The sequence below is a fragment of the Ruegeria sp. O11 genome (genome assembly GCF_056535285.1).
On record NZ_JBQERS010000005.1, the window covers coordinates 113,501 to 169,485 of the forward strand.

The following is a 55,985-nucleotide window of genomic DNA, read 5'->3' on the forward strand; positions in this document are numbered from 1 at the left end:
GAATTCATTGCAAGGCACACTCTGCCACGCAGAGGCATCGTGGCTCGGCCCGAGGAAATCCTGATCACTCTGGGTGCTCAGAACGCACTTTGGCTGGCCTCGCGCATTTTGCTTAACCGTAATCGAAGAGCCGCGATTGAGGATCCCTGCTATTACGCCTTGCGTGATCTTCTGATCCACTCAGACTGCCAGCTATCCTATCTGAAGGTTGATCGTGAGGGTTTGCTCCCAGATACGATACCGGACGATACTGACGTAATTTTCACCACTCCCAGCCACCAGTGCCCTACCAGCGCAACGATGCCGGTTGATCGCCGCAATGCCCTGTTGAGCCGCGCCCGGGAATTGGACGCGATGATTGTCGAGGATGACTATGAGTTCGAGATGTCATTTCTGGGTGCCCCGTCGCCAGCGCTGCGATCGATGGATCGGGACGGGCGAGTAATCTATGTAGGCAGCTTCTCAAAATCTCTGTTTCCGGGGCTTCGTCTGGGTTACATGGTCGGTTCCGAGCCCTTTATCCGCGAAGCCCGAGCACTCCGGTCACTCGTACTGCGCCACCCTCCTGGCCACATGCAGCGCACAGCAGCCTATTTTCTGTCGCTTGGTCACTACGACGCGCAGATCAGGCGAATGTCCAAAACACTGCAACGCCGACGTGAAGCAATTGAAGAAGCGATCAAGCAGTATGGCCTGACGGTAGCAGGTCGCGGCATGCTTGGCGGCTCTTCGATCTGGATGCAGGCACCAGAACGTATCGACACGACGAAACTGGCAAGCGATCTGCAGCGTCAAAGCGTCCACATTGAACCTGGCGAGCCCTTCTTTTCCGGCCCGAACCGACCGCAGAACTACTATCGATTGGGGTATTCCGCAATTTCGTCAGCGCGCATCGGACCCGGCATCCAGCAAATCGCTGAGACTATTCGTCAGTCTTGAGGCGTACTGGACCTAAGTCACCACCAGTTCTGGCCCTAACGCCACAGACACCCGTACGCCAAAACCGACCAGAAAACCGGGTCCCTAACCCTGGTCCCGCCATCTATGATCGGAGATTACGCAGATGAAGATGACCACCGAAGAAGCCTTTGTAAAAACCCTGCAGATGCATGGCATCGAACATGCGTTCGGAATCATCGGTTCTGCGATGATGCCAATTTCTGACATTTTTGAGAAAGCTGGTATCACTTTTTGGGATTGCGCGCACGAAGGTTCGGGCGGAATGATGGCTGATGGCTACACCCGCGCGACCGGCAAAATGTCGATGATGATCGCCCAGAACGGCCCCGGCATCACCAACTTTGTCACCGCTGTTAAGACTGCTTACTGGAACCACACCCCGCTGCTGCTGGTCACCCCGCAGGCCGCCAACAAGACCATGGGTCAGGGCGGTTTCCAGGAGATGGAGCAGATGCGCATGTTCGCCGACTGCGTTTGCTATCAGGAAGAAGTGCGTGACCCCAGCCGTATGGCCGAAGTGCTGAGCCGCGTCATCATGAACGCCAAACGCGCGTCGGCCCCTGCGCAGATAAACGTCCCGCGCGACTTCTTCACTCAGGTCATCGACATCGATCTGCCTGCTGTTGTTGAATTCGAGCTGCCTTCGGGTGGCGCAACGGCTGTGTCCGAAGCTGCCGCGCTGCTGTCGAACGCAAAGAACCCTGTCATCCTAAACGGTGCAGGCACAGTTCTGTCGAATGGTGGCATCGAAGCGTCGAAAGCACTGGCCGAGCGTCTGGACGCTCCGGTTTGCGTTGGTTACCAGCACAACGACGCCTTCCCCGGCTCGCACCCGCTTTTCGCTGGCCCGCTGGGCTATAACGGCTCGAAAGCCGGTATGCAGTTGATCAAGGAAGCAGACGTTGTTCTGTGCCTCGGCACCCGCCTGAACCCGTTCTCGACCCTGCCGGGTTACGGCATGGAGTACTGGCCGGCAGACGCGAAGATCATTCAGGTCGACATCAACCCTGACCGTATCGGCCTGACCAAGAAGGTCTCGGTTGGTATCGTGGGCGATGCGGCAACTGTTGCCACCAACATTCTGAATCAACTGTCTGATACAGCCGGTGACGAAGGTCGTGATGCGCGCAAAGCGAAGATCGCAGAAACCAAATCGCGTTGGGCACAAGAACTGACCTCGATGGATCACGAGCAGGACGATCCGGGCACCACCTGGAACGAACGTGCCCGTGCTGCCAAGCCGGATTGGCTGAGCCCCCGTAAAGCATGGCGCGCAATCCAGTCCGCTCTGCCAAAAGAGGCGATCATCTCGTCCGACATCGGCAACAACTGCGCCATCGGCAACGCCTACCCTTCATTCGAAGAAGGCCGCAAATATCTGGCCCCCGGCCTGTTCGGCCCCTGTGGCTATGGTCTGCCTTCGGTCATCGGCGCCAAGATCGGCTGCCCTGATGTACCTGTTGTCGGTTTCTCGGGTGATGGTGCCTTCGGCATCGCAGTTACCGAACTGACCGCCATCGGCCGCGAAGAATGGCCCGCCATCACGCAGGTTGTGTTCCGCAACTATCAGTGGGGTGCGGAAAAGCGTAACTCAACCCTGTGGTTCGATGACAACTTCGTCGGCACAGAGCTGGACACCAAAGTGTCTTATGCTGGCATCGCCAATGCGTGCGGCCTGAAAGGCGTCATCGCACGCACTCAGGACGAGTTAACCGCTGCGCTGAGCCAGGCGGTCGAAGACCAGAAGAACGGCATCACCACACTGATCGAAGCAATGATCAACCAGGAACTGGGTGAACCCTTCCGCCGTGATGCGATGAAGAAGCCAGTTGAAGTTGCCGGAATCGACGCGGCCGACATGCGACCACAGCAGGTTTGATCGCTGTAAAATCAAAGTCCGGACCGGGTTCAACCGGTCCGTCAAACAAAAGCAGAGGAAGAGGCTTTCGCGCTCTCTTCCTCTGAGTGGTTAAGCCCCGCGTTCCTACGCCCCAGAGCGTCCAACACGCGCAGGCACCAAGGCGATTCGCCACAGGGAGAGAGATAACGTGAACCAACAACCAAACCTCAACCTATCCCCGCCTGTGTCAGATGAGATTCGCCGCACCACTTGCTACATGTGCGCCTGCCGCTGCGGCATCAACGTGCACATGAAGAATGGAAAGGTCGCCTATATCGAAGGCAACCGGGATCATCCGGTGAACAAAGGGGTGCTTTGCGCCAAAGGCAGCGCAGGGATCATGCAGGTGAACGCACCGTCGCGGCTGCGCGCACCACTGAAACGGGTAGGGCCGCGCGGTTCGGGTGAGTTCGAGGAAATCAGCTGGGATGAGGCGCTGGAGATCGCTGTCGGTTGGCTAAAACCGATCCGCGAAGACAATCCCGAGAAACTGGCCTTTTTCACGGGCCGCGACCAAAGCCAGAGCTTCACCAGCTTCTGGGCGCAAAACTTCGGTACCTGCAACTACGCGGCGCACGGCGGGTTCTGCTCGGTGAACATGGCAGCCGGTGGCATCTACACGATGGGCGGTGCATTTTGGGAGTTTGGTCAACCTGATTGGGATCACACCAAGCTGTTCATGCTGTTTGGTGTTGCAGAAGACCACGACTCAAACCCCATCAAGATGGGCATCGGCAAAATCAAGGCCCGCGGCGCGCGTGTGATCGGGGTCAACCCAATCCGCAGTGGCTATAACGCCGTTGCAGATGACTGGGTTGGAATCACGCCCGGAACCGACGGCCTGTTCATCATGTCGCTGATCCATGTGCTGATGAAGGCTGGTAAAATTGATCTGGATTACCTCAGCCGCTACACCAACGCACCGGTCTTGATCAACGCATCCGAAGGCCCGGAAAAAGGTCTGTTCCTGAAAGACGACGACGGCAAACCGCTGGTCATTGATCGCAAAACCGGCGAGTTGACAGCGTTCGACAAACCGGGCGTGCGGCCTGATCTCTCGGCAACCTACGAGAAAGATGGGGTCACGCACCGTCCGGTTTTCCACCAGATGGCAGAACGCTATCTGGCCGATGAATACGCGCCCGAAGCAATTGCCGATAAATGCGGCGTACCGGCGACCCGCATTCGCGCGATCGCAGCCGAACTGGCCCGCGTGGCCTTTGATGAAGCCTTCGAACTGGACCATGAATGGACCGATTTCCGGGGTGAGAAACACTCGAAGATGATAGGTCGCCCCGTCGCGATGCACTCGATGCGCGGCGTCTCGGCCCATGCGAACGGTTTCCAGACCTGCCGCGCCCTGCATGTGTTGCAGATCCTGCTTGGAACGGTCGAAGTCCCCGGCGGCTTCCGCTTCAAGCCACCCTACCCCAAGCCGGTTGAGGCGCATCCGACACCGCACTGTAAGGTGACGCCGAATACACCTCTGGACGGACCGCATCTGGGGTTTGTTCGCGGCCCCGAGCATTTGGCGCTCAAAGAAGACGGCAGCCCAGCGCGGATCGACAAAGCGTTCACATGGGAAAACCCGATGTCCTGCCACGGGCTGATGCATATGGTGATCTCGAACGCCCATGCGGGCGATCCCTACAAGATCGACACGCTGTTCATGTACATGGCGAACATGTCCTGGAATTCGACCATGAACACCAAAGGTGTCATCGAGATGCTGACGGACAAGGATGAGAACGGCGAATACGTGATCCCGCATATCATCTATTCCGACGCCTACAGCTCGGAAATGGTGGCTTACGCTGACCTGATCCTGCCCGACACTACCTATCTGGAACGCCACGACTGTATCTCGCTGCTGGACCGCCCGATCTGCGAGGCCGAGGCCGCCGCAGACGCGATCCGCTGGCCGGTGATCGAACCCGACCGCGACGTACGCGGCTTCCAGTCGGTTTTGATTGATCTCGCCAACCGCATGGGCCTACCTGGCTTTACCAACGAAGACGGCAGCGCCAAGTGGGTGGATTACGCCGATTACATTGTGAATCACGAACGCAAACCCGGCATCGGGCCATTGGCTGGTTTCCGGGGCGAAAACGGCGACAAGGAAGGCCGTGGCGAGGTCAACCCGGACCAGTTGGACCGCTATATCGAAAACGGCGGTTTCTACGTGGCCCATATCCCCGAAGGGGCCGACTATTATAAGCCCTGGAACAACGCCTATCAGGATTGGGCTGTTGGCATGGGTATCTATGACAGCCCGCAGCCCTACCTCTTCCAGCTCTATTCCGAGCCGATGCGCAAATTCCAACTGGCCGCCGAAGGTCATGGCGAACGGCAACCACCCGAACACCTGCGCCAGCGCATTAAAGACACGATGAACCCGCTACCGATCTGGTACGAAACCGACCAGACCGGTAATGAAGGCTTTACTGTCAACGCCCTGACGCAGCGCCCCATGGCGATGTACCACAGCTGGGGCACCCAAAACGCATGGCTGCGGCAATTGCACGGGCGTAACCCACTTTACGTCCCGACCAAGTTGATGCGTGAACATGGGCTGGAAGACGGCGACTGGGCCAAGGTCAGCTCTCCGCACGGTGAAATCACGGTGCCGGTCATGGAAATGGCAGCACTGAATGACAATACCGTGTGGACTTGGAACGCCATCGGAAAGCGCAAAGGCGCTTGGGCACTTCAGGAAGATGCGCCTGAGGCCACAAAAGGCTTTCTGCTCAACCACTTGATCCACGAGCTGCTGCCTCCTAAAGGTGACGGCCTGCGCTGGGCAAACTCTGATCCGATCACCGGTCAGGCCGCCTGGTTCGATCTGAAGGTAAAGATCGAAAAAGCCACCGCTCCAAGCGACTCCGAAAGCCAACCCGAGTTCGATCCGATAAAATCCCCGGTTGGCACCGGTCCCAAAAATCTGGCGTGGAAGGTAGGAAAATGACCCAACTCCCCACATCTACCGACCGCAAAATGGGTCTGGTCATCGATTTGGACACCTGCGTCGGATGCCATGCCTGTGTGATCTCTTGCAAAGGCTGGAACACCGAGAATTATGGTGCACCTCTTTCAGATCAGGATGCGTATGGCGCAAACCCCTCGGGTACTTTCCTCAACCGCGTGCATTCCTACGAGGTGCAGCCAGCGGAAGGGCACGCCCAACTGATCCACTTCCCCAAATCATGCCTGCATTGCGAAGACGCGCCCTGCGTCACGGTCTGCCCAACCGGCGCCAGCTATAAGCGGGCTGAGGACGGTATCGTTCTCGTTAACGAAAGCGACTGTATCGGCTGTGGCCTTTGCGCCTGGTCATGCCCCTATGGTGCGCGCGAATTGGATCAGGCCGAAGGTGTGATGAAGAAATGCACCCTTTGCGTCGATAGAATCTACAACGAAAACCTACCCGAAGTGGATCGTGTACCCTCTTGCGTGCGCACCTGCCCGGCGGGCGCGCGTCATTTTGGAGACCTCGGGGATCCTGACAGCGATGTCAGCAAGCTGGTCGCCGAACGTGACGGTATGGACCTGATGCCCGAAATGGGCACCAAACCCGTCAACAAATATCTGCCACCCCGACCCAAGGACAAGATTGAGGAGCAGATCGACATTCTGGCCCCTCTGCTGGCCCCGGTCGCCGAAGAGCCCAAGGGTTTTCTTGGCTGGCTCGACAAGACCCTGGAGAAGCTCTGATGCACCCGGCCCCTTCCGTTATCATCTTTACCACACTGTCCGGCCTCGGCTTTGGCCTGCTGTACTTTCTGGGCTTTGGCACCCCTGACGTCTCGGGCATCACCGCTTTCGTGTTCTTCGCCATAGCCTTTGCGCTGGCCATCGGTGGGCTGCTGGCCTCTACTTTCCACCTCGGCCACCCGGAAAGGGCATGGAAAGCCTTTAGCCAGTGGAAAACAAGTTGGCTCAGCCGAGAAGGCGTCTGCGCCGTTGCGGCTTTGTCAGTGATGGGGCTTTATGCCATCGGCGTGATATTCCTTGGACAGCAGTGGACACTTCTCGGGGTTGTCGGCTCCATCCTAAGTCTCGCAACGGTCTTCACGACCTCGATGATTTACACCCAGCTCAAAACCATCCCGCGATGGAATATGTGGGCGACCCCGGCGATGTTCATCACTTTCAGCCTTGCCGGCGGCGCGTTGCTCGCTGGTGCGGAAAGTATTGCGCCAACGCTGCTGGTCGTCGCCGCCATTGTGCAACTGATTTACTGGGTCATGGGCGACAATGCGTTTCAAAACGCTGGTACCGATCTGGGCACCGCAACCGGCCTTGGCAATCGTGGCACGGTGCGTGCGTTCGAGCCGCCACATACCGGTACAAACTATCTGCTGCGGGAGTTCGTGCATGTGGTCGGGCGCAAACACGCGCAAAAGCTGCGGGCCATCTCTTTCGCGCTGGCCTTCGTGTTGCCGATCCTGCTGCTTATCCTTCCAGCAGATGGCGTTGTCCTGAAACACATCCTGGCTTTGTTTGCTGTCATGTCACATCTGACCGGCGTCGCGGTTTCACGCTGGTTGTTCTTTGCGCAAGCAGAGCATGTGGTTGGGTTGTACTACGGCAAGCGCTAATGGGGGCTCTGCCCCCGTCGCGGCAAGCCGCGCCTCCCCCGAGATATTTTTAGCCAGATGAAGTTTGGATCCCGAATTGAAAAGGGCGGCACTCGATCTTCGAGGCCGCCCTTTCGATTCTGTGTGTTGACTTTAGATTAGTCCAGCATGCGCCATTGCGGCTTCGATAGTGGCTTTGGTGCTGTCTTCCAGCTCGGTCAAAGGCGAACGCACTTCGGTGCTGCATAGGCCAAGTTTGTTGAGCGCGTATTTTGCGCCGACCAAGCCAGGCTCGATGAAGATCGCTTCGTGCAGCGGCATCAGCCGGTCCTGATAATTCAGAGCCTTTGTATAGTCGCCTGCCAACGTAGCATGCTGGAATTCGGCACAGAGCTTCGGGGCCACGTTCGCCGTAACAGAAATGCAACCAACACCGCCATGAGCGTTGAAACCCAGTGCTGTCGCGTCTTCCCCGGACAGCTGACAGAAATCGGCCCCGCAGCTCGCGCGCTGCTGGCTGACGCGCGCAAGATCACCGGTCGCGTCCTTTACCCCGATGACGCGCGGCAGCTTTGCAAGCTCACCCATCGTTGCAGGGGTCATATCGATGACCGAACGACCCGGAATATTGTAGATGATGATCGGGATATCGGCGCTGTCATGCAGAGTTTGGAAATGCGCCAGCAGCCCCTTCTGGGTCGGCTTGTTGTAATAGGGTGTTACAACCAGCGCCGCATCCGCACCGATTTTCTGTGCGAATTGAACGAACCGTATGGCCTCGACCGTGTTGTTGGACCCGGCACCAGCGATGACAGGTACGCGACCTGCGGCGGCTTTGACCACCTCGGCAATCACCGTTTCATGCTCTTCATGGCTGAGCGTCGGGCTTTCGCCGGTCGTACCAACCGGTACCAGTCCGGTCGAACCTTGCTGAATTTGCCATTCGACCAAGTGTTTGAGCGTATCCAGGTCCAACGCGCCGTTGCTGAACGGGGTGACCAGGGCTGGCATTGAGCCTTTAAACATGGAACGCTCCTTAGGTGTTTTTGCGCACCGGTCCGTCACGATTAAGGGTTTGTGAGTTGATCCCGGCGGCGCAAGGTTTATCCTGCATGGCTGTATCCTTGGTTTGTTGGGGAATGCAAGGGATGAGACGTATTCTGTCGCTTGGAATAGCGATGATTCTGGCGTTGGTGCTACAGCCGCAGGCCACTCGGGCGGATGCGACGCAGGATTTGCGCGCGGGGCTCTATGAGATGCGCAAGGGCGACTGGAATGCCGCGCTGCGCGTGGCAGGTCACCGTGGATCGGTGGCGCGGGACATCATTGTCTGGCATTGGTTGCGCGAGGGTTTTGGCAGCTCGGGTGACGTGCTGGTATTTCTGGAGCGGCGTCCGGATTGGCCCGGTCTGGCCTGGTTGCGCCGCAAGAGCGAGCCATCGTTCACCGCAGCCGATCCGGATCGGGTTCTGAATTTCTACGAGGGGATGCCTCCGCAAACCGCCGAAGGCGCGTTGAACTATGCCGTGGCATTGAAAAGCAAAGGCCGCAACGGTGAGGCCGAAGCCGACATCGTAACGGCGTGGCGGACAATGCCGATGGGGTCAGGTCTGCAAAAGAGCTACCTGGAGAACTTTAGCAAACTCCTAAAACCGCATCACGAGGCGCGATTGGACAGGATGCTGTGGGACGGGCATTTGGTCAGTGCAGGGCAGATGCTGCCCCTTGTCGATGCCGACTATCGCAAACTGGCCCAGGCCCGTATTGCCCTGCAAAAACGCCAGAACGGCGTGGATGGCAAGGTCGCTGCCGTACCTAAGGCACTGGCCAAGGATCCCGGTCTGGCCTTTGATCGTTTCGTGTGGCGGGATCGAAAGGAACTGGACGACAGTGCCATTGATCTGATGCTGGCACGTTCCACCGGACCAAAGTCGCTGGGCGAGCCTGACAAATGGGCGGAAGGCCGGCGTCGGCTGGCGCGGCTCGAGATGCGTACCGGTGATGCAGAGCGCGCCTATGCGATTGCCGCAAATCATCACATGACGCCTGAAATGGGCTATGGCTATGCAGATCTGGAATGGCTTTCCGGATTTCTGGCCCTGCGCAAACTGAATGATCCGGCCACAGCAGTACGGCATTTCCAGAATTTCTCAGGTGCCGTGCAATCGCCGATCTCGAAGGGTCGCAGTGGATATTGGCTGGGTCGTGCCCACGCGGCGCAAGGTGATGCGGACAAGGCGCACGAGGCCTATGCAGAAGGCGCAAAATATCAGACCTCGTTCTACGGATTGCTCGCTGCAGAGCAGATCGGCCGTCCGTTTGACAGCGAATTGGCTAGTCCACGCCGTGCACCGCATTGGAAACAGGCCGCGTTTGCGGACTCAAGCGTGCTTGAGGCTGGGTTGCTGTTGCTGCGCGCTGGCGAGGGTAACCTGTCTGAGCGGTTCCTGACCCATCTGGTAGAGAGCCTTGATCAAACGCAAGCCGCTCAGTTAGGTGATCTCGTAATCGAACTAAATGAGCCGCATCTGGCCGTTATGATCGCCAAACGAGCTGCGACCACCGGCATGGTTTTGCCTGCCGCCTATTACCCGGTGCATCCGGTGGCTGATATGGGTCTGCCCATGGCGAAGGAGATGACACTTGCAATTGCCCGACGTGAAAGCGAGTTCGATCCAGTTGTTATCAGCGGTGCGGGTGCGCGTGGCTTGATGCAGGTTATGCCAGCCACTGCCAAACTTGTGGCGCAAGATCTGGGCATACTAGGAGGGCACAAGACAGGGCGTCTGACCTCGGACTGGCAGTATAACGCCAAACTTGGGGCGAATTATCTTGCGACACTGGCCGAGGACTTTAACGGCAATGTTGTGATGATGGCGGCTGGATACAACGCCGGGCCAAGGCGTCCAATCTCGTGGATGGAACGCTACGGCGACCCACGTCGGGGTCAGGTGGACGTGATCGACTGGATCGAAACCATCCCGTTCAAGGAAACGCGCAACTATGTGATGCGCGTCGCTGAAAGCCTGCCGGTCTATCGCGCGCGGCTAGGTCAGCCAGCGCTCCCGGTGCCATTCTCACAAGAGCTAACCGGCTCGACTCTTTCGTCTTTCGCGCCATAGGGTGAACAGACCCGCGGCAATCACAATTGCTGCGCCCAGAACCACTTCAGGGCGCAGCGTTTCGTGGAAGATCGTGATGCCCAGAATGGCGCTCCACATCAGATGGAAATAGGCGAAAGGTTGCACTGCGCTGGCCTCAGCCATCTCATAGCATTTGATCAACAGCCAATGCCCCAACGCGCCTGTGATGCAGAGCAAACCCATCCATAGCCAGTCGGTTCTGGCCATCGGTTCCCAGAACCACACTCCAACAGCCGTCATTGCGACTGCGCCAGCCACGCCGGTCCAGAAAAAGCTGGTCGCGGTACTGTCGCGCCGTGCAGCGTATCGAGTCAGAAGGCCGTAGACCGCGAACATGAATGCCGAGATCAATGGCACCACGGCCCAGGGGTTGAACACTCCGGCACCGGGCTGGAGGATTATCAGGACGCCGATGCAACCGACACCTATAGCGGCCCAGCGGCGCCAGCCGACTTTCTCGCCCAAAACAGGGCCGCTGAGGGCGGCTATTAGCAGCGGATAGCAGATGAACACCGCTTGGCTTTCAATAAGCCCCAGGATGGTGAAACTGAAAACTGCCACGCAAATCTCACCGGCCAGCAAAAGGCCACGGAAAATCTGCAGCCCGAGCTGCTCGGTTTTCGCCGCCGCCCGTAGTCCCCCGGTTGACCTTGCAGCCACGGCAATCACGAAAGCGGCAAAGAACCAGTACCGGATCATCACAACCATGTAGGTGTTGTAGGTGCCCGCCAGATGCCGTGAGATCCCGTCCTGTAACGCAAAGACAATCGTTGCTGCGATCATCAAGGCAATGCCAGCATTAACATTGTTTTTCTGGCTCATGTCTTCACCGCCCGCGTCATATGCCGCTTGCGACCAAAACCGGGGGTGCGTGTCACCTCGAACCCCGCATCGGTCAAACCGCGACGCACAAAACCGGCGGCGGTATACGTTGCCGCAGTGCCATCTCTGGCCGTGTGATCAGCAACCTGCTGCATCAAGTCAGCACCCCACAGTTCGGGGTTCTTCGCCGGTGAGAAGCCATCCAGAAACCACGCATCTGCAGTGTCATCCCAATTGGGCAATGTCTGACGTGCATCTCCGACCATGACCTCAAGATGCAATGTATCCAGCACGCATTTCTGCCCATTCCAGGCATTCAGAAAGCGCTCAGCCCACGGCATCACCTCGGGGAAAGCGGCCAATGCGCGCGCCATATCATCGGGCGCCATCGGATAGGCTTCGAAACTCGTGAACCGCAGAGGAGAGGTCTGCCCCGCTGCTTCCCACGCCGACCAGACGGTCAATAGGTTCAGCCCGGTGCCAAAGCCCAGCTCGGCGATATGAAATCCCGGTGCAAAGCGCGCAGGCAGGTCATTGCCCGCCAGAAACACATGTCGCGTTTCTTCCAACCCGTTTTGCAACGAGTAGTAGGGATCATTGAACCGATCAGAGACCGGAATCTGATCATCTGTCCAAGTGAGTTCGGCACGCTGGTCTGCCATCGGGGAATCCTGTAGCTAAGCGGCGCGACACTGAACAAGGAAAAGGGGATTGGCAATGGTCGATGTGACGGTGCGCGGCGCAGGGATATTTGGCCTATCGATCGCCTGGACCTGCGCAAGACGCGGCGCCAAAGTTCAGATCGTTGATCCCATTGGCCCCGGGGCGGGCTCCAGCGGCGGCTTGGTCGGCGCGTTGGCCCCACACGTCCCCGAAAACTGGAACGCTAAAAAAGCGTTTCAGTTCGAAAGCCTCATCATGGCCGAACCGTTCTGGAAGCATGTCGAGGCCACAGGCGGGGTGTCACCAGGATACGCGCGGCTTGGCAGGCTGCAACCCATTGCAGACGCTCGGACATTGGACTTGGCCCGCGCACGCGAACTGACGGCCAAGGAACTCTGGCAGGGACAGGCCGACTGGAACGTCAGAGCGTTGGAAAAGATCGGCGCGTGGTGCCCGCCCAGCCCAACAGGATTTGTTATTCATGATACGCTTAGTGCGCGCATGCACCCTCGGCGTGCCTGCGCCGCATTGGTTGCGGCGCTCGCGGTAATGGGAGTCGAGGTCACCACAGATGCTCCCGACAAAGGGCAAGTCATCCACGCGACAGGGCTTGCAGGCCTGCAGGAACTCAGCGCAGCATTTGGCAAAACGGTCGGTAATGGCGTTAAGGGACAGGCGGCGCTACTGCGATTTGATGCGGGTGCCGTCCCGCAGCTGTTTGCTGATGCTATTCACTTTGTGCCCCATACGGATGGTACACTCGCCATCGGTTCAACGTCCGAGCGTGAGTATGATGACCCAACCAGCACGGATGCGGCATTGGAAGAGCTGCTGGATCGCGCGATGCGGGCAGTGCCGGTGTTGCACGGGGCCGAGGTGATTGAGCGTTGGGCCGGTGTTCGCCCGCGCAGCAAGAGCCGCGCGCCAATGCTGGGTGCACATCCGTTGCACAAAGGACAATTTATCGCAAATGGTGGCTTCAAAATTGGCTTTGGCATGGCCCCGAAGGTAGCTGAGGTCATCGCCGACCTGATTCTCGACAATCGCGATGCAGTTCCTGATGGTTTTCGCCCCGAGGCGTCGCTGTGAACACCGCATACTCTGAACCCACACGACTGAACCGCGACAGCCTTGTGCTGCCTGAGGTATTACGCCTGATCCGTGAAAGCTTTGCGTATATGGAAGGTCGTATTGATCCGCCTTCTTCAATGCACCGCCTAACTCTGGACAGTCTGCGCAGGCAGATCGATGAGGGCGAGATTTGGGTGATCGGAGACCGCCCCGATGCTGTTGTTTTTCTGACACCCAAACCGGGTCGATTATATCTTAGCAAACTGGCTGTAGACCTTCGGCAGCGCGGTCGCGGTCTGGCCCGTATACTAGTCGAACAAGCTCAGGTCCAAGCACGCAGGTACGGGTTTGATATACTGGAACTACAGTCCCGGGTTGAGCTTGTCGAAAACCACGCGACTTTTGCCCGGCTTGGATTCTCAAAGACCGGTGAGACGGCCCATCCGGGCTTTGATCGGCCGACCTCAATTACCATGCAAAAAAGGTTGGGCTGAAGTTCAAAACCCGGCTTCGGCCCGCAGCTTCTTCATCAGCGCGTTCAGTGTGTTTTCGTAGCGCTCATTAGACAATCGTCCTTCACTATCGAATTCGTTGGAACTGTCGGCCAAATGCAATTCAGGCCCCTGCAGAATGCGAGGCTGAAAAGGAACCATGAAAGACCGCAGGATCATCTGAGCCCGCTCACCGCCGGCACGACCGGCTGCAGCAGACATCACTGCCACAGGCTTATCCATCCAAGGCTTGCCGCTGGTCCGGCTAACCCAATCCAGCGCGTTTTTCAGAACACCCGAGGGCCCCTTGTTGTATTCCGGCGTCGAAATGATCACCGCATGAGCCTGCGCAATCTGATCAGCCAACACATGTACCGCTTCGGGGATACCCTCACCAACCTCAACATCGCCGTCATAAAGAGGCAGGTTCAAATCTGCCTCGATGAACGTGCCGGCATCAAATAAGCGGGCAGCCTCGCGAATAAGCTTGCGATTGGTCGCCTCTTTTCGCAGTGAGCCGGCAAGGCCAAGAAGGATCGGTTCGGACATGGGGAAACTCCGCTGTGGTGTTTCCCCCTAGTTAGCCCGGGATAATCCTGAACCAAAGCCCACGTGACGCGCAGTCACTGTGCGCGAAACATCCGGTCAGGTATTGCTGCTGGGAACGACCACAATCTCAACCCGTCGGTTCTGGGCTTTTCCTTCCGGTGTCAGGTTCGACGCAATCGGATTGTTTTCACCCTGCCCCACGGTCGTGATGCGGGAAAAGCTGACACCGTTGGCCTGCAGAATATCGGCGACAGCATTCGCGCGACGCTCGGACAGACCCAAGTTGTATGACGCCTCTCCGTCACTGTCGGTATGACCGATAATCTGCACGTTCGAGTTCGGGTAGTTAACCAGGTTCTGCCCCACCTTCACCAGATCGGCGCGGAGGGCCGGACGCACGGTGGAGCTATCTGTATCGAAGGTGATATCATTCGGTACCGTAACGATTAGGCGGTCACCCGCGTTGACGATAGTGATGCCGTCATTGGCCAGCTGTTGCCGTAACTCAGCCGCCTGTCGGTCAAGCTGGTTGCCGATCACGCCACCGCCTGCGGCACCGATCGCACCGCCGGCCAGCGCCCCCAGCAACGGATCTGAATCATTAGCGATTGCGCCCACACCCGCACCGATCAGACCCCCAAGCAATGCGCCTTGTTTCGCATTCTTATTGGGATCTTCTTGCACGGTTAGAGTGGCGGGGTCGGTACACGCAGCCAAAAAAAACGCCGAACACAGCCCGGCTGTTAGTACACATTTGGAAATCGTCATAAATTCACCTTCTGCTCACGTACCCGTTCACCGGGTTTGCCTCGTTGCGCGCAGTATAACATGGTGAGAACAATGGGCCTCAAGCAACAATTGGGTGAGATCGGCGAATACTCGCCATTTAGGCCGCTCCGACAGGGTCGCTCCAGTGATTTTGCTCCTGCCAGATCGCGCGCAATGGCTCTCCCTGCCCACAAAAGTGATCTTCCGTCAATTCGCAGGCCCAAATCCGATCGGTGCGGAAGTGGCGGAACCCATTTCTCAGCTCACACCAGGCGGCCAACATTGTGCATTCTATGTGGTAGATCAGGGCAACGGGTCGCACCGTTCGTTCGCTGCGTTCACCTTCCGAATTCACATAGGTGATGCGGATCTTTTGTTCAGCCCTGATCGCTTCTCGATAGTTTACGACTGGCACACAGCCCTTTTCAGGATCATCCATAGGAGCCCCCCATGGAGCAACCTGCAGCCAATCCGCAGGAACCCGTAACGCTTCGATCTTGCGACACACCCTGTCTGCGGCTTGCTGCAAGGTGCTGTCGCCCGTACGCGCCAACATCGAAAGACCGACCCAAAGGGCCTCAACCTCTTCGGCGTCAAAATTCAGTGGCGGCAAATCATATCCCCGCCGCATCAGATATCCGACACCCGCCTCACCCTCGATGGGCGTGCGCTGCGCCTGCAACGCAGCAATATCACGGTAGACAGTACGCACCGACACCTCGAGCTTTGCAGCCAGCGCATCGGCAGTCACAGGTGTCTCGGCAGCACGCAAAATCTGTATGATTTCGAACAGACGGGTTGAACGGCGCATCAGAAGCTCCTTGCGATCTGCTGACAACTTAGCACACCCCACTGACAAGGTGGTGTCAGGAGTGTTGAGAGAAGATAGGTCAAACACCAATCAGGAGATTGCCCATGCCTTACCTCGACAATCACGTCATGATGACCCTGAAGTTAGATCGCTGGTCTCAGGATCACGTATTACGCGGCTTCGAAATCGAGCGCGAACTGGCTGCTGCCCGCGAATGCAAAGCCGCGCGACCCATCAAATGTACCAAGCGGTTTTCTTTAGGTAATCTGAAGATGTTGTGGACCAGCACCGCCTAACTTTAAAACTCAGCTGGGGCGCGGAATTTCATTGATACACCGCCTTCTGGGTTTTTCAGTCGCAATTCTTCGGAATGCAGCATTAGCCTCGGAAAATCGCGCGCTGCGCCGTCCGCGTAAAATGGATCACCTAGGATCGGATGGCCCAGCGCCTGCATATGTACACGCAATTGATGCGATCGCCCGGTTTTGGGAAACAGGCGGATACGGGTCGACTGACCTTCGTATTTCAGAACACGCCATTCGGTGATCGCTGGCTTTCCCGTCTCGTGGCACACCATCTGGCGTGGGCGATTAGGCCAATCAACGATCAAAGGCAAATCCACAGTCCCCGTTTTCGCTTCGACCTGTCCCCAAACACGGGCGATATAGGTCTTACGGGTCTGACGGTTTTCAAACTGCAGCCCCAGATGCCGCTGCGCATGCGGCGTCTGGGCAAAAACCATGACACCCGATGTGTCCCGATCCAAACGGTGCACCAGCAGAGCCTGAGGAAACGCGGCCTGGACACGGGTCAGCAGGCAATCGGCCAGATGCTCCCCCCGTCCGGGCACAGACAGCAAACCCGATGGCTTGTTCACCACGATCAACTGTGTGTCTTCATACAGCACGTCCAGAGGTGTTTGCGGGGGATCATAGGTCTCGCTCATGCGCGCCTGCCTATCCCAGCACGTCACCTCCCGCAACGTCGTCCTTGCCTGAACGAAACGGTTCAGCAACTCTCGGGTCAACAAGAAGGAACATGGCATGCACCCGACGATCAAACGAATGCAGGACGTTGTCGCCAAAGGCGATGAAAGCCTGATCCACGAATTGCTGGCAGAGGACGTGCGGTTTTCGCCCCCAACCTATTATAGCACTTGGACAGGGCGTGAACCGGTTGCGGCGGTTCTGGGTCATGTAGGTCAGGTATTCTCGGATTTTCGGTATCGCCGGATCATGGGTGACGGCAACGATTGGGCGTTGGAGTTTCAATGCAAGGTCGGAGATCTGGACGCAGTCGGAGTCGATTTGATCACTTTGAACGCTGATGGCCTCATTCAAGATTTCGAAGTTGTCATGCGCCCTTACAAGAGTGTCGGCGCCCTGCGTGAAGCCATGATGGCGCGGGTCATGAAAGATGCGCGTTTTCTGAAATTCAAGGATGCGCTGAACTGAAGATGCCTTTCCCTGTTGCTGCGGACCAAATTCTCCGCGTCCCGTTATTGCCCGTACTGGCTGTTCAGGGCCACTCTGTGCGACGCAGTGCTCGCTTGCTGCCTGAACCAGAAGGTCCTCGCGAAGGGCGTGAAGGGCGCGGTCCACGATTGCGCTTGTTGATTGCCGGGGACAGCTCGGCCGCCGGTGTAGGCGCAGGCACGCAAAAACAAGCGCTGTCGGGGCAATTGGTCAGCCTACTGGCAACACACCACACCGTAGAATGGCGGTTGGAAGCTACGACCGGATATACCACGCAAGATACAATCGACCGATTGCAGAGACTAAAAGACCAATTTGATGTGGTGGTGACGGCCCTTGGCGTGAATGACGTGACCCGTGCCGTGACCGCACAACGCTTTGAAGATCAGCAATCACGCCTTCTAGCCTTGCTGACCGGGCAAATCGGAGCACGAAATGTAATCGTGACGGCCGTTCCCCAGATGGCGCGATTCCCAGCCTTGCCTCGGCCCTTGGCATGGGTATTGGGGCAACAGGCCGCGCGGCTGGACCGAGGATTGCAAAAGGTGGCTGCTGGTTTCCCGCAGGTTTCCCATCTGTCATTGAATCTGCCCGACGATCCGTCCCTCGCCGCCCCGGATGGGTACCATCCAAGCCCTAAAACCTACGCGATCTGGGCTGCCGAAATCACTCGGCTTATTCGTCAGGCCTGAGACCGTATCTGCCGGATCATCGGAATCGAATACACGACCAACCCGGACCAAATCAAAGGGAAGGCAATCATTCTTGCCTGGTCAATATGTTCTCCGAACAGGGTGATCGCAGTAATAAAGATCATAGTGGGCGCGATGTACTGCAATATGCCCATGGTCGACAGGCGCACCAGTTTTGCCCCGTTTGCATAGATCAACAAGGGTACGGCTGTTACGATACCCGCACCTGCCAGCAACAAAGTGTCTGACGCAGCCGCCCCAAAATGCCCCGTTCCACCTGCGCCCAACCATGTAACATAGGCCAAAGCCGGGATAAGCAGGATCAGGACTTCAAGCAAAAATCCCTGATTGGGTCCAATCGGAAGAGAGCGTTTGAAGAATGCATAGAATCCCCAACTGACCATCAATCCCAAAGCAGCCCAAGGCAGGCTTCCGGCTTGAAACACTAGAACCAACACGCCCAATGCGGCCAGCCCGACTGCGACCAATTGTGTACGGGTTAAGGGTTCGCGTAGCAGGATCGCCCCGAGCGCAATACTGAACAAAGGATTCATATAGTAGCCAAGTGCCGCATCCAGCGCGTGGCCAGATGAAATCGCCCAAACATAAATTGCCCAGTTCACCGAAATCAAAGCCGCAGTCAGCGCTGCCATGCCCAACATCTTCGGATTGCGAAGTGCAGCTTTAAGATCACCGGTACGCCCAAGCGCAACCAACAGCAACCCAGCCACCGGAACCGACCAGATGACGCGATGTGCAACGACCTCTATCGGGCCGATATGTTCCATCGCCTTCATGTACAGCGGCAGGAAGCCCCAAAGGACATAGGCCAATACGGCCAGCACAAGCCCTTTGGGCGTATCCGTGTTGTTTGGCGTTACAGGGGTCTCTGCCACGATGGGTCTCCGACTGATACTGTATTTCTCTACGGCAAATCAGACGGGCTTGGGAACCATCAAAACTGTGAAGCCGGTCATCAGGAATCCTGATATGTTTCATCTGAAACAGGCAGGCCAAACAAACAATTCGGGGCGCCACAGCGCCCCGACAGTTTGGCTATACTTTTACGCGTTCGGACTTTGGGTCGTACATCGGTTTGAGCGATGCCTCAGCTTTCACTTTCACGCCGCAAACGTCTATTTCATAGCTCGAAGCCAGAACATCTGCCGCTTTCTCGCCTTGGCAGGGTACATAGCCCAGACCAATCGCGCCGCCGAGTGTATGCCCATAGTTGCCAGAACTGAGATACCCCACATATTCTCCATCGCGTATGATCGGCTCATTGTGGAACAACAGCGGCTCGGGGTCGGTCAGCTTGAACTGGACCAAACGGTTTTGAGGCCCGCTTTCTTTGCGGGCTATAACCGCCTCACGCCCAATGAAATCACCGCCCTTATCCACTTTGACGGCAAAGCCCAACCCTGCATCGAGCACGTGATCTTCACAGGTGATGTCATGGCCAAAATGGCGGAAGCCCTTCTCGATACGGCAGCTGTCCATCATGTGCATACCACAAAGCTTCAGGCCCATATCCTGACCGGCGTCATGCAGCGTTTCGAACACGTGACCCGCCATGTCGGAAGGTACATATATCTCCCACCCAAGCTCGCCCACATATGTCACGCGGTGGGCACGGGCGAGGCCCATACCGATCTCAATCTCCTGCGCGGTGCCAAAGGGGTTGGTCGCGTTCGAGAAATCCGCTGGCGAAACCTTTTCCAGAAGTGCGCGGGCATTTGGCCCCATGACAGCCAGAACGCCTTCGCCTGAGGTGACATCCGTGACGACGACGTTGAAATTGACCGCATAACGCATCATCCAGGTCTGATCCGCCAGACGGGTCGCCGCTGGGGTGACGACCAGATAAGCCGTCTCGGTCAGGCGCGTGACGGTCACGTCGGCTTCGATACCACCAGCGCGGTTTAGGAACTGGGTATAGACGATCTTACCATTGGGCACCGAATAATCGCCGCCACCAATATAGTTCATGAATTTCTCGGCATCCGGCCCTTCGACACGGATTTTGCCGAAGGACGACATGTCGTACATGCCTACATTTTCGCGCACTGCGCGGTGTTCTGCGGCCGCGTTTTCAAACCAATTCTGGCGCTTCCAACTATATTGGTATTCACGTTCCTGTCCGTCATTGGCAAACCAGTTGGCGCGCTCCCACCCGGCAATTTCGCCCATGACCGCACCCTGTTCCAGCAGATGATGGTGAAATGGTGTCCGACGGACGCCCCGTGCGGTAGCCTTTTGGCGGTAGGGGTAGTGGTCAGCGTAAAGCAGGCCAAGCGTTTCTTTCGAACGCTCAAAGAGGTATTGCTTATTGCCCTGAAAGGACTGCATGCGGCTGATGTCCACATCGCCCAGATCAAATGGCTTTTCACCCGAATCCATCCATTCGGCCAGTGCCATGCCAGCCCCGCCCGCCGACTGAATACCGATTGAGTTGAACCCGGCCGCGACCCAGACATTGTCCATCTCGGGTGCGAGGCCCAGATGATAGGCGTCGTCCGGTGTAAAGGATTCAGGACCATTGAAGAACGTGTGAATCCCGGCCTCGGCCAGCATTGGCATCCGATTGCAGGCTGCTTCAAGGATGGGTTCGAAATGGTCGAAATCTTCAGGCAATTGGTCAAATTCGAAACTGTCAGGGATGCCGTTCATTGCCCAGGGCTTGGCATTCGGCTCAAACGCACCTAGCAGGATTTTCCCTGCATCCTCTTTGTAGTAGGCGCATTCGTCCGGCACGCGCAGTACGGGCAATTGGGTCAGACCGTCGATCCCCTCGGTGACGATATAGAAATGCTCGCAAGCGTGAAGCGGTACGTTCACACCTGCCATCTTGCCAACCTCGTGGCCCCACATCCCTGCGCAGTTCACCACCATGTCGCACTCGATATGGCCCGAAGCGCTGCCATCATCTGCGACCCAATCAACGCCCGTCACCTGACGGCCTTGCTTGACGATGTCGGTGACTTTCACACGTTCCTTGACGATACCACCGCGCTGACGCGCGCCTTTGGCCAAAGCCAGAGCGATATTTGCCGGGTCACCTTGCCCGTCCAATGGCAGGTAAACTGCCCCTTTAACCCCTTCCAGGTTAAGATGGGGATATAGCTCCTGCACACGGTCATTGCCGATCTCTTCGACCTCAACCCCGAAAGCGCGGGCCATAGCGGCCTGACGATAGATCTCTTCCTTACGCTCGTCGGTCAAAGCGACCGTGATCGATCCGCAGCGCTTGAACCCAGTGGCAACACCGGTCTCTTCTTCAAGCGCGCCGTATAGTTCCTGGCTGTACTTGGCCAGTTTGGTCATGTTCGCCGTCGCGCGCAGCTGCGCGATCAGTCCCGCCGCGTGCCATGTCGTACCGCTGGTCAATTGCTTGCGCTCCAACAGGACGACATCGCCCCAACCTTTCTTGGTCAGATGATACGCAACCGAGCATCCAATGACGCCGCCGCCGATGATGACCACTCGGGCCTTGGTGGGAAGATCAACCATCCTGACGTCTCCGCTGATTCAGGTTTTCTGCAAAATGCCACGAAGGATCGACAATAAAAGCATCAAAAGCGTCAGCTTAAATACAAAAATCACCGATATTCCGGGCGTCTTTTCTGGCGTCTCAGAACAAACGGTGTGATGCCAAAAAAACTTTTGTAGACGGATGAAAATCCGTTTGGAAAACCGCAAACCAGCCCGATTTCCCGCACGCTCATCGTCGTATTCAGAAGCAGGTTGTTAGCTTTGGCCAGTCGCATTTCCCGGTAGAAACCGTTCGGCGTGGTTCCGAAAATTGCTTTGAATTTTCGCTCAAGAGAGCGGTTCGATACGTGCAATATGTCAACGATCTGTTTGATCGGCAGAGGTTCCTCGATGTTTGCCTGCATCAGCTTGATGCACTGGTCCAATTTCTCGTCACCAGTGGCCGTTATCCGGGCGCCGGAAAAAGGTTGCATGGATGAAAAGTCACGGATGTTTTCATGCAGCATAATGTCGGCAACCGTCATCTTGGCCGCACCCGAGATATGCCGCCCAATCACGGCCAGCGCGATATCTGTGGTTGCCTCCATGCCGGCACAGGTGACAACCGAACCTTGCTCGGTGGCGATAGATAGCTTGGCCTCAAACCGAGCACCACGTTCGCGCAGGAAAGAGGCATTTTCCCAATGGGTTGCCATATGATCGGCGCTATTTTCGTCGATATACCGGCTTGCAGCTTCAGCCAACAAAAATACCTGGGCGCCCCGAAACGTATAGTCGCGCACGACACGGCCAAGAGAAAGTTCGGGCTGATCCGGGTCTGAGTTTCCGATTACAAACAGATAATTCGCATTCGGTTGCGCCGGGACAGTGTCGGTCGATACTGTTGCTCCGCTGCTGCTTTCCACCGGCCCTCCTTGTCGCGACCGATAAGTGAACGTGAACGGCGGGTGGGCACACACACGGTTCGCCAAGCGCAAAACCTCAACCAGCGAGGCCAGTTCGAGCAATACGAAACCCGACGCAACCAGAATGTCAAAATGGTACTGGACGCGATCCTGCTGTTGGTCAGATTTGGTCCGGACAGGCATCTAGGTCCCTCAGACGATTTTGTGTCCGGCCGCACGTAAATTCTCGGCGAGGGTTTTGATGTGTTCCGGCCCGACTTCGCAGCAACCACCAACGATCGTAGCGCCCTGCGCCACCCAACCCATCGCGTGCCGTGCATAGGCATCAGGGCCCAGGTCATGGCGGCTCTCCAAGGCATCAACCGTTGGGGCATCTTCCAGAAAGCCATCTGTGATGCCTGTAAATCCGTTGGCATAGGCCCCGTAAGGGCGATCCAACGTTGCGATGATATCCAAAGCCACCGGAATCGCTTCGGGGCGTGAACAGTTGATCAGCATCGCCTCGGGTGCGTAGCGCATAACAAGAGGGGCAATGTCCCCCAGTGGTTCGCCTGAACGCAGGCGGGTTCCGTCCTCGTCCATGACCGACAGGGCAAGCCAGACGGGTTTCCCACAGTTCTCGGTTCCGCGCAGCGCACCTTCGGCCTCCTGCACCGAGCATACTGTTTCGATCAGAAAAAAATCGACCCGATCCGACATCATTGCAGCCAGCTCGGCGAATCTCGCGGCGGCATCCGCAGGGTCGGGTTCCAGATCGGGCCGATAGCTGGCCAATAGCGGGCCAAGCGCGCCTGCGATCCGCCCACTGGTGCCACAGCGCGCCTGTTCGGCCTGTGATAGGGCAGCATCAATGAGATTGGGCATCTGATCTTCGATCCCCTCACGAACCAAACGTGAGCGGTGTATTGCGTAGGTGTTTGTCGTAGCGATCGTTGCACCGCTGCGGAAATAGGCGGCGTGAACCTCCGCCACAAGTTCGGGTTTGTCGATCATCACGCGTGTTGACCAAAGTGGCGTCGGCTTGTCGCCGCTCAACTTCACCAACTCCTGCCCGATCGAACCATCCAAAAGCGTAATATCAGCCATTTATTCCCTCTTTCACGGCACCAGAACCAACTTTCCGGGCAAAGTCTTGGACAGGAAATCCTCTTGCGCCTGAACAATGTCGCGTAACGGATAGGTCTTTGAGACCAAGGGCTTGATCCGACCTGCATTCATCAATGCAACAAGGCGGTCAAAAACGTCCGGTGGCTGATAGGTGCACCCATGGATCGTGATGTCGCGCAGATAGATATCCCGCAAGTCCGCGCTGACAATGGGACCTGCGATCGCGCCGGCTACGGCATAGTGGCCGCCGGGTTTCAACGCAAGTATCAGGTCTGGCCAAGCCGGACCTCCGACCACATCTATAACGACATCGAACATGTCTTCCGGCAAAGCCGCGTCGCGTTCAAAAGTCCCGATTGCGCCCTGTGACTTGACCACCTCAGATTTGGCGGCATTGCTAACGCCCCAGACCGTCGCCCCGCGCAGCGCTGCAAGCTGGACGGCGGCAAGGCCCACACCGCCCGACGCCCCTGTGATCAGCACTTTTTGACCTGCGATGACACCGGCACGAGTCAGCAGGCCTTCGGCCGTTCCAAAAGCACAGGGAATCGCGGCAATTTCAACGTCAGACAAAGGCGATTCAGTCACGTCGTACAGGTCATCACTTTCCATCAGACAATACTGGGAAAAGGCCCCGTCAATTTCTGAACCAAGCACGATAAAATCCTGTGGTCGGCCAGGAACCGGGCGCGGTAAATTGATCGGGCAAGTCACCCGCTGACCAGGCTTGAACGCCGCACCCGATCCAACCGCTTCGACAATTCCACAAAGATCGCCACCCTGGATCCGGGGAAAGTGCAGCGCACCTCCCCAACCACCTGCTTCGACTTGCTGATCTACCGCATCCGTTGCACCCGTGACGTCCGAGGAATACCAGCCGATCCGCGTATTAATGTCAGTGTTGTTCACCCCGGCAGCGGCAACGCGGACCAGGACCTGCCCCGGATCAGGGTTTGGAACTGGGATATCGTCCCGCCATTCCAACACCTCGGGTCCACCGTGGCCATTCAGATATACGCCATGCATCTGCCGGGTCATTTGCGTTCCTTTCTATATAGGTCGTCAGGCCCTCAACCGTTCATTCGAAGGATCCCAAAGCGGTTGGTCTTCCTGCACAACAGCACGGCATTTTTGACCGTAGATTTCAACCTGCAGCTCAGTTCCTGGCACAGCCTGATCTGCACGCACCATGCCAAGCGCGACGGAAGCACCGATGCGGTATCCCCACGCACCTGAGGTCGTTTCACCCACGATCTCATCGCCGCTCCAGATGCAGGACATGTAAGGCGCATCGACCTCGCCTGCGTCCACAATCAGAGTGACAAAGGATTTCTTAACGCCTTGCTGCTTTTCGTTCTGAATGGCCGCTTTGCCAACAAAATCCTGCGGCTTGTCGAGTTTGACAAAACGACCCAAACCACCTTCAAGCAAAGAGTAATCCGTGCTCAGATCGCCCTTCCAAGCGCGATAACCTTTCTCGATCCGCAAAGAGTTCAGCGCATACATGCCAAAGGGTTTGGCCCCGGCAGCCAGTACGGCTTCGTAGATGGTTGGCATCGCATCGTTTTCAGCGTGGATTTCCCAGCCCAACTCGCCTGCGAAAGATACTCGGATCAGAAAGGCCTCCTGCCCGGCAACTTTGGCAAACTGATGGGTCAGCCAACCTTGCTGCAGATCCGCATCCGTGATGCCGGACAACACATTCCGCGACATCGGCCCCGTTACGATCAACGTATCGCGCTCGGTAGTAGTTTCGCGAACAGTCACACCTTTGGGCACCGAATTCCGGATCAAATCCCCATCATGCCACTGCGCCGTCGCGGCGGTGATCAGGACGAAGTTGTTCTCAGCCAGACGGATACAGGACAACTCGGTCAGAATGCGCCCTCTTTCATCCGAGACATAGATCAGGTTCATGCGCCCGGCTTTGGGTATACCTCCGGTGCAGAAGCCACGCAGCCAGTCATCCGCACCATCCCCTTGTATCCAGAACCGTGAGAACCCGGGCAGATCCAGCACGCCGCAGTGATCGCGCACGGCTTCGCATTCTTCTTTGACCCGCTGTTCCCATGGGCCTGAACGTCCCCAAGTATGTGTAGCCTCCAGAGAGGTGTCGTCGCCGGGTTGCGCGAACCAGTTGGCGCGTTCCCAGCCGTTATAGGCCCCCATGACGCCGCCCAGTTCCTTGACCTTGGCGTGCACGGGTGAAACCTTCTTGTCGCGCGCAGCGGGCCATTCGTGATGAGGGAAGTGCATGGCGTATTCGTTGCCATAGACTTCCATGCCTTTCTGGTTGCAGTAATCCTGATCGGTGTAGTCGGTGTAACGACGTGGATCGACGGCCCACATGTCCCATTCGGTGTGACCATCGACGATCCATTCGGCCAGCACCTTGCCAGCGCCGCCACCTTGGGCGATGCCAAAGGTGAATGTATGAGCCTCGAACGCGTTTGACACACCCGGCATCGGGCCAATAAGAGGCAAGCCGTCCGGCGCGTAGGGGATCGGGCCATTGATGACACGACCAACGCCCGAAGTGGCCATCAGCGGCACCCGCTCCATTGCATCTGTGACGATATCTTCGATGCGGTCCAGATCGTCGTTCCACAGTTGGAAGCTGAAATCCTCGGGCATCGGATCATCCTCGGTCATCCAGTGGCCCTTACAGTTGGGTTCGTAAGGTCCGAGGTTGAAGCCGTTCTTCTCCTGCCGCAGATAGTATGAGATATCCACATCGCGCAGCAGCGGCAGCTTGCCGCCGCTTTCTTTTGACCACGCTTCAATCTCGGGGATTTCGTCGGTCAACAGGTACTGGTGGCTCATCACCATCGCGGGCACGGTGCGGCCGCCAAAAGGTTTGAACCATTCCCCTACGCGCTGGGCATAGTAACCAGCGGCGTTCACCACATAGTCACAGGCGATTTCACCCTTATCGGTGTGCACGGTCCAAGTGCCGTCATCATGCTGGGTCACACCTGTTGCCGGGCAGAAGCGGATGATCTTCTGCCCCATATCGCGTGCGCCCTTGGCCAGCGCCTGGGTCAGCTGTGCGGGGTCAATGTCGCCATCGGTCGGGTCATAGAGCACGCCTTCAAGATCATGAGTCTCAAGGAAGGGATAGCGTTCCTTGGCCTCCTCCGGCGTCCACATCTCCATCGGGATACCCTGATAGCGGCCCATGGACATGGCCCGCTCGAATTCCTGCATCCGTTCCTTGCTGTGCGCCAGTCGGATCGACCCAGAAACGTGGTAGTTCATCGGATAATCGACCTCGTCCGCGAGGCGCGAATACAGCTCGGTCGAGTAGCGCTGCATGTTCATGATCGCCCACGAGGTCGAAAAGGTCGGCACGTTACCCGCTGCGTGCCATGTCGAGCCTGCCGTCAGCTCGTTCTTTTCCAACAGAACACAATCCGTCCAGCCCTTCTTGGCCAGATGATACAGCGATGAGCAGCCGACAACGCCACCGCCGATGATGACCACGCGGGCCTTGGTTGGAAAATCACTCATGTGTTTGGTTCCTTATTAGTGAGCCCGCTGGGGCAGGTCGTCTTTGATGTCATAGTAATCGCCCTTGTCCGCCACGAAGATGTGCTGGGCGAGTTTCAACCCGGTCGGCTCATCCAAAGAGCCCACGGAAATTGCGATCGTGTCCTCGTCATTGTGCTGCCAGAAGAGAAACGAGCCACAAGCGCGGCAGAAGCCGCGCTTGGCAATGTCAGAGGCGCGATACCAGCCCAGCGTTTCGCTGGCGGTAAAGTTGAGATTGTCCTGATGCGTGACGGTCGAGGCCCACAAATGCCCCGACTGTTTGCGGCACTGCCCGCAATGGCAGGCATTTGGTGGCGTGAGGTCTCCGTCAACAACAAAAGCGACCGCGCCGCAAAGGCAGGAACCGGTATGCATGTCTTTATCCCCTCGCTGTCGGCGTAGAGCTGGCTCCCAGCAAAACGCCATAGATGATGAAACAGGTCGCCATCACGCGGCGTACCCAGATATTGAACACCGCCCCCAGTGCGGCCTTGCCCATGAGGGCGCCCAGCATCGTGAACCCCGTGTAGCTGAGCGTCGTGATGACCAGAGCCGTCGGCATGATCACGGCCATCTGCTGCCAGATGGGTACATCCGGCTGTACAAACTGCGAAAACGCCGCAAGGTATCCGGCGACGCTTTTGGGGTTGATCGTGGCGACGGCCAACGCGTGAAAGTAAACATGTCTTGCCGGACGCTCTGATGCCGGAGCGGGTTTCGCTGCGTTCATCCAACCGCGAATGCCCATCCAGATCAGAAACCCGGCCCCGATGAGTTTGGTGACAAAGAAACCTGTTGGCGACGCGGCAATCAACGCGGTGATCCCTAAGGCCGAAAGGATCAGAAATGCGCTTGCCTGTGTCAGAATGGCAAGCACTCCCAGCATAGCCTTTGGGAATGGCAGGCTCATCCCGTTTGAGATGCAATTGACCGCATTCGGCCCCGGGGTGGTCACGAACACCACCCAGAACAGAGCGAATATGGTCCAGGCCTCAAAACTCATCAGTACACCGGAGGCGCAATGACCCAGATGGCCACGGCGGGTTCGTCAAAGGGGTTGGACCATGTGTAGGGTTCGTGCTTGATCCGGAAGCTATCGCCGGGGCTGACCTGAAAGCTGCGCGTGCCGATCGTCAGTTCCAGACGGCCTGAAACCATATAACCGACTTCCTGCGTTGGGCGGTTTGCTGGTGTCTGCATCTGAGAGTGCGGTTCGAAGGTCGAATGCACCATCTCGAAATCGTCGGTCAGGTCGGGCGAAAGCAATTCTTCAATCAGACCTTCTTCACCCGAGCCCATCGGACGACGTGATCCGGCCCGCACGACATATCCTTGCTCATCCGCTGGGGCTGCAGAATGAGCAAACAGCATCGACATCGGCACGCCTAAACACTCGGCAATCTGTCGTAGATCCGAGATTGAAGGCTCGGACATGTCTCTTTCGACCTGGCTGAGCCAGCCTACGGACCGATCCAATCGATTAGCGATTTCAGTCAGCGTCAACCCGCGCGCCTTACGCAGCGCGCGCAGGTCGGCACCGAGTGTTGCGCTGTGGGGGGCCTGAGAGTTCAATTTGCGCTCCGAGTTGGCGTGAAATTTTTTCTTACTTTTTCACGGTGCCTCGAATCGGTGAAATTTCCAAGCATTTTTTCACTTGGGTCTGCAAAAATAGTTGGCTATGCACGGTCCATGTGGATTGCCGTAATTTATCTTTGGGCCATTAACGCCCTAACCTTATTGATCTTTGGTTGGGACAAGTTGCGTGCACGCCGCAGAAAGCGGCGCATTCCTGAGCGGCGCTTGTTGTGGTTGGCAGCTCTGGGCGGCAGTCTGGCCGCGCTTCTTGGGCGCTGGATATTTGGACACAAGACACGCAAGCGCGGATTTTCCGCGTGGCTTTATGCCATTACTGCGTGTCACGCCGGGCTTTGTTATCTGATCTTCTCTCACCACCTCGGGGCGCTATTGCAATAGACGCAGATTTCTAACGCGCAAAAACACCCGCAAGAATGGAGCCAAGCGCAACCGCGTCATCCTCGGTAAACGCATCAGGTTGATCGCTGTCGATATCAAACACTGCGATAACGTCTCCGTTAGCATCCCGCACGGGCAGCACCAACTCGGATCGTGTGGAAGATGCACAGGCAATATGGCCCGGGAAGGCGTCGACATCCGGGACCAATTGAATCTGCCCTGTCCTGGCAGCCGCGCCACAAACGCCCCGTTCGAAAGGGATCACAAGGCAGCCGTGCCCACCTTGATAGGGTCCGATTTTCAACACCTCGGGCTCGGTCACGCGATAAAACCCTGTCCAGTCGAAACGGTCGTCGGAGTGATGCACTTCGCATGCCACCGTGGCCATCAGCGCAACCTCGTCGGTTTCACCTTCGGTCAAGGCGGCAATGGTTTTGGCGAGTGTGTCGTAATCGGCTGTCATGTTGATGGACCTTGCATCCGGGGAACTGCGGGCGCTGCCGCCAATTCCCCGGAGTATTTGCAAAAAGTCAAAGCGTCAAACGCGTTCTATTGCTATGGCCGTCCCTTCTCCGCCACCGATGCAGATTGCCGCGACACCGCGCTTGAGGTCCTGTTTTTCCAACGCGTTGAGCAGCGTGACCATGATCCGGGCCCCGGAGGCGCCAATCGGATGACCAAGCGCACATGCGCCGCCATTCACGTTCACGATCTCACGGGACAAGCCCATTTCGTGCATGAAGGCCATGGGCACAACAGCGAAGGCTTCGTTGACTTCCCACAGATCGACATCCTCTTTCTTCCAACCGATACGATCCAACAATTTCTGCGCGGCAGGGACCGGAGCAGTTGTGAACAACCCCGGCGCTTGAGCATGGCTGGCGTGACCAAGGATTCGCGCACGCACGGTCAGGTTCTGCTTTTCAGCCGCCTCAGCCGAAGCAAGCACAAGGGCGGCTGCCCCATCCGAGATCGAAGAAGAATTGGCCGCCGTTACCGTTCCATCCTTGCGAAAGGCTGGTTTCAGCGTGGGTATCTTCTCGGGCCGCGCCGACTGTGGTTGCTCATCTGCATCCAGCACGACCTCGCCCTTGCGGGTTTGAATCGAGACCGAGGTAATCTCTTGATCAAAGGCATTATTTTCCTGCGCTGACAGAGCGTTCGAAAGCGATCGCAGAGCATATTCGTCCTGCGCCTCGCGCGTGAACTGGTAGGATTCGGCGCAGTCTTCGGCGAAAGTGCCCATGAGGCGGCCTTTGTCATAGGCGTCCTCAAGCCCGTCCAGAAACATGTGATCAACCACCTGCCCGTGCCCGATCCGTGCCCCGCCGCGCATCTTGGGCAGAAGGTAGGGTGCATTAGTCATGCTCTCCATCCCGCCAGCGACCATTGTCTGAGTATGGCCCAAAGCGATCTGGTCAAACGCAATCATTGCGGCCTTCATGCCGGAGCCACACATTTTGTTAAGCGTTGTGGCGGGCACCTCTTCACCCAACCCTGCCGCAAATCCCGCTTGGCGCGCAGGGGCTTGGCCCTGACCCGCTGGAAGGACGCAGCCCATAAGCACTTCGTCAACGGTCTCAGCACCTGCACCTTTCAACGCGGAACGGATTGCAGCACCACCCAAATCCGCAGCAGTGACGCCGTCAAACATTCCCTGAAATCCACCCATTGGCGTGCGTGCGGCCCCCGCGATCACAACTTCGTTCATCCGGAATCTCCTTCGTGCTTTCCTGACCATGGATACCGAATGGTAAGAATTACCGTCTAGCGTATTTCTACGATCAAATTGCAATACGAAGGGCGGTTAACCATGGGGCTCAGCAGCGACACGACCGGCGAGACACAAGTAATATCCGTTCACTGCGACCGCATAGATGCCGCAATGGCGATTCAATTCAAAGAAGACATGCGGGCAGAAACACAAACCGGTGCGAAACGAATTGTCCTGGATTTGTCATCGGTAGAATTCATAGACTCCAGTGGCCTGGGGGCCATTGTCGCCTCAATGAAACAACTGGGCGACGGGCGACGCCTGGACTTGGCAGAACCGCGCCCGATTGTTCAAAAAGTGTTTCGTCTTACGCGTATGGACACCGTTTTCAGGTTGTTCACTTCGCTGGATGAAGCGATATGCGCAGAGGCGGATTGACGACCGGCAGGAGTAAATCGCCGTGGGCGCCAATTGCAAACAAGATTGTCTCAATTTGAGCTTTCCTGCGACTCAGGTTCAGGCCTCCGAAGGGATAGCTATTTTAAGTGCTCGACTGGCAAAACACGGCTTGCCAGAAAGTAAAGCTGACGATGTTAGAATTGCGCTCACCGAAGCCATAAACAATGTGGTTGAACACGCCTATGCCGAGATCTCCCCGACTGACATTAGAATTGATTGCTCTTTGTGCGCAAAAGAACTGATAGTCCAAATTTTTGACTCCGGCGATCCAATGCCCGGTTTGCGTGTGCCAAGCAGCCAACCGGCACCCATCGACACAGATTTGGAGAACCTTCCTGAAGGCGGCTTTGGCTGGTACCTGATTCACCGACTTAGCAGCGACATTCAGTATGAGCGCAAAGACGGAGTTAATCTGCTCTACCATCGCTTCAACTTTGATACGCCACACTGATCGGCACCAAATGGCCACAATAACGCCCAGATCGAACCATTGTCGCGCCGCAAACAAAGATCATAAACAAGGGGTAGCTCAGATAGCTTCCCTCGGCGCCTAGCGTCACAGCCCCCACCCAGTGAACGGCGCCGAGGAACCTCCTTCCTGAAATTGTTGGACAATTTTATCCCAAGCCCTAATCTCGGCCTGATTACGGAAGAGGTACGCTATGCGCGATCTGCACAAGCCCGGACGGTCTGAAGTTCTGGCAACCGAAGGAATGTGTGCCACATCACATCCACTGGCCGCCAAAACAGCTTTGGACATTCTTGAACAAGGTGGCAATGCGATGGATGCCGCCATTGCGGGTGCTGTGCTTTTGGGCATTTGCGAGCCACAGATGACCGGCTTGGGTGGCGATTGCTTTGTTCTGTATAACCGCGCAGGTGAGAACACCGTGCGCGCACTAAACGGCTCAGGTCGTGCCGCAGCGGATGCTGATGCAGGGGCATTGCGTGATCGCGGACTAAGCTCCGTCCCTCTGACCAGCCCCGATGCGGTGACTATTCCTGGCGCCGTTGAGGCCTTTTGCCGATTGGCACAATCGGAGGGGCGATTGGGGCTGGAAGCGATTCTGCGACCGGCCATCCACTATGCTGAAATTGGCGTACCAGTTGCGCCGCGCGTAGCGTTTGATTGGCAAAACAGCGGCGCGACCCTGCAAGGTGCCGCACGGGATCACTATCTGAAGGATGGCAAACCCCTGCAAACCGGTCAGATTTTTCGGGCACCGGGCCAGGCAGAGGTACTGCGCCGTGTGGCACGACACGGGCATGACGCGTTTTATAACGGTGAGATTGCCGAAGACATGCTGGCGGTCTTGTCCGAACTTGGAGGGACACACACAGCACAAGATTTCGCGGCGGTTCAGAGTGACGAAGCGTCGCCTGTTCGTGGAGATTACGCAGGTGTCGATCTGTACGAACATCCTCCAAACGGTCAGGGTGCCACCGCTATCCTTTTGCTAAACATCCTTAAACATTTTGATTTGGCAGCACTCGACCCATTGGGGGCCGAGCGGGTGCATATCGAGGCCGAGGCCACCAAACTGGCCTATGACGCCCGCAACCGGTTCATTGCCGACCCCGATCATAGCAGCCGGATGGCGCATTTCCTTGCCCCAGAAACCGCTGCAAGCCTGGCTGCCCTCATAGACCCGAAACGCGCTATGCCCGCAGCCGCCCCTCTGACTGAATCCGTGCACAAGGACACCGTCTATATCACCGTCGTTGACCGGGATCGCATGGCGGTTTCGCTGATCTATTCGATCTACCATGGGTTCGGCTCGGGCATTGCTTCCGAGAAGTTCGGAATATTGCTGCAGAACAGAGGGGCCGGGTTTAATCTTGAACCTGGACATCCGAATGAGTTGGCAGGTGGGAAGCGTCCTATGCACACCATCATTCCCGGCCTTTTGCGTGAAAATGGCCGGATAACGATGCCCTTTGGCGTCATGGGGGGTGCCTATCAACCGACCGGCCATGCCCGGCTTGTATCAAACCTGACGGATTTCAAGATGGAGATGCAGCAGGCCATAGACACCCCCCGCGCGTTTGCGGATGGAGGTGTATTAAAAATGGAACGCGGCTATTCTGACCCAATCAAACAACAATTATCCGATATGGGGCACATCATTGAAGTTCTGGAAACACCCCTTGGGGGCGCGCAAGCCATTCGAATCTGTGACACAGGCATCTTGATAGGGGCAAGTGACCCGCGTAAAGACGGCTGCGCCCTTGGATACTAAACACTTACAATACAGCTACGGAATTCAGTTCAACTGAAAATGTAACGGGTATGATCCGTCCTGAAACGGGCCGAACATATTGGGGATGTCGGGGTGATCAACGGGCTCACCCGATTGGTCTTCGATCAGATTTTGTTCTGAAACATAAGCCACATAGAAGGATTGGTCGTTTTCAGCTAGCAGGTGATAGAACGGCTGATCTTTCAGAGGGCGGCTATCTTCGGGGATGGCCTGATACCATTCTTCTGAATTCGAAAATTCCGGATCGACATCAAAAATTACCCCTCGAAAAGGGTGTCTTTTATGTCGAACCACCTGTCCCAGGCGGTACTTGGCTTGTGTCTTTAACATTGTTTCGGCCCCCAAAGAGGTTACTACCTCTTTTCGGGCGGAAAAGCCAATCATTGAGTGGAAATTCGGGGAAACAGTCTGTGCACCTACTACTGACAGTGTTCGAAATCGTGGCCCCTGTGTTCCTTTTGGCTGGGATCGGGTTCGCATGGGTTAGGCTTGGATTTGAGTATCGGCTACAGTTTGTAACGCGTCTTGCGGTCACACTTGCGGTGCCCAGTCTGATTTTTGTCGCCCTGATGCAGACCAATATTCCGGGTGGGGATCTGACCCGGTTCACCATAGCGGCAATTGCGGCCCATATCGCTCTGGCAGCAGTGTTTTGGGCCTTTGTGCGATTAACCGGAATGGAGCAACGCACTTATCTGGCACCGCTTATCTTTGGAAATACCGGCAATCTTGGGCTACCGCTTTGCATATTTGCATTTGGTCAGGCAGGATTGGGTTATGCGGTGATCTTTTTGGCAGTGACCGCCCTGTTCTCATTCACCTACGGTATCTATCTGGTTGCCGGGCGCGGAGCATTTGGGAAGGTTCTGCGCGAACCCATGGTTTGGGCCACGTTGCTGGGGGCCTTGTTTCTTTGGCGCGGATGGCAAACACCTCTGTTTCTGACCAACACGCTGGAATTGCTGGGTCAGATGGCGATTCCGATGATGCTGATTACACTGGGCGTAGCGATTGCCCGACTGACAACCCAAAAACTGCAACAGGCGATTTGGCTTTCTTTGCTCAAGCTTTCTGTGTGCTTCGGGCTTGGTTGGGCTTTTGCCGCCGGTTTTGGGTTGGGGCCTGTGGCTTTTGGAGTGTTGGTGTTGCAGATGTGCACGCCAGTCGCCGTGACATCATACCTGCTGGCGGAAAGGTTCGAGGCTGATTCCGACGCCGTTGCCGGCATGGTTATGGTCTCGACGATGTTGTCTGTTGCAGCAATACCTCTAATTCTCGCTATTATTCTGTAACGATTGTGATTTCCAAAATGCTCAATCTGCGCTAGAATAAAGAAAAAAGGCACGAGGCACATGAGCAGATTTCTTTTCGTACTCTTCGGGGTGCTGCTTTTGGCATCCTGTGGTGGCGGGTCGAAGCAGCCGCCAAGCAGACTGAATGACGCGTGCAGCATTGCGCGCGAAAAGCCCGACTATATCAAGGCCTTCAAAAGCACCGAGCGCAAATGGGGCGTTCCGGTCCACGTTCAGATGGCAACGATTTACCAGGAAAGCCGGTATAGGCACGACGCACGCACGCCGCACAAATATGTGCTGGGTGTTATTCCGATGGGTCGTCAAAGCAGCGCCTACGGTTATGGCCAGGCGCTTGATGGCACGTGGGAGCAGTATCAGCGTGAAACCGGTAAACGCCGCGCCAAGCGGGATCGTATTCGCGATGCGTCAGATTTCATCGGCTGGTACATGAACAAAAGCTATGAGCGGAACGGCATCCACCCCAGCGACACGCGCAACCAGTATCTGGCCTATCACGAAGGTCATACGGGTTACGCACGCGGCAGCTACAACAGCAAGTCATGGCTGCTGAATGTGGCGAGTGATGTGGACGCCCGCGCAGAACTGTATCAGGCCCAGTTGGCGAATTGCCGATATTGAACCTGTCGCTTCAGCGATTGCTTGACCCGATTCTGGCCTTGTTAGAAAATACATTCGAATCGAGGATCCCCCCCTCGGTCAGAGGCCCAAGCAGAACGGTCGTCCGACTGCCTGCGTTGTCGTGTATCACCCATTTGCGCAGCTCAACCGGATCGGAAGTAAACATCAGTTCGATCCGGCCGCTTTCAGGGTTCTTGGGGTCCTGAGCCGTGACAATCGTAGCTGTTCCGTCAAAGTCGTGACCCACGACCATGTTGGCTTGTGCAAGATTGACATTGCGCGCCAAAACCAGAGACAGCGGGGTACGTTTCAAAGGGTACTGCTCGGGCGGTTGGTTCGATTTGGGGTCGAATATCTGCACCGTTCCGGCCCGTGCTAAAACCACCGCGTCATTTGGCGGATCATATTCAAACCGCATCTTACCCGGGCGCTGCAACCACAGCTTTCCGGTGCTCAACGAGCCATCATCATTTACTTGCGTGAAGGTGGTCTGAACCGTTTTCAACTGATTCAGATAGTTAGAGATCTGCGACAGCGGCAGCTTGTCCGCCGCCCATGCGGCAGGTGCGGCCAGTGTCAGAGCTAGGGCAAAAGCAATCTGTTTCATACGCCCCAGATAAGCGTTCTGCCCTTGTTATTAAATATCCTATTGCTCGGGGACGAGGATTTCACGTTTGCCCACGTGATTTGCCCCGGAAACAACGCCTTCGTCTTCCATCTGCTCAACAAGCCGCGCCGCTTTGTTATAGCCAATGGCGAGTTTCCGCTGAATGTACGAGGTTGAACATTTGCGATCCTTGATCACAATCGCCACCGCCTGATCATAAAGGGCGTCTTCTCCGTTGGTGTTACCACCGGTGTTCAGGCCCAGAACAGCATCGATATTGTCAGCCTTTTCCTCAGCCGGGCCATCGACTACGCCGCTCATGTAATCTGGCGGACCGAACTGTTTCAGGTGGTTAACGATTTCCTCAACCTCTTCATCCGAGACAAACGGACCGTGGCAACGGGTGATCTTGGCCCCGCCCGCCATATAAAGCATATCGCCCTGCCCCAGCAGCTGCTCGGCACCCATCTCGCCCAGAATGGTGCGGCTGTCGACTTTCGAAGTCACCTGGAACGAAATCCGGGTCGGGAAGTTTGCCTTGATCGTACCGGTGATCACGTCGACCGACGGGCGCTGAGTGGCCATGATCAGGTGAATACCCGAGGCCCGCGCCATCTGCGCCAGACGCTGGATACAGGCCTCAATCTCTTTACCTGCGACCATCATCAGGTCGGCCATCTCATCGACGATGACGACGATATAAGGCATTGCCTCAGGCGCGAATTCCTCGGTCTCGAACATCGGCTCGCCGGTTTCATCGTCGAATCCGGTCTGGACCGTACGGCTGAACATCTCACCCTTGGCCAGCGCGTCTTTCACACGGCCATTGTAGCCCGCGATGTTGCGCACGCCCATTTTGGACATCTTGCGATATCGGTCTTCCATCTCGCCCACGACCCATTTCAGAGCGACGACCGCCTTTTTCGGATCGGTCACAACGGGTGAGAGTAGGTGCGGAATACCGTCATAAACGGACAGTTCCAACATCTTCGGGTCAATCATGATCAGGCGGCATTCATCCGGCGTCAGCTTATAAAGCAGCGACAGGATCATCGTGTTGATCGCTACCGACTTACCGGAACCGGTTGTACCAGCAATCAGTAGATGAGGCATCTTTGCGAGGTTCGCTACGACAGACTCACCGCCGATATCCTTACCTAACGCCAGCGGCAGCGCGTGATTTCCATCGCCGAAATCACGGCTGGCGAGGATTTCGCGCAGCACCACCATCTCACGATTTTCATTCGGCAGTTCGATCCCGATCACCGAACGCCCCGGCAGAGTCGACACCCGCGCCGACAGGGCCGACATCGAGCGCGCGATATCGTCCGCCAAACCAATCACACGGCTGGCTTTCAGGCCCGGAGCCGGTTCAAGTTCGTACATTGTGACCACGGGGCCGGGGCGGACGCTGACAATCTCACCCTTGACGCCATAATCATCCAGTACGTTTTCCAGCATCCGCGCATTTTCCTCCAGCGCCTCATCACTCAGGTGATGACGCTGAATGCTGGCCGGGTTTGACAACAAGCCCAGCGGTGGCAGTTCGAAATCGGAATGCCGCTCCTCAAATGAAAGTGTCGGCTGCGCCTCGGCCTGTGCCCGGCGCGAAGGCGGGGGAGTGCGCCGAACCGGCTGAGCCACTACGGGCTTACGCGGTTCAGCCACCGGTATCTTAACCGCCTGCCGTGGTTGCGGCGCCTGTTCAGGGGCATCCTCAAACACTGCCTCGTCTTCATAGTCCGGTTCGGCCACAAAATCAGCCTGAGCCAAATAAGACGCCTCAGAACCAGCAGTCATCGGTGGTTCGGGGGGCAAACCGGCAGATGTCATCGGAGGCTCCGGTGGCAATTCATCTGCCACGCCAGAGTTCAATATCAGCGGATCCGGGCCCCTACCCCGCCCTTTGGTCAATGGCAGGCTCGGATCAGGTTCAGGCGTCAACTCCCCTGCCGCAACCTTACGATTGCGTACCGCAGCCGAAATCTTGGACCGAATACGATCTTCGCCGGGCATATCGTAATAGCCTTCGACAGCGACGGTCTCGATCAACTCGGGTTCGGGCATCGGTTCGGGTCGGCGGATCAGCGATGGCATCCGCGCCAGAAGACCTGTCTTAGCTGCGGGCTCCTGAATTTCGGGCTCAGGGTCTTCAAAAACAGGATCTGCATAGGCCAGATCATCATCAAAATCCGCCTGCACCGCTACTGCGCGTTCTGCTTTACGCTCGGCCCACTGCGCCTTTCGATCGCGCGCAGCCTGTGCGGTCGCGGTCGCCCCTCGGCCCAGCGCATTCATCAGCAAGTCATAAGCCATGACCAGCCCCAACAAGAAGGCCCGGAAACCATTGCGCACATCGACTTTGGTAAAACCCAACACGAAAACGCCCAGCGCCAGCATCCCAACCGCCATCGCGAGCGACATCAGCTTGACAAGAAAATGGGAAGAGATCGGCAACAGCGTCAACAAAGCGCCCATCACCGTGTCGCCAAACAGACCGCCCAGCCCATAGCTATGCGTAGCCCGCCACTCAACACCCGGCACCAGCGTCGCTGCGTATACGGCCAGAACTGCAATCCAGATCGGAGCAAAAATCAAACGGGCAATGGCGCGATCTTCGCCAAAATGACCAGCAAAGCGCACGCCCCAGGTGACCAATACCAACGCGACACCCAGGCTGCCCCACCCCACGATCATGAACAACGGTGCGGCGATCGAGGCCCCGATGCGCCCCATCCAATTCTGCACCGGTGCGTCGGTTGAGACCATCCAGTTCGGATCGTCAGGCGTATAGGACCATACCATCGCGGCGGCTGCGAGCCCCAACAAGATCAGAGCGATCCCGATCAGTTCCTTACTGCGCCGTTCGATGGCGGCTTGCGTGGTGCTGTCCAGCAGCGGGTCACGGTTGCGCGCGTTCAATGATGCCATTTTGCCCTCGTACCTCACGAATAGACGCAGTCGCGGAGTGTAACTAACCCGCGCTTCATCTCTGTTTTTGGGGCCACCATAGCGACCCTGATAAATTGCTCGCCCGGGTTTTGCCCCGGATCACCTTGGGAAAGATATGCGCCCGGCAGAACCCGAACGCCGGTTTCCTGCCAAAGCTTCAATGCGGTTTCTTCGCCGTTTTCGACCGGCAGCCACAGGAAGAACCCGGCCTCAGGCGGCATGTAACCCTGCACACCTGCAAAGACCTCATCCGCGATGGCGTATTTCTCCTGATAGAGAGCGCGGTTCTCCTGCACATGCACCTCATCGGCCCAGACTTTGGCGGCGGCGGTCTGCAACGGTGCAGGCAAGGGGGCACCCGCATAGCTGCGCAACAGCTTGACCTGTTTTATTGTCTCAGGCCCACCCGCGATCAGCCCGGACCGCAATCCGGCCAGATTTGATCGCTTGGACAGTGAGTTGAACAGAGTAACCCGCTCGGGATCAGCACCCAGCTTCTGTGCAACGGTCAGCGCACCGACCGGAGCGGCGTCGCGGTAGATCTCGGAGTAACACTCATCGGCAAAGATGCGAAAATCGTATTTCTCGGCCAATTGGATCAGTTCAGCCCAATAGTCTCGCGATGCGACTGCCCCCTGAGGGTTCGCGGGTGAACAGATATAGGCGACGGCCGTGCGATTCAGCACCTCTTCGGGCAAACTGGTGTAGTCCGGCAAATGGCTGGTCGCAGCGGTTGCAGACACAAAATAGGGCTGCGCTCCGACCGAGATCGAGGCGACCATATAGACCTGATAAAATGGGTTAGGGCACAGAATGATCGGCTGCTGGCCGTTCTTCTGTTCAGGGCACAGTGCCATCGCGGCATTGTACAACCCCTCGCGGGTGCCGTTCAGAGCCATCACATTGGTATCTGCATCCATCGACACGCCATAGCGGCGGTTGACCCAGTCAGCGATTGCAGCGCGCAATTCGGGCGAGCCCTCGTTTGGCGGATAGCCTTGAAATCCGGCGGCGTTTTCCATGATTACGTCGGTTACCCAGGGCGGGAAATCGTGCTTGGGCTCGCCAATGGTCATGTGAACGATATCGCCACCCGGTTGATGATGATCCAACAGGGCGCGCAGACGCGGGAATGCATATTCCGGTAGGTTCGAAAACCGCTCGGGGTAATTCATCATACTGCCTCAATATCGGGGTCATTTTGCGCCCCGTTTCTTGGCAGATTACAGATCGACCCGGGTCTCGTCCAGACAAAGAGGTTCCGAATCAGGGGATTGTGGCATTCAGGTCAAAACACCTTCGGCGGCTGATCCGAGCCGTAACAAGGCCTCTTCCGACCCCGGATAGCCCAGCATCATCAGCCCGCAACCGGGTGTTCCCGTGGGCAATGTCAGCGCCGCAAGTCCCATCAGATTTCCAATCCTTGTGTTTCGGAGGGCCAAGAGATTTTCGGTGACATAGTAGTTATGATCATTCATCAACCGGTCGAGATTGGGCGGTAGGATCGGCGCCGTTGGCGCAAGCACCGCGTCAAACCCGGCGGTCGCCGCGTCCCAGGCCTGACGGCAGGCAGTCAGCATTGACCAGGCAGCCACGTAATCCGGGCCGGTATAGGCTTTGCCCATGCGGAACCGTTCCAGGATTTCGGGATACATCGCTTCAGGGTTCGCTTCGATCACGTCGCGCCACAGACCATAGGCTTCGGTCGTATAAAGCACACCTGAAAGTCCCATCGCATCATTCAACTCGGGCACTTCAAGCGGAACAATCTCGGCCCCTGCCTCTTTCAGACGCACTAGCGCCTCATCATAGGCCTTGGCAGGCGCCTCGCGCAGATCATCTTTGGCCACGTTCTGCAAATCAGCAAAGCGGCGACCTTTCAAAGAGGCCCCGCGCAGATCAGCCGGGGCTGTGCCCTCCAGCGTAGCCAGCATATGAGCGGCATCCTCAACAGACCTTGTCAAAGGCCCGACCGTATCGAATTTCAGGCAAAGCGGTACGACGCCTTCGAGGCTAACGCGCCCTGCCGTGGTTTTGAGCCCCACAAGATCGTTCCATGCAGAAGGAATGCGCACCGATCCGCCTGTGTCTGATCCGATGCCACCAGCCGCAAGACCCCATGCCACCGAGGCCCCTGCCCCTGAGGATGAACCTCCGGGTACGGCCTCTTCGTCATTCACACACGGAGGTGTGGCCGTCACAGGGTTGAGGCCCAAACCCGAGAACGCCAATTCGCTCATATGCGTTTTACCCAAACAGACCGTGCCCATCGCGGTCGCGTTCCGTACCACCTGCGCGTCAGAATCGGGCACGCGGCCTTTTAGCAGGGCCGAACCTGCCTCGGTTCCGACGCCTGCCGTGTCAAACAGGTCTTTCCAGCTGATCGGAACTCCATCAAGCAATGATCGACGCAGGCCAAGTTTGACCCGCTCTTGCGCTGCTTGTGCCTCGGCGCGGGCGCGATCGTGGGTAACACAGGCGTAAATGCGATCGCGATGAGGGTGAGCGTCAATCGCCGCCAGGTAAGTTTCGGTCAGCTCTACCGGATCGATCTGCCCCATTCCGATACCACGGCCCAAATCACATGCCGTCATGGTCAGCCAGTCTTGCATCCGGTCCCCTCCAGTTAACTCCGTGTCCGGACGGTAGCGACAGGACCGCACATGGACAATCCCGAATGGGCACGCATATTGCAGCACATGGAACACAGATCCGACATCCTGATTGTTGGCGGTGGCCTGAATGGCCCCGCTCTTGCGCTGGCGCTGGCTCAGACCGGGCATTCAGTCACCGTAGTTGATGCTCTGGCAGAGAAGGTTCGCAAGAACGCGGCCTTTGATGGGCGTGCTTACGCACTGGCGCTGGCCTCGCAACGTCTTCTGGACGCAATCGGCGTTTGGGAGAAGGTCGAAGAACATGCCCAGCCCATGCTCGAAATTAAGGTCACCGATGGCCATGCCGGTGCAGGCCCGTCCCCGTTCTTCATGCATTTCGATCATGCTGAGATCGAAGAAGGTCCAATGGGCTATATGGTCGAAGACCGTCACCTTCGGCGTGCCTTTCTGGAAGCCATGGCCGAACATGCCGGGATCACCGAAATCAGCGGCAAAACTGTTGTATCTCAGGACATCACAGCACTCGGAGCGACGCTGACGCTGGATGACGATTCGACTCTGGCTGGCAATCTTTTGGTCGGTTGCGATGGTCGTCGCAGTGGGACTGCAGCGCGCGCTGGAATAAAGCGCACGGGCTGGGACTATGGCCAGACCGCTTTGGTTTGCGCCATAGAACACGAACTGCCCCATCACGGAATTGCCCATCAATTCTTCATGCCGCCCGGCCCGCTGGCGATTCTGCCTCTGACCGGCAACCGTAGTTCCATCGTGTGGAGCGAACGCAGCGAGACGGCCAAACAAATCAATGCCCTGCCCGAGGCAGACTACCTGCAGGTCCTGCGCCCGCGCTTTGGTGATTTCCTTGGGGACATCCATCTGCAAGGCGACCGGTTCACATATCCGCTGAACCTGACAATTGCCAATTCCTTCATAGCGGATCGACTGGCCTTGGTCGGAGACGCCGCCCACGGTATGCACCCCATTGCCGGGCAAGGCCTCAACGCGGGACTGCGCGATGTGGGGGCCTTGGCCGAGGTCCTGACTCTTGCAGGCCGACGTGGCGAAGATATCGGATCAACGCTGGTACTGGACCGTTATCAGGAGTGGCGTCGGTTCGACACCGCCTCGCTCGCAATGGCGACGGATGTGTTCAACAAGCTGTTTTCAAACGACAACCCTCTACTCCGCATGGGCCGGGATATCGGTATGGGCATTGTCGGATCTCTGCCCGGGCTGCGCCGGGGCTTTGTGCGCGAGGCAGCAGGGCTGACCGGTGATCTGCCGAAACTGCTGCAAGGGCGCCCGATTTAATCCAGTTCGCGCGCCTCATCCACAAGCATCACCGGGATACCGTTGCGGATCGGGAAGGCTAGCCCGGCGGCTTTGGACACGAGTTCCTGCCGCTCGGCATCATAGTGCAGCGTCGTGTGCGTCTGCGGACAAATCAACGCCTCAAGCATATGGCGATCAAAAGCGTGTTCGGGTGTGCTCATTGCAGATGTTCCTCATTCGATCCGCCACGCATGGCGAACTCAATCAATGTCACCAAGGTCTCGCGCCGGGTACGCAGGCAGGGGGCTTCAAGCAGGGCCTGCTTCTCCTCAGGGTCGAATTCGAGCATCATCGACAGCGAATTGACCAAAAGCTCGTCGTCTGCGTCTTTCATCGTGTCCCAATCGGTCGACAACTGGCGCGATGAGAAAAACCGTTCCAGTAGTTTTAGGAACCTGTTTCGATCAAAACCATCATCCACTTCGGCCTTGCCCAAATCACGGTCGAACCCATCCCACGACACCGAGGCGCGCCGATAAGGGGTGAAACTGTCCAGTTCTGATTTGACCCTAAAACGCGATATACCAGTCAGAGTGATCAGATAGCGACCATCTTCAGTCTCGGAAAACTGTGTGATGCGGCCAGCGCAACCGATTTGATGCAGCTTGGTCTCGTCCCCCTGACAGGTGTTCGGCTGCACCATCCCAATCAGCCGCTCCGACGTTTTAAGCGCGTCATCCAGCATCTGGAGATAGCGCGGCTCAAAAATGTGCAGCGGTAGGCGCGAGCGCGGCAACAGCAGCGCTCCGGGCAGAGGAAACACAGACACCGTTTCCGGCAGATCAGCAGGGTGCATCATGTAGACGAGTGTAGCCCTGATCGGAATTTAGGCAAATATCATCGAGCTGAGCTTGCGCCGTCCGTTCAACACGATCGGATCATTGGGCTTGAGCGCATCGAAGATCGTGAAGAGCTGAGCCTTGGCCGCGCCCTCATTCCATTCACGATCGCGGCGGAACAGTTCGAGCAATTGAGCGACCGCCTCTTCAACATCACCGTTGGCATGCAAGGCCTGCGCAAGATCAAATCGGGCTTGATGGTTGTCAGGCTCAGCCTCAACCGCCGCAGTCAATTCACCAACCGGCCCCGCATCCGCCGCCTGTTTGGCCAGTTCGAGCTGCGCATGGGCTGCTTCAACCTCGGGTGAAGTTGAAATCTCGGCCGGGGCACCGTTGAGGATGGCTTCGGCCTGATCCAGATCACCCAGCGCGATATGCGCCCGTACTAGCCCGCCATAAGCTGCAGCGTGGTTGGCATCCTCGCCCAGAATAGCAGCAAAGGTTTGCGCCGCGTCAACAGCCGCCCCTTCAGTCAACATTTCTTCTGCGGCCTGAACCGCATCGTCCAGCTGATTACCGGGGCTCTCGCCACCTGCGGCTTCGATCACGCGATCAATAAATGCCTTGATCTCAGACCCTGGCAATGCGCCTTGAAATCCGTCAATTGGTTGACCCTTGTGAAAGGCATAGACGGTTGGAATCGACTGAACACGCAGTTGTCCAGCAATCATCTGAGCCTCATCCACGTTGATCTTGACCATCTTGACCGCGCCCTTGGCTGCGGTCACAGCCTCTTCCAGTGCCGGGCCCAGCGTTTTGCAAGGACCGCACCATGGAGCCCAGAAATCGACGATGATCGGCATCTCTTGCGAGGCTTCGACCACATCGGCCATAAAAGTGGCCTCGGTCCCATCCTTGATCAGATCAGTGGTATCAGGGCTGGCTGCGCCGTTCAGAAGATCCATGGTATTTACTCTCAGGTTCGTATTTGCGCTCTATATGCAGCCCCGCAGTTCAGAAACCAAGGGCTGAGTCGAGCGTTTTTACATCAATCAGACGTCGAATGTCGCAAAAACCGGCGCGTGATCGCTTGGTTTCTCCCATCCACGCGCATCGCGCAAAACTCGGCTGGAATGGCCAGCGTTCGAGATATCAGGCGTGGCCCAGACATGATCCAGCCTGCGCCCCTTATCTGCCGCGTCCCAATCCCGCGCACGGTATGACCACCAGCTATAAAGCTGCCCTTCGGGGATATCCTGCCGGGTAATATCGACCCAGCCACCCGCATCCTGCGTCTCGGCTAGCGCTTCAACTTCGATCGGCGTATGCGAAACCACCTTGAGCAGTTGTTTGTGCGACCAGACATCATCTTCGCGCGGGGCAATATTTAAATCGCCAACCAGTATGGACTTTTCCGGCTTCTCTGCATGGAACCAGTCCCGCATATCGGTCAGGTAGTCCAGTTTCTGACCAAATTTCTCGTTCACCTCGCGATCCGGGACATCACCTCCGGCAGGAACATAGAAATTGTGGATGGTCACACCATTATCCAGCCGACCCGCGATATGGCGTGCATGACCCAATCCCGCGAAATCTTTGTCCCCCACTTCCTCTAGCGGCAGCCGGGACAGGATGGCGACACCGTTATAGCCCTTCTGCCCCCGCGCGATCAAATGCGTGTAGCCAAGCTCGGCAAAGCCCTCGGTCGGGATCTTGTCGACCGGCGACTTGCATTCCTGCAAACACAGCACATCTGGCGCCTCTTCCTGCAGCAATTTCAGCACGATAGGCTCACGCAGGCGGACCGAGTTGATGTTCCATGTGGCAAGGGTAAAGGGCATATCGGAAAGTTCCTTTGTCTCGATTTGCGCAGGTTAGCGCGCGACTGTGAGCGGCGCCATGGGAAAAGACCGACAAATCGGATCCTATTGCGTGAAACAGCATGTATCGGGCTTTCAGCCTGTTTTAATACGATACTTTCTGAACTTCGCACCCTCATACTCGATTTCACCGATATAGTGGGCACCCAACCGTGCCAAAGCCCCCAATTTTCGACGCGATAGAGGCAGTAAAAACGTCACGAACGGGATGCGCGGGTCCGCAATAGCAAATTCAATTGCCTGTCGCGTGATCCGCGAGCCTAATCCAAAATATTCAGGCCTCAGAACCAAACCATAGTCCCACTCGTCGCCTTCTTTTTGGAACCCACCCCAACCTATGTATGTATCGCCCTGCAATATTGCCCAATGCCCAAGCCCGTCACGCACCCAGTACTCTTCCTTGACCTGAACAAATTGGACGACGGCTACGTTGTCCCATCCGCTTGTTAACAGAGGCAAATGTTCAGCCAGGCGAGGATCAGACATGTGCGAAAGAATATCTTGCGGATCAACCTCGGGTAGGCGTGTAAAGGTCAGTTTCATCTCAATCTCTGATCGTGACAACATAGTAGAATTCAGGCGATCAATTGGCTGAGCGTTAAAAAAAGCCGGGCCATGGGGCCCGGCAGTCCAACAGGGAGGTGCATGTCATAACCCGGACATGCGCGGGTTGGGAGTAATCTAAAGATACCTACAGGGTATCACTTTGATCCAAGTCAATCCACCATTAGTCAAGCAACAAGGCGATATCCGCCCGATTCTGTGACCAAAAGGCGCGCATTTGACGGGTCGGGTTCGATCTTCTGACGTAGACGGTAGATGTGTGTTTCCAATGTGTGCGTCGTAACACCGGCGTTATAACCCCACACTTCGTGCAGCAGGACATCGCGCGCGACAACGCCATCGGTCGACCGATAGAGAAACTTGAGAATGTTTGTCTCTTTCTCAGTCAGACGGATCTTGCGATCATCTTCGGTCATCAGCATCTTCATCGCTGGCTTGAAGGTGTAGGGGCCAAGAACAAATACTGCATCCTCGGATTGTTCGTGTTGACGCAGTTGGGCCCGAATGCGTGCCAAAAGAACCGGGAATTTGAAAGGCTTGCTGACATAGTCGTTTGCACCTGCATCCAGGCCAAGGATCGTATCGGCATCACTGTCGTGCCCGGTCAGCATCAGTACAGGGCTTTTAACACCTTGCTTGCGCATCAGGCGGCACAGCTCGCGGCCATCGGTATCGGGCAGGCCGACATCTAGAATAACCAGATCATAAATCGCTTCGCGTGCACGCTCCATTGCGGATTGACCATCTGATGCTTCGAACACATCAAAATCTTCAGTCATCACGAGTTGCTCGCTGAGCGCTTCGCGCAAATCTTCGTCATCATCCACCAGCAGGATTTTCTTGAGCTGAGCCATGTCCGGTCCTCCTAAGCCTTTTCCATCACTTGCGTACGGAGAATGCAATCAGCAAGATATACTGCAGTCGCCTCACGGCCTCGTGTCTGTCGCATAGGAATTGTTTCACATTTCCCATTGATCAGGGTAGGAGAAAGACAAATCGTTATAGGGTAACATACATGAGTCTCGTCCCCAACATAACTGAACTGCTGGCGCGGGCGCGGGCCGACCTGCGAATGGGTGTTCCTGTCGTTCTAACGGATGAACTGGGATTCGGTGTTCTTGCGTTCGCTACGGAAACGCTGAGCCCGCAGAGACTGGCAGACTTGCGTACCCTTGGTGGAGAACCGGTTGTGGCCATTACAATGCGGCGCGCCGAAACACTAAAAGCGCGCGCGTATGACGGCGATCTGGCCCGGGTCATGATCCCGGCGGATGCCGAGCTAAGCTGGGTCCAGGCAGTCGCAGACCCCTCGGACGATCTGAACGCGCCCATGAAAGGGCCGTTGATGACCCAGCGGCAGGGCAGCGCAAATTTGCACCGGATCGCGATTGCGTTGGCCAAATCGGCCCAACTGCTACCCGCGACTGTGGTCGTCCCCATCGATGAAAGCCATGAGTTTGCAGCAACGCACGGGCTGACCCGTATCGATCATGCACGCGCGGCACCACATCTGACCGATCGAAGCGCGTTGCATCCTGTCGTCGCCGCGCGCCTTCCGATGGAAGTTTCAGAGGCTGGTCGCCTGCACGTATTCCGCCCCGAAGACGGCGGAGAGGAACATTACGCCGTTGAGATCGGACGCCCGGACCGAGACAAACCCGTCCTCGCTCGGCTGCATTCAGCCTGTTTTACCGGTGATCTTATGGGCAGCCTGAAATGCGACTGCGGTCCGCAATTGCGCGGGGCTTTAACTCAGATGGGCGCCGAAGGTGCGGGGGTACTGCTCTATCTGAATCAGGAAGGGCGCGGCATTGGCCTCGCCAACAAGATGCGCGCCTATTTTTTACAAGATCAGGGCTTTGATACGGTTGAAGCCAATCATCGATTGGGTTTCGAAGATGACGAGCGGGATTTTCGACTGGGGTCTGACATCCTGAAGTCTCTGGGGTTCAGTTCGGTGCGTCTGCTAACCAACAACCCCGCTAAGATCGCGATGATGGAGCGAACCGGAATCGCCGTCACTGAACGCGTTCCGCTGAAGGTGGGCGAAACCGATTTCAACCGCTCATATCTTGCAACCAAAGCGGCGAAATCGGGTCATTTACTGTGACACCACGCGATCTGGTTCTAACACCTCGGGGCATACGGTTTCTGGGGCGCATGTTCCCCTGTGCGATAGGCAGGGGATCTTTGAGTCGAACCAAACGGGAAGGTGATGGGGCTACACCTGTGGGCGCACATCATATTGTCGGGATGCTCTACCGCGCTGACCGAATGTCGCGGCCCGCTTCTTGGGCGCGCCCTATCGGAACAAACGATTTATGGTCAGACGACGTAGAAGACACCGCCTATAATCATCTGGTTCATGCGCCTCACGGCTACAGCCACGAAAAACTGCGTCGTCCCGATCCGTTGTACGATCTGATACTTATAACCGACTGGAATTACCCTGACTCGATACCCGGTCAAGGTTCGGCCATATTCCTGCATCAGTGGCGACGACCGCGCTATCCCACAGAAGGCTGCATCGCCTTCCGGCGCGACCATCTACGATGGATCGCGCGGCAGATTGCACCGGGTAATCGGCTGATCATTCCTCAGGCTTAACGCGCGCACCAAAGATGGCTGATCCGACACGAACGTGAGTCGCGCCCAAGGCAATTGCGGATTCGAAATCGCTGCTCATCCCCATCGATAACCCGTCCAACCCGTTCCTTTCGGCTATTTTTGCCAAAAGCGCGAAGTGCAGCGCGGGTTCTTCTTCGACCGGTGGTATGCACATCAATCCACGAATGGGCAAGTCAAGGCCCCGGCATTCAGCGATAAGTGTATCCGCATCAAGTGGAAGTACGCCTGCCTTCTGATCCTCTTCTCCCGTATTGACCTGAATGAACAGATCCGGGCACTTGCCCATCTCTTGCGCCAATCTCGCCAGTGTTTTCGCAAGCTTAGGCCGGTCGACCGAATGGATAGCATCGCAAAGCTCGATCGCCTGCCGTGCCTTGTTGGTCTGCAGCGGTCCGATCAAATGCAAATCGACATCTGGATAACTTTCCCGGAACGCGGGCCATTTGCCCGCTGCCTCCTGAACCCGGTTCTCTCCAAAACACCGATGGCCCTGTTGCAAAACGGCTTCGACCCGATCGTTGGGTTGAACCTTGGAAACCGCGATCAACTTTACAGACCCAGTGGCGCGCCCGGATGCGGATTCCGCTTTTGCGATACGGTCGGTGATATCTTGCAGCGACATGGGGCCTCTCATTCTGCGTTTGCTGCAGCAAAACACCATGTAGCCGAAAAAGAAAAGGGCAGGTCCGAAGACCTGCCCTTAAACCTTGCGGTTCAAATCAACTTAGAAGTTGAAGTTGACACCGAAGTCTGCGCGAACGCGGCTGTCGCCGTCACCAGCTTTGGTGTTGCCCAGACCACCTTTCAGCGACACACCGCCACCCAGGTCATGGATGAAGCCGATGCCGTACTGCTGGGTATCGTCGTCTGCGCTACCGTCACCGTAAGCAGCGGTCAGAGTGGTTGCCGCGCCAAAGTTGTAGGCCAGCGAGAAACCATACGCGGTGCCATTCAGGTTATCTGCTGCAACGTCATCGTCAGCTACAAACAGGGTACCGTTGAAGTCGCCGAAGTCAGCACCCAGGGTCAGTACAGTCAGAGTGTCTTTCTCACCACCGAACGGACGGTCGGTCTGACCATAGGCCAGAGCGGCTGTGACGTTGCCGAAGGTGTAAGTTGCACTGATATCCCAGCGGTCGCCGCTGTCGGTGTCTGCACCGGCAGTTGCGGTTTCAGCAAAAGTGGCTTGGTCATACGACGCGCCAAAGGCGAAATCGCCAACTGCGTACTGGAAGAACACAGCGTTCGAACCTGAACCGGTCGACGAGAATGCCAGGAAGTTGTAGTCAACAGCGGCATACTGACCGATGAAGAATTCCAGGCCAGGCTCGTTACCGTAGTAGTTTGCCAGGTTGTCGAAGGCACCCGATACGTTGCCCGCGTCAACACGCAGACCGCCGTAGATTGCCGAGAAGCGCGCGCCGCTCAGCTGAGCTGTGCCTGCTTCGCCGTTGCCGGCGTTTTCGTCAGCTTGCAGACGAACACGAGCCGAGAACTCAACACCACCGTCGGTTTCTGCGGTGCCGTCGATGTTCAGACGGAAACGCGAGATCAGGATTGTGTTGTCGGTGTCAACGCCAGAAGCGGTGCCGCCATCAATCGAATCAACGGTGCCGGTACGGTCTTCCAGGTAACCAATACCAAAGCGGCCATAACCGCTGAATTTAACGTCGGCCGCTGCAACACTTGCGGTTGCGATCAGAGCGGTCGATGCGAAGAGAACTTTTTTCATCTTGTTTCCCTCGGTTTCAAAGATATTTCTACTCGACACATGCAAAGCACGCGTCTCAGCACGGACATCGTTTCGCTTTTTTTACCCCGGTTGCGCAAGCTTGGCATAAACGCTCTGCCGTCATTCAGATCGAATTGGTGCAAGGATGCCACAGTCGATTTTCCGCCAGGTCCTGCGGGTAACTCACGCCCATATGTAAAGAATAGGCTTGTTGCAGCACCACTCCTTGTCTAGGAGTGACATTCAAACAGTACAAAACAAGTAAAACAGGACCTTCCAACGATGCGCCTGATAACGATTCTGGGTTTGATCATGGTGACGGCGACTGTCTCTGCCTGTAGCCGCGGGCGACTGCCGCCAGGGGACGCCAGCGTTTTGACCGTTGATGGCAGCTCGTCAGAAGAGCGTGAGCTGAATGATCCGAATCGTACGACGATATGGGACATCTTCGGCCCGGACACATCCGAGCAGGTAACGCAGGTAAACCGCTATCTTTGGGCCGCGTCCCTGGACGTGCTGAATTTCCTGCCCATTGAAGAGGTTGATCCGTTTACAGGTGTGATCGTTACCGGTTACGGAAGGCCGCCCGGCGGCGGGCGGTCGTATCGCGCAACGGTACATATTAGTGATCCAGCGCTCGAAGCGCGCTCACTTTCTGTTGCGCTTCAAACCAGTGGCGGTTCCCCGGTCAGTGCGGCAACTTCCCGCGCGGTTGAGGATGCAATCCTATCCCGGGCCCGTCAGCTACGGATTGCTGACAACAAGTTCTAGCAACCCGCAAGAAATCACAATAATACAACGCCGGGTTCATGCCCGGCGTTTTCATTCACGAAGGACCGCACCATGTCGCGCTACTCGGCCAACGAAATCGAAGCAAAATGGCAAGAGGCCTGGGACAAGGCCGGAATCTTCACCGCCAACCACAAGGCGGACAAGCCGAAATACTACGTGCTTGAAATGTTCCCCTATCCCTCAGGCCGCATTCATATGGGGCATGTGCGCAACTATACGATGGGCGACGTGATCGCGCGGCATAAACTGGCGACCGGACATAACGTGCTACATCCGATGGGCTGGGATGCCTTCGGAATGCCAGCCGAAAATGCCGCGATGGCAATCGGCGGCCACCCTAAAGACTGGACCTACGGCAACATCGCCGACATGCGCGGACAGATGAAACCGCTGGGCCTGTCGATCGATTGGTCACGTGAATTTGCCACCTGTGATCCGGAATACTACGGCCAACAGCAAGCGCTGTTCCTAGATATGCTTGAGGCCGGTCTTGTCTACCGCAAGAACGCCGTAGTGAACTGGGACCCGGTCGACATGACCGTTTTGGCCAATGAACAGGTGGAAAACGGCCGTGGCTGGCGTTCGGGCGCCTTAGTGGAGCGTCGGGAACTGACTCAGTGGTTCTTCAAGATCTCGGATTATTCCGAGGAGCTACTCGACGCGCTGGACACGCTGGATAACTGGCCCGCCAAGGTGCGCCTGATGCAAGAAAACTGGATAGGCAAGTCGCGCGGCCTTCAGTTTGGGTTCGAACGAACCGATGGCGAAGAGCCTATCACCGTCTATACGACTCGTCCCGACACGCTGCTGGGGGCATCTTTTGTTGGCATCTCGCCTGATCACCCGATCGCCAAGCAGCTTGAGGCCGATAACCCCGAAGTTGCTGAATTTGTTGCCGAATGCCGCAAGGGTGGCACGACCGAAGAAGCCATCGAAACGGCCGAAAAGCTGGGTTACGACACCGGCATCCGCGTCAAGCACCCTTTGGACCCGAACTGGGAGCTGCCGGTTTGGATCGCCAACTTCATCCTCATGGACTATGGCACCGGCGCGATCTTCGCCTGCCCCGCCCATGACCAGCGCGATCTGGATTTCTGCCGCAAATACGACCTGCCGGTGATCGACACGTTCTTCGCACTGGACAGTGACACACCGGTCGACAAAATCGCCTTTGTGCCGCCTAAGACCGAAAAGGTCCGCTGGGTGAAACATTTTGCCGGTCTGACCGAGGCGACCGGTGATGAGGCGATTAACGCGACGGTCGATTTCGCCGAAAAAGCAGGATGGGGTGAAGGCGTCACTAAGTACCGCCTGCGCGACTGGGGTCTGAGCCGTCAGCGGTATTGGGGTTGCCCGATTCCCGTGGTCCATTGTGACAAATGCGGCACCGTGCCCGAGAAGAAAGAGAATCTGCCAATTCAGCTACCCTATGACGGTGGCAACGGCGAACCAATCGACTTTTCGATCCCTGGCAACCCGCTGGACCGTCACCCCAACTGGCGTGACACCCCTTGCCCGTCCTGCGGCGCACCGGCCAAGCGTGAAACCGACACGATGGACACGTTCGTCGATTCGTCGTGGTATTTCGCCCGTTTCACTGCGCCGCGCGCGGAATCGCCTACCGATCTTGCCGAAGCCGAGTATTGGATGAACGTCGACCAGTATATCGGTGGGATCGAACACGCGATTCTGCACCTGCTCTATTCCCGTTTCTTCGCGCGGGCGATGAACATCACTGGCCACCTGCCGAAAAAAGCCATCGAGCCCTTCAATGCGCTATTCACGCAAGGCATGGTCACGCACGAGATCTACCAGACGCGCGATGCCAAGGGCCGACCGGTCTACCACCTGCCCGAGGATGTGACCGACGGCAAATTGGCCGACGGCACCGAGGTAGAGATCATCCCTTCGGCCAAGATGTCGAAATCCAAGAAAAACGTGGTTGATCCGGTAAGCATCATCTCGGCCTTCGGTGCCGATACCGCGCGCTGGTTCGTGCTGTCCGATTCGCCACCCGAACGCGACGTGGAATGGACCGCGTCCGGCGCTGAAGCCGCGTTCAAGCACCTGAGCCGCGTCTACCGGATCGCATTGGAAATCGTCGGGTCGGACGTGGCCGCTAATGCCGAGGACGAAGCGCTACTGCGCGAGATGCACAAAGCCATTCACGATGTGTCAGGCGGCGTCGAATCCTTCGGCTTCAACGCCTCGATCGCCAAGCTTTATGCCTTCACCAACACGCTGGCGAAATCAAAGGCGGGCACCGCAGCCAAGCGCGAGGCCGCAAAAACGCTGGCACAGCTTATGTCGCCCATGACCCCTCACCTGTCAGAAGAGCTTTGGCAGATGCTGGACGGCGAAGGTTTGGTCGCAACAGCTCCGTGGCCTGTGGCCGATGAGGCGATGCTGGTTGATGACACCATCACCCTGCCCATTCAGATCAACGGCAAGCGCCGTGCAGAAATCAGCGTTCCGAAAGACATGGACAAGGCAGAGGTTGAAAAAATCGCGCTCAGCACCGAAGCTGTGCAAAAGGCGCTGGATGGCGCTGCTCCGAAGAAAGTGATCGTTGTTCCGGGCCGAATCGTAAATGTCGTCGTTTGATCGCAGAACCTTGCTGTTGATGCCGCTAGCGCTTGCCGCTTGCGGGTTCGAGCCGGTCTATGCACCCGGTGGATCAGGCTCGGCTCTGGATGGCAAGGTCGAGGTATCAGCACCGAATACGGTCGAAAGTTTTCTGCTGGTACAGAATCTTGAGCGTAAATTGGGCCGAAGCGCGACCTCCGGCAATGAATACAAACTAGATGTCGTGGTTTCGACGGTCACCCGCCGAGCCTCAATCACGACGGCAAATGAAACCAATCGCTACACGATTGATGGCAATGCCAGATACGAGTTGAAGTCCGACGCGACCGGGCAGGTCCTTGCCTCTGGACGGGTCACAGATTTCGTCGGTTATTCTGCCGCTGGCTCGACCGTCTCAACATTGGCTGATGAACGCGACGCGACCGAGAGATTGATGGTGATCCTGGCCGATCAGATCGTAAATCGTCTATATGCCACACCGGGCCTGTCCGCATGAAGCTGAGCCCGCGCGAGGCTGAGGGATATTTTGCCAAGCCGGATGAGGGCAAAGCGGGTCTGCTGATCTACGGCGCGGACGCCATGCGGGTTGCCCTGAAACGCCAACAGGTACTGGCCGCCCTGCTTGGACCCGGCGCGGAAGAAGAAATGCGCCTGACCCGAATCCCTGGAAGCGAGCTGCGCAGCGACCCGGCCTTGTTGCTGGACGCAGTAAAGGCGGTCGGGTTTTTTCCCGGACCACGCGCGGTATTTGTCGAAGACACGACAGATATGGCAGCGCCCGCGATTCTCGGCGCTTTGGAAGACTGGGATCATGGCGACGCTCAAATCGTTGTAACCGCTGGTCAGCTCAAACCCAGCTCAAAAATCCGCAAAGCGTTTGAGGCGAACCCGGCAGCGTACGCCGTTGGTATCTATGATGATCCACCCTCTCGGGCCGAGGTAGAACGAATTCTAGCGCAAGCCGGATTACAGAATATTCCGCGTGATTCGATGTCGGCCCTCAGCGAGCTCGCCATGGCGCTTAGCCCCGGCGATTTCACGCAAACTGTAGAGAAACTGTCACTTTACAAGCGTGGCGACACAAGCGAACTGATCATAGAAGATATCGAGGCATGTGCGCCAAGGTCGACTGAGGCCGCGCTGGATGATGTGTTGAACGTTGTCGCCGAAGGCCGTGCACAAGAGATCGGGCCATTGATCCGGCGGTTGCAGGCGCAGGGCACCAATGCGGTAACTTTGTGTATCGGTGCCACGCGACATTTCCGGACTCTTTATGCCTGTGCGTCAGATCCAGGCGGGGCGGCACAGGGAATCGGCAAATTGCGCCCTCCGGTCTATGGCAAACGGCGCGATCGGATCTTACGGCAAGCCCAGGGTTGGGGGGCACAGAAATTGCAGACCGCATTAACGGTTCTGACCGATACTGATCTGTCCTTGCGCTCGGCTGGCCAAACCGCACCAGCAATGGCGCTGGTGGAGAGGGCCATGATCCGCTTGGCAATGCTGGCCAGATCCGGCTGAAGCCTATCGGTTCAACCATTCAACAGCCGACTGCCCAGCCCATCGACCCGTCGCCAGACAGCCGGTCAGAAGATAACCGCCAGTTGGCGCTTCCCAATCCAGCATCTCGCCTGCACAGAAGACGCCAGGCAAGGCGGTCAGCATTAGGCCTTCATCCACCGAATGACGCTCAATACCACCTGCAGTCGAGATCGCTTCATCCATCGGGCGCAGGCCAGAATTGTGTAAAGGCAGGTTCTTCAGGGTCTCAACCCAATGCGAAGGTGCCAAATCGCTGCCTTTGGTCATTTCATGAAACAAAGCGACCTTCTGCGAAGACAGGCGCAAACCATTCTTCAGCCAATGCGACAGAGTCGCCTTGGGTTTCTTCGCACTCAATCGCTCATGCAGCGCATCTTTCGAAACATCCGGAACCAGATCCACAAAAAGCGGCAAGCCATTCCGAAGTGCCGGCGTCAGAGAATACAGTCCCCCACCTTCCAGGCCCTTTGCGGAAATCGTCGCCTCACCTCGGCATTGAAATTGACCTGCCCACCATCTCACCGACTTTAGGGCCGCACCAAAATGAGGTTGCATATAAGGGCTCCAATCGACTGAAAGAGCCGCATTTGCGGGTGCGAACGGGGCCACGCTGACACCTTGTTCTACAAGCCAAGGTGCCCATGCCCCATCCGATCCAAGCCGCGCCCAACTGGCGC

56 protein-coding genes (2 of these 56 running past the window's edge) are annotated in these 55,985 nt (G+C 56.9%); 24 read left to right on the forward strand and 32 right to left on the reverse strand.

Annotated elements, in window-relative coordinates; all coding sequences use genetic code 11:
• The 5 genes from pdxR to ACRZ91_RS12155 all read left to right on the forward strand — a co-directional run.
• On the forward strand, positions 1-939 hold the 3' portion of the coding sequence (gene pdxR / locus ACRZ91_RS12135; RefSeq protein WP_480905637.1) for a MocR-like pyridoxine biosynthesis transcription factor PdxR. Its footprint begins 522 nt before the window's first position; the window shows 939 of its 1,461 coding nt (coding positions 523-1,461); its start codon lies beyond the left edge, outside the window; the stop codon is at positions 937-939.
• Positions 940-1,063: 124 nt separating this feature from the next.
• Positions 1,064-2,839 carry a sulfoacetaldehyde acetyltransferase gene (xsc, locus tag ACRZ91_RS12140; protein WP_170771483.1) on the forward strand — a complete coding sequence of 592 codons (1,776 nt, stop codon included), beginning with the start codon at positions 1,064-1,066 and terminating at the stop codon, positions 2,837-2,839.
• Between the two features lie 169 nt (positions 2,840-3,008).
• The gene (locus ACRZ91_RS12145) at positions 3,009-5,825 is read left to right on the forward strand and encodes a molybdopterin oxidoreductase family protein (protein ID WP_480905640.1); all 2,817 of its coding nucleotides are present in this window, start codon (positions 3,009-3,011) and stop codon (positions 5,823-5,825) included.
• A complete protein-coding gene (locus tag ACRZ91_RS12150; RefSeq protein ID WP_170545147.1) occupies positions 5,822-6,571 on the forward strand; it encodes a 4Fe-4S dicluster domain-containing protein in 750 nt (249 codons plus the stop codon). Before ACRZ91_RS12145 ends, ACRZ91_RS12150 begins: the two co-directional genes overlap by 4 nt.
• Positions 6,571-7,458: a dimethyl sulfoxide reductase anchor subunit family protein gene (locus ACRZ91_RS12155; protein ID WP_010440886.1), complete on the forward strand. Its 888-nt coding sequence runs from the start codon at positions 6,571-6,573 to the stop codon at positions 7,456-7,458. Before ACRZ91_RS12150 ends, ACRZ91_RS12155 begins: the two co-directional genes overlap by 1 nt.
• A gap of 132 nt (positions 7,459-7,590) precedes the next feature.
• On the opposite strand, the gene dapA is transcribed toward ACRZ91_RS12155, so the two are convergent.
• Entirely contained in the window at positions 7,591-8,463 is an 873-nt protein-coding gene (gene dapA, locus ACRZ91_RS12160) for a 4-hydroxy-tetrahydrodipicolinate synthase (protein ID WP_480905644.1), read from the reverse strand.
• 122 nt (positions 8,464-8,585) lie between these two features.
• On the opposite strand from dapA, the gene ACRZ91_RS12165 reads away from it, so the two are divergent.
• Positions 8,586-10,559: a lytic transglycosylase domain-containing protein gene (locus tag ACRZ91_RS12165; protein WP_480905647.1), complete on the forward strand. Its 1,974-nt coding sequence runs from the start codon at positions 8,586-8,588 to the stop codon at positions 10,557-10,559.
• Here the strand turns inward: ACRZ91_RS12165 and ACRZ91_RS12170 are convergent.
• A complete protein-coding gene (locus ACRZ91_RS12170) occupies positions 10,524-11,402 on the reverse strand; it encodes a DMT family transporter (RefSeq protein ID WP_170476201.1) in 879 nt (292 codons plus the stop codon). The two genes, ACRZ91_RS12165 and ACRZ91_RS12170, sit on opposite strands and share 36 nt — an antisense overlap.
• Entirely contained in the window at positions 11,399-12,064 is a 666-nt protein-coding gene (gene mnmC2 / locus ACRZ91_RS12175) for a tRNA (5-methylaminomethyl-2-thiouridine)(34)-methyltransferase MnmC2 (protein WP_480905650.1), read from the reverse strand. Before mnmC2 ends, ACRZ91_RS12170 begins: the two co-directional genes overlap by 4 nt.
• A 55-nt stretch (positions 12,065-12,119) precedes the next feature.
• On the opposite strand from mnmC2, the gene ACRZ91_RS12180 reads away from it, so the two are divergent.
• Entirely contained in the window at positions 12,120-13,154 is a 1,035-nt protein-coding gene (locus ACRZ91_RS12180; protein WP_480905653.1) for an NAD(P)/FAD-dependent oxidoreductase, read from the forward strand.
• A complete protein-coding gene (locus tag ACRZ91_RS12185; RefSeq protein ID WP_480905656.1) occupies positions 13,151-13,630 on the forward strand; it encodes a GNAT family N-acetyltransferase in 480 nt (159 codons plus the stop codon). The genes ACRZ91_RS12180 and ACRZ91_RS12185 overlap by 4 nt, the downstream gene beginning before the upstream one ends.
• Before the next feature lie 3 nt (positions 13,631-13,633).
• Here ACRZ91_RS12185 and ACRZ91_RS12190 read toward each other — a convergent pair whose 3' ends face one another.
• The 3 genes from ACRZ91_RS12190 to ACRZ91_RS12200 form a co-directional block, all read right to left on the reverse strand.
• The gene (locus ACRZ91_RS12190) at positions 13,634-14,176 is read right to left on the reverse strand and encodes an NADPH-dependent FMN reductase (protein ID WP_480905659.1); all 543 of its coding nucleotides are present in this window, start codon (positions 14,174-14,176) and stop codon (positions 13,634-13,636) included.
• A gap of 96 nt (positions 14,177-14,272) precedes the next feature.
• Entirely contained in the window at positions 14,273-14,944 is a 672-nt protein-coding gene (locus tag ACRZ91_RS12195; protein WP_480716207.1) for a YiaD family glycine zipper/OmpA-like lipoprotein, read from the reverse strand.
• Between the two features lie 118 nt (positions 14,945-15,062).
• A complete protein-coding gene (locus ACRZ91_RS12200; protein WP_170476214.1) occupies positions 15,063-15,755 on the reverse strand; it encodes a helix-turn-helix transcriptional regulator in 693 nt (230 codons plus the stop codon).
• A gap of 104 nt (positions 15,756-15,859) precedes the next feature.
• On the opposite strand from ACRZ91_RS12200, the gene ACRZ91_RS12205 reads away from it, so the two are divergent.
• Positions 15,860-16,051, forward strand: a complete 192-nt coding sequence (locus tag ACRZ91_RS12205) for a hypothetical protein (RefSeq protein WP_480905664.1) — start codon at positions 15,860-15,862, stop codon at positions 16,049-16,051.
• Between the two features lie 2 nt (positions 16,052-16,053).
• Here ACRZ91_RS12205 and ACRZ91_RS12210 read toward each other — a convergent pair whose 3' ends face one another.
• Entirely contained in the window at positions 16,054-16,701 is a 648-nt protein-coding gene (locus ACRZ91_RS12210; protein ID WP_170476219.1) for an RluA family pseudouridine synthase, read from the reverse strand.
• A gap of 97 nt (positions 16,702-16,798) precedes the next feature.
• Here ACRZ91_RS12210 and ACRZ91_RS12215 point away from each other — a divergent pair, with 97 nt between their 5' ends.
• Complete coding sequence (locus ACRZ91_RS12215; protein WP_480905667.1) at positions 16,799-17,209, forward strand: nuclear transport factor 2 family protein; 411 nt, start codon at positions 16,799-16,801, stop codon at positions 17,207-17,209.
• A gap of 77 nt (positions 17,210-17,286) precedes the next feature.
• Entirely contained in the window at positions 17,287-17,922 is a 636-nt protein-coding gene (locus ACRZ91_RS12220) for an SGNH/GDSL hydrolase family protein (RefSeq protein ID WP_480905670.1), read from the forward strand.
• Here ACRZ91_RS12220 and rarD read toward each other — a convergent pair.
• The 9 genes from rarD to ACRZ91_RS12265 form a co-directional block, all read right to left on the reverse strand.
• On the reverse strand, positions 17,913-18,818 hold the full coding sequence (gene rarD / locus ACRZ91_RS12225; RefSeq protein WP_480905673.1) for an EamA family transporter RarD: 906 nt from the start codon (positions 18,816-18,818) through the stop codon (positions 17,913-17,915). The two genes, ACRZ91_RS12220 and rarD, sit on opposite strands and share 10 nt — an antisense overlap.
• A gap of 160 nt (positions 18,819-18,978) precedes the next feature.
• Entirely contained in the window at positions 18,979-21,432 is a 2,454-nt protein-coding gene (locus tag ACRZ91_RS12230) for a GcvT family protein (RefSeq protein WP_480905676.1), read from the reverse strand.
• Positions 21,433-21,521: 89 nt separating this feature from the next.
• Positions 21,522-22,502, reverse strand: a complete 981-nt coding sequence (locus ACRZ91_RS12235) for a GlxA family transcriptional regulator (RefSeq protein WP_170476229.1) — start codon at positions 22,500-22,502, stop codon at positions 21,522-21,524.
• Positions 22,503-22,511: 9 nt separating this feature from the next.
• Complete coding sequence (locus ACRZ91_RS12240) at positions 22,512-23,405, reverse strand: homocysteine S-methyltransferase family protein (protein ID WP_480905680.1); 894 nt, start codon at positions 23,403-23,405, stop codon at positions 22,512-22,514.
• A gap of 12 nt (positions 23,406-23,417) precedes the next feature.
• Positions 23,418-24,464 carry an alcohol dehydrogenase family protein gene (locus ACRZ91_RS12245; RefSeq protein WP_480905682.1) on the reverse strand — a complete coding sequence of 349 codons (1,047 nt, stop codon included), beginning with the start codon at positions 24,462-24,464 and terminating at the stop codon, positions 23,418-23,420.
• A gap of 24 nt (positions 24,465-24,488) precedes the next feature.
• Positions 24,489-26,936, reverse strand: a complete 2,448-nt coding sequence (locus ACRZ91_RS12250; protein WP_480905684.1) for a GcvT family protein — start codon at positions 26,934-26,936, stop codon at positions 24,489-24,491.
• A gap of 15 nt (positions 26,937-26,951) precedes the next feature.
• On the reverse strand, positions 26,952-27,332 hold the full coding sequence (locus tag ACRZ91_RS12255; protein ID WP_029621880.1) for a GFA family protein: 381 nt from the start codon (positions 27,330-27,332) through the stop codon (positions 26,952-26,954).
• 4 nt (positions 27,333-27,336) lie between these two features.
• A complete protein-coding gene (locus ACRZ91_RS12260) occupies positions 27,337-27,960 on the reverse strand; it encodes a LysE family translocator (RefSeq protein ID WP_480905688.1) in 624 nt (207 codons plus the stop codon).
• The gene (locus ACRZ91_RS12265) at positions 27,960-28,529 is read right to left on the reverse strand and encodes a helix-turn-helix domain-containing protein (RefSeq protein ID WP_480905691.1); all 570 of its coding nucleotides are present in this window, start codon (positions 28,527-28,529) and stop codon (positions 27,960-27,962) included. The genes ACRZ91_RS12260 and ACRZ91_RS12265 overlap by 1 nt, the downstream gene beginning before the upstream one ends.
• A gap of 117 nt (positions 28,530-28,646) precedes the next feature.
• Here ACRZ91_RS12265 and ACRZ91_RS12270 point away from each other — a divergent pair, with 117 nt between their 5' ends.
• Complete coding sequence (locus tag ACRZ91_RS12270; protein ID WP_480905694.1) at positions 28,647-28,931, forward strand: DUF1294 domain-containing protein; 285 nt, start codon at positions 28,647-28,649, stop codon at positions 28,929-28,931.
• A 10-nt stretch (positions 28,932-28,941) separates the two neighbouring features.
• Here the strand turns inward: ACRZ91_RS12270 and ACRZ91_RS12275 are convergent, their stop codons facing one another.
• Together ACRZ91_RS12275 and ACRZ91_RS12280 are read right to left on the reverse strand one after the other, a co-directional pair.
• Complete coding sequence (locus ACRZ91_RS12275; RefSeq protein WP_480905696.1) at positions 28,942-29,394, reverse strand: GAF domain-containing protein; 453 nt, start codon at positions 29,392-29,394, stop codon at positions 28,942-28,944.
• Between the two features lie 75 nt (positions 29,395-29,469).
• On the reverse strand, positions 29,470-30,642 hold the full coding sequence (locus tag ACRZ91_RS12280) for a thiolase family protein (RefSeq protein ID WP_480905699.1): 1,173 nt from the start codon (positions 30,640-30,642) through the stop codon (positions 29,470-29,472).
• Between the two features lie 102 nt (positions 30,643-30,744).
• On the opposite strand from ACRZ91_RS12280, the gene ACRZ91_RS12285 reads away from it, so the two are divergent.
• From ACRZ91_RS12285 to ACRZ91_RS12295, 3 genes are all read left to right on the forward strand, one after another.
• Positions 30,745-31,083, forward strand: coding sequence for an STAS domain-containing protein (locus ACRZ91_RS12285; RefSeq protein WP_170476248.1), 339 nt, complete (start codon positions 30,745-30,747; stop codon positions 31,081-31,083).
• A gap of 22 nt (positions 31,084-31,105) precedes the next feature.
• Positions 31,106-31,555, forward strand: coding sequence for an ATP-binding protein (locus tag ACRZ91_RS12290; RefSeq protein WP_480905701.1), 450 nt, complete (start codon positions 31,106-31,108; stop codon positions 31,553-31,555).
• A gap of 211 nt (positions 31,556-31,766) precedes the next feature.
• A complete protein-coding gene (locus tag ACRZ91_RS12295) occupies positions 31,767-33,344 on the forward strand; it encodes a gamma-glutamyltransferase family protein (protein ID WP_480905704.1) in 1,578 nt (525 codons plus the stop codon).
• A 24-nt stretch (positions 33,345-33,368) separates the two neighbouring features.
• Here the strand turns inward: ACRZ91_RS12295 and hspQ are convergent, their stop codons facing one another.
• Positions 33,369-33,695 (reverse strand): heat shock protein HspQ, encoded by a 327-nt coding sequence (hspQ, locus tag ACRZ91_RS12300; RefSeq protein WP_010440833.1) that lies wholly within the window; start codon positions 33,693-33,695, stop codon positions 33,369-33,371.
• An 80-nt stretch (positions 33,696-33,775) separates the two neighbouring features.
• Here hspQ and ACRZ91_RS12305 point away from each other — a divergent pair, with 80 nt between their 5' ends.
• Together ACRZ91_RS12305 and ACRZ91_RS12310 are read left to right on the forward strand one after the other, a co-directional pair.
• Positions 33,776-34,657 (forward strand): AEC family transporter, encoded by an 882-nt coding sequence (locus ACRZ91_RS12305; RefSeq protein WP_480905706.1) that lies wholly within the window; start codon positions 33,776-33,778, stop codon positions 34,655-34,657.
• 60 nt (positions 34,658-34,717) lie between these two features.
• Positions 34,718-35,299, forward strand: a complete 582-nt coding sequence (locus ACRZ91_RS12310; protein ID WP_010440829.1) for a transglycosylase SLT domain-containing protein — start codon at positions 34,718-34,720, stop codon at positions 35,297-35,299.
• A 10-nt stretch (positions 35,300-35,309) separates the two neighbouring features.
• On the opposite strand, the gene ACRZ91_RS12315 is transcribed toward ACRZ91_RS12310, so the two are convergent.
• From ACRZ91_RS12315 to ACRZ91_RS12330, 4 genes are all read right to left on the reverse strand, one after another.
• Positions 35,310-35,906, reverse strand: a complete 597-nt coding sequence (locus tag ACRZ91_RS12315) for a LolA family protein (RefSeq protein WP_480905710.1) — start codon at positions 35,904-35,906, stop codon at positions 35,310-35,312.
• Positions 35,907-35,945: 39 nt separating this feature from the next.
• Positions 35,946-38,837, reverse strand: coding sequence for a DNA translocase FtsK (locus ACRZ91_RS12320; protein WP_480905713.1), 2,892 nt, complete (start codon positions 38,835-38,837; stop codon positions 35,946-35,948).
• Between the two features lie 14 nt (positions 38,838-38,851).
• Positions 38,852-40,033, reverse strand: coding sequence for an aminotransferase class I/II-fold pyridoxal phosphate-dependent enzyme (locus ACRZ91_RS12325; protein ID WP_480905904.1), 1,182 nt, complete (start codon positions 40,031-40,033; stop codon positions 38,852-38,854).
• Between the two features lie 108 nt (positions 40,034-40,141).
• Positions 40,142-41,470, reverse strand: coding sequence for an amidase (locus tag ACRZ91_RS12330; RefSeq protein ID WP_480905716.1), 1,329 nt, complete (start codon positions 41,468-41,470; stop codon positions 40,142-40,144).
• 51 nt (positions 41,471-41,521) lie between these two features.
• Here ACRZ91_RS12330 and ACRZ91_RS12335 point away from each other — a divergent pair, with 51 nt between their 5' ends.
• The gene (locus ACRZ91_RS12335) at positions 41,522-42,784 is read left to right on the forward strand and encodes an FAD-dependent monooxygenase (protein ID WP_480905719.1); all 1,263 of its coding nucleotides are present in this window, start codon (positions 41,522-41,524) and stop codon (positions 42,782-42,784) included.
• On the opposite strand, the gene ACRZ91_RS12340 is transcribed toward ACRZ91_RS12335, so the two are convergent.
• From ACRZ91_RS12340 to ACRZ91_RS12365, 6 genes are all read right to left on the reverse strand, one after another.
• Positions 42,781-42,966, reverse strand: a complete 186-nt coding sequence (locus ACRZ91_RS12340) for a Trm112 family protein (protein WP_010440817.1) — start codon at positions 42,964-42,966, stop codon at positions 42,781-42,783. The genes ACRZ91_RS12335 and ACRZ91_RS12340 overlap by 4 nt on opposite strands.
• Positions 42,963-43,604 carry an LON peptidase substrate-binding domain-containing protein gene (locus ACRZ91_RS12345; RefSeq protein ID WP_010440815.1) on the reverse strand — a complete coding sequence of 214 codons (642 nt, stop codon included), beginning with the start codon at positions 43,602-43,604 and terminating at the stop codon, positions 42,963-42,965. The genes ACRZ91_RS12340 and ACRZ91_RS12345 overlap by 4 nt, the downstream gene beginning before the upstream one ends.
• A 27-nt stretch (positions 43,605-43,631) precedes the next feature.
• Positions 43,632-44,549 (reverse strand): tetratricopeptide repeat protein, encoded by a 918-nt coding sequence (locus ACRZ91_RS12350; RefSeq protein ID WP_170476264.1) that lies wholly within the window; start codon positions 44,547-44,549, stop codon positions 43,632-43,634.
• An 87-nt stretch (positions 44,550-44,636) separates the two neighbouring features.
• Positions 44,637-45,425 carry an exodeoxyribonuclease III gene (locus tag ACRZ91_RS12355; RefSeq protein ID WP_480905723.1) on the reverse strand — a complete coding sequence of 263 codons (789 nt, stop codon included), beginning with the start codon at positions 45,423-45,425 and terminating at the stop codon, positions 44,637-44,639.
• A gap of 114 nt (positions 45,426-45,539) precedes the next feature.
• A complete protein-coding gene (locus ACRZ91_RS12360) occupies positions 45,540-46,007 on the reverse strand; it encodes a GNAT family N-acetyltransferase (protein ID WP_480905725.1) in 468 nt (155 codons plus the stop codon).
• 188 nt (positions 46,008-46,195) lie between these two features.
• A complete protein-coding gene (locus tag ACRZ91_RS12365; protein WP_008756096.1) occupies positions 46,196-46,882 on the reverse strand; it encodes a response regulator transcription factor in 687 nt (228 codons plus the stop codon).
• A 161-nt stretch (positions 46,883-47,043) separates the two neighbouring features.
• Between ACRZ91_RS12365 and ribA the strand changes: the two genes are divergently transcribed.
• On the forward strand, positions 47,044-48,138 hold the full coding sequence (gene ribA, locus ACRZ91_RS12370; RefSeq protein WP_260023277.1) for a GTP cyclohydrolase II: 1,095 nt from the start codon (positions 47,044-47,046) through the stop codon (positions 48,136-48,138).
• Complete coding sequence (locus tag ACRZ91_RS12375; RefSeq protein WP_029621876.1) at positions 48,135-48,635, forward strand: L,D-transpeptidase family protein; 501 nt, start codon at positions 48,135-48,137, stop codon at positions 48,633-48,635. Before ribA ends, ACRZ91_RS12375 begins: the two co-directional genes overlap by 4 nt.
• Here the strand turns inward: ACRZ91_RS12375 and ACRZ91_RS12380 are convergent.
• Both ACRZ91_RS12380 and ACRZ91_RS12385 read right to left on the reverse strand, forming a co-directional pair.
• On the reverse strand, positions 48,619-49,278 hold the full coding sequence (locus tag ACRZ91_RS12380; RefSeq protein WP_480905729.1) for a YggS family pyridoxal phosphate-dependent enzyme: 660 nt from the start codon (positions 49,276-49,278) through the stop codon (positions 48,619-48,621). The two genes, ACRZ91_RS12375 and ACRZ91_RS12380, sit on opposite strands and share 17 nt — an antisense overlap.
• Positions 49,279-49,380: 102 nt before the next feature.
• Positions 49,381-50,388, reverse strand: a complete 1,008-nt coding sequence (locus ACRZ91_RS12385) for a porin (RefSeq protein WP_260023281.1) — start codon at positions 50,386-50,388, stop codon at positions 49,381-49,383.
• A 282-nt stretch (positions 50,389-50,670) separates the two neighbouring features.
• On the opposite strand from ACRZ91_RS12385, the gene ACRZ91_RS12390 reads away from it, so the two are divergent.
• The 4 genes from ACRZ91_RS12390 to holA all read left to right on the forward strand — a co-directional run bounded on the left by ACRZ91_RS12390 (position 50,671) and on the right by holA (position 55,287).
• Entirely contained in the window at positions 50,671-51,159 is a 489-nt protein-coding gene (locus ACRZ91_RS12390) for a DUF3576 domain-containing protein (RefSeq protein ID WP_010440798.1), read from the forward strand.
• A 72-nt stretch (positions 51,160-51,231) separates the two neighbouring features.
• Positions 51,232-53,784: a leucine--tRNA ligase gene (gene leuS / locus ACRZ91_RS12395; protein ID WP_480905733.1), complete on the forward strand. Its 2,553-nt coding sequence runs from the start codon at positions 51,232-51,234 to the stop codon at positions 53,782-53,784.
• Positions 53,771-54,262, forward strand: a complete 492-nt coding sequence (gene lptE / locus ACRZ91_RS12400; RefSeq protein ID WP_170545248.1) for an LPS assembly lipoprotein LptE — start codon at positions 53,771-53,773, stop codon at positions 54,260-54,262. The genes leuS and lptE overlap by 14 nt, the downstream gene beginning before the upstream one ends.
• On the forward strand, positions 54,259-55,287 hold the full coding sequence (holA, locus tag ACRZ91_RS12405; RefSeq protein WP_480905736.1) for a DNA polymerase III subunit delta: 1,029 nt from the start codon (positions 54,259-54,261) through the stop codon (positions 55,285-55,287). Before lptE ends, holA begins: the two co-directional genes overlap by 4 nt.
• A gap of 3 nt (positions 55,288-55,290) precedes the next feature.
• Here the strand turns inward: holA and ACRZ91_RS12410 are convergent, their stop codons facing one another.
• A protein-coding gene (locus tag ACRZ91_RS12410) for a TIGR03862 family flavoprotein (protein ID WP_480905739.1) crosses the window boundary here: on the reverse strand, positions 55,291-55,985 show its 3' portion. 484 nt of this gene lie beyond the right edge of the window; only the last 695 of its 1,179 coding nucleotides appear in the window; its start codon lies beyond the right edge, outside the window — the gene reads right to left on this strand; the stop codon is at positions 55,291-55,293.

What these genes read in the sequence shown, in the direction of transcription:
- ACRZ91_RS12150 (WP_170545147.1), top strand. Translation starts at nt 5,822, where the DNA reads ATGACCCAACTCCCCACATCTACCGACCGCAAAATGGGTCTGGTCATC.
- ACRZ91_RS12320 (WP_480905713.1), bottom strand. Translation starts at nt 38,837, where the DNA reads ATGGCATCATTGAACGCGCGCAACCGTGACCCGCTGCTGGACAGCACC.
- hspQ (WP_010440833.1), bottom strand. Translation starts at nt 33,695, where the DNA reads ATGTTAAAGACACAAGCCAAGTACCGCCTGGGACAGGTGGTTCGACAT.
- ACRZ91_RS12355 (WP_480905723.1), bottom strand. Translation starts at nt 45,425, where the DNA reads ATGCCCTTTACCCTTGCCACATGGAACATCAACTCGGTCCGCCTGCGT.
- ACRZ91_RS12205 (WP_480905664.1), top strand. Translation starts at nt 15,860, where the DNA reads ATGCCTTACCTCGACAATCACGTCATGATGACCCTGAAGTTAGATCGC.
- ACRZ91_RS12215 (WP_480905667.1), top strand. Translation starts at nt 16,799, where the DNA reads ATGCACCCGACGATCAAACGAATGCAGGACGTTGTCGCCAAAGGCGAT.
- ACRZ91_RS12200 (WP_170476214.1), bottom strand. Translation starts at nt 15,755, where the DNA reads ATGCGCCGTTCAACCCGTCTGTTCGAAATCATACAGATTTTGCGTGCT.
- ACRZ91_RS12285 (WP_170476248.1), top strand. Translation starts at nt 30,745, where the DNA reads ATGGGGCTCAGCAGCGACACGACCGGCGAGACACAAGTAATATCCGTT.
- ACRZ91_RS12295 (WP_480905704.1), top strand. Translation starts at nt 31,767, where the DNA reads ATGCGCGATCTGCACAAGCCCGGACGGTCTGAAGTTCTGGCAACCGAA.
- leuS (WP_480905733.1), top strand. Translation starts at nt 51,232, where the DNA reads ATGTCGCGCTACTCGGCCAACGAAATCGAAGCAAAATGGCAAGAGGCC.
- ACRZ91_RS12245 (WP_480905682.1), bottom strand. Translation starts at nt 24,464, where the DNA reads ATGACCCGGCAGATGCATGGCGTATATCTGAATGGCCACGGTGGACCC.
- ACRZ91_RS12190 (WP_480905659.1), bottom strand. Translation starts at nt 14,176, where the DNA reads ATGTCCGAACCGATCCTTCTTGGCCTTGCCGGCTCACTGCGAAAAGAG.
- ACRZ91_RS12390 (WP_010440798.1), top strand. Translation starts at nt 50,671, where the DNA reads ATGCGCCTGATAACGATTCTGGGTTTGATCATGGTGACGGCGACTGTC.
- ACRZ91_RS12170 (WP_170476201.1), bottom strand. Translation starts at nt 11,402, where the DNA reads ATGAGCCAGAAAAACAATGTTAATGCTGGCATTGCCTTGATGATCGCA.
- holA (WP_480905736.1), top strand. Translation starts at nt 54,259, where the DNA reads ATGAAGCTGAGCCCGCGCGAGGCTGAGGGATATTTTGCCAAGCCGGAT.
- ACRZ91_RS12335 (WP_480905719.1), top strand. Translation starts at nt 41,522, where the DNA reads ATGGACAATCCCGAATGGGCACGCATATTGCAGCACATGGAACACAGA.
- ACRZ91_RS12155 (WP_010440886.1), top strand. Translation starts at nt 6,571, where the DNA reads ATGCACCCGGCCCCTTCCGTTATCATCTTTACCACACTGTCCGGCCTC.
- ACRZ91_RS12345 (WP_010440815.1), bottom strand. Translation starts at nt 43,604, where the DNA reads ATGATGCACCCTGCTGATCTGCCGGAAACGGTGTCTGTGTTTCCTCTG.
- ACRZ91_RS12315 (WP_480905710.1), bottom strand. Translation starts at nt 35,906, where the DNA reads ATGAAACAGATTGCTTTTGCCCTAGCTCTGACACTGGCCGCACCTGCC.
- ACRZ91_RS12235 (WP_170476229.1), bottom strand. Translation starts at nt 22,502, where the DNA reads ATGCCTGTCCGGACCAAATCTGACCAACAGCAGGATCGCGTCCAGTAC.
- ACRZ91_RS12360 (WP_480905725.1), bottom strand. Translation starts at nt 46,007, where the DNA reads ATGAAACTGACCTTTACACGCCTACCCGAGGTTGATCCGCAAGATATT.
- xsc (WP_170771483.1), top strand. Translation starts at nt 1,064, where the DNA reads ATGAAGATGACCACCGAAGAAGCCTTTGTAAAAACCCTGCAGATGCAT.
- mnmC2 (WP_480905650.1), bottom strand. Translation starts at nt 12,064, where the DNA reads ATGGCAGACCAGCGTGCCGAACTCACTTGGACAGATGATCAGATTCCG.
- ACRZ91_RS12340 (WP_010440817.1), bottom strand. Translation starts at nt 42,966, where the DNA reads ATGAGCACACCCGAACACGCTTTTGATCGCCATATGCTTGAGGCGTTG.
- ACRZ91_RS12195 (WP_480716207.1), bottom strand. Translation starts at nt 14,944, where the DNA reads ATGACGATTTCCAAATGTGTACTAACAGCCGGGCTGTGTTCGGCGTTT.
- ACRZ91_RS12310 (WP_010440829.1), top strand. Translation starts at nt 34,718, where the DNA reads ATGAGCAGATTTCTTTTCGTACTCTTCGGGGTGCTGCTTTTGGCATCC.
- ACRZ91_RS12325 (WP_480905904.1), bottom strand. Translation starts at nt 40,033, where the DNA reads ATGAATTACCCCGAGCGGTTTTCGAACCTACCGGAATATGCATTCCCG.
- ACRZ91_RS12255 (WP_029621880.1), bottom strand. Translation starts at nt 27,332, where the DNA reads ATGCATACCGGTTCCTGCCTTTGCGGCGCGGTCGCTTTTGTTGTTGAC.
- dapA (WP_480905644.1), bottom strand. Translation starts at nt 8,463, where the DNA reads ATGTTTAAAGGCTCAATGCCAGCCCTGGTCACCCCGTTCAGCAACGGC.
- ACRZ91_RS12270 (WP_480905694.1), top strand. Translation starts at nt 28,647, where the DNA reads ATGTGGATTGCCGTAATTTATCTTTGGGCCATTAACGCCCTAACCTTA.
- ribA (WP_260023277.1), top strand. Translation starts at nt 47,044, where the DNA reads ATGAGTCTCGTCCCCAACATAACTGAACTGCTGGCGCGGGCGCGGGCC.
- ACRZ91_RS12275 (WP_480905696.1), bottom strand. Translation starts at nt 29,394, where the DNA reads ATGACAGCCGATTACGACACACTCGCCAAAACCATTGCCGCCTTGACC.
- ACRZ91_RS12230 (WP_480905676.1), bottom strand. Translation starts at nt 21,432, where the DNA reads ATGGTTGATCTTCCCACCAAGGCCCGAGTGGTCATCATCGGCGGCGGC.
- ACRZ91_RS12330 (WP_480905716.1), bottom strand. Translation starts at nt 41,470, where the DNA reads ATGCAAGACTGGCTGACCATGACGGCATGTGATTTGGGCCGTGGTATC.
- lptE (WP_170545248.1), top strand. Translation starts at nt 53,771, where the DNA reads ATGTCGTCGTTTGATCGCAGAACCTTGCTGTTGATGCCGCTAGCGCTT.
- ACRZ91_RS12385 (WP_260023281.1), bottom strand. Translation starts at nt 50,388, where the DNA reads ATGAAAAAAGTTCTCTTCGCATCGACCGCTCTGATCGCAACCGCAAGT.
- ACRZ91_RS12180 (WP_480905653.1), top strand. Translation starts at nt 12,120, where the DNA reads ATGGTCGATGTGACGGTGCGCGGCGCAGGGATATTTGGCCTATCGATC.
- ACRZ91_RS12165 (WP_480905647.1), top strand. Translation starts at nt 8,586, where the DNA reads ATGAGACGTATTCTGTCGCTTGGAATAGCGATGATTCTGGCGTTGGTG.
- ACRZ91_RS12240 (WP_480905680.1), bottom strand. Translation starts at nt 23,405, where the DNA reads ATGGCTGATATTACGCTTTTGGATGGTTCGATCGGGCAGGAGTTGGTG.
- ACRZ91_RS12365 (WP_008756096.1), bottom strand. Translation starts at nt 46,882, where the DNA reads ATGGCTCAGCTCAAGAAAATCCTGCTGGTGGATGATGACGAAGATTTG.
- ACRZ91_RS12350 (WP_170476264.1), bottom strand. Translation starts at nt 44,549, where the DNA reads ATGGATCTTCTGAACGGCGCAGCCAGCCCTGATACCACTGATCTGATC.
- ACRZ91_RS12250 (WP_480905684.1), bottom strand. Translation starts at nt 26,936, where the DNA reads ATGAGTGATTTTCCAACCAAGGCCCGCGTGGTCATCATCGGCGGTGGC.
- ACRZ91_RS12260 (WP_480905688.1), bottom strand. Translation starts at nt 27,960, where the DNA reads ATGAGTTTTGAGGCCTGGACCATATTCGCTCTGTTCTGGGTGGTGTTC.
- ACRZ91_RS12280 (WP_480905699.1), bottom strand. Translation starts at nt 30,642, where the DNA reads ATGAACGAAGTTGTGATCGCGGGGGCCGCACGCACGCCAATGGGTGGA.
- ACRZ91_RS12210 (WP_170476219.1), bottom strand. Translation starts at nt 16,701, where the DNA reads ATGAGCGAGACCTATGATCCCCCGCAAACACCTCTGGACGTGCTGTAT.
- ACRZ91_RS12380 (WP_480905729.1), bottom strand. Translation starts at nt 49,278, where the DNA reads ATGTCGCTGCAAGATATCACCGACCGTATCGCAAAAGCGGAATCCGCA.